This window comes from Paenibacillus sp. OAS669, from assembly GCF_014873645.1.
In the GTDB taxonomy this organism is placed as follows: Bacteria; Bacillota; Bacilli; order Paenibacillales; family NBRC-103111; genus Paenibacillus_S; species Paenibacillus_S vulneris.
In genome coordinates this window covers 1-57,671 of sequence record NZ_JADBDR010000008.1, presented here as the reverse complement: position 1 = coordinate 57,671, position 57,671 = coordinate 1, and the positions used below count along the sequence as shown (strand labels likewise).

General features: G+C 46.4%; 56 protein-coding genes and 2 pseudogenes. 15 read left to right on the top strand and 43 right to left on the bottom strand.

What is annotated here, in order from left to right; genetic code table 11:
- Nucleotides 1–54: 54 nt before the first annotated feature.
- The 12 genes and pseudogenes from GGC63_RS18485 to GGC63_RS18435 form a co-directional block, all read right to left on the bottom strand.
- Nucleotides 55–690 (bottom strand): hypothetical protein, encoded by a 636-nt coding sequence (locus GGC63_RS18485; RefSeq protein WP_192703554.1) that lies wholly within the window; start codon nt 688–690, stop codon nt 55–57.
- Between the two features lie 89 nt (nt 691–779).
- Entirely contained in the window at nt 780–920 is a 141-nt protein-coding gene (locus tag GGC63_RS34520) for a DUF3953 domain-containing protein (protein ID WP_225948335.1), read from the bottom strand.
- Nucleotides 921–1,103: 183 nt separating this feature from the next.
- Entirely contained in the window at nt 1,104–2,087 is a 984-nt protein-coding gene (locus tag GGC63_RS18475) for a hypothetical protein (RefSeq protein ID WP_192703553.1), read from the bottom strand.
- 254 nt (nt 2,088–2,341) lie between these two features.
- Nucleotides 2,342–3,130 carry a pyruvate formate-lyase-activating protein gene (gene pflA / locus GGC63_RS18470; RefSeq protein ID WP_192703552.1) on the bottom strand — a complete coding sequence of 263 codons (789 nt, stop codon included), beginning with the start codon at nt 3,128–3,130 and terminating at the stop codon, nt 2,342–2,344.
- 38 nt (nt 3,131–3,168) lie between these two features.
- On the bottom strand, nt 3,169–5,445 hold the full coding sequence (pflB, locus tag GGC63_RS18465; RefSeq protein WP_192703551.1) for a formate C-acetyltransferase: 2,277 nt from the start codon (nt 5,443–5,445) through the stop codon (nt 3,169–3,171).
- 58 nt (nt 5,446–5,503) lie between these two features.
- Entirely contained in the window at nt 5,504–8,119 is a 2,616-nt protein-coding gene (gene adhE, locus GGC63_RS18460) for a bifunctional acetaldehyde-CoA/alcohol dehydrogenase (protein ID WP_192703550.1), read from the bottom strand.
- Between the two features lie 21 nt (nt 8,120–8,140).
- Nucleotides 8,141–8,686, bottom strand: coding sequence for a hemerythrin domain-containing protein (locus GGC63_RS18455; RefSeq protein WP_192703549.1), 546 nt, complete (start codon nt 8,684–8,686; stop codon nt 8,141–8,143).
- A 41-nt stretch (nt 8,687–8,727) separates the two neighbouring features.
- Nucleotides 8,728–9,273 carry a DoxX family protein gene (locus GGC63_RS18450; protein ID WP_225948317.1) on the bottom strand — a complete coding sequence of 182 codons (546 nt, stop codon included), beginning with the start codon at nt 9,271–9,273 and terminating at the stop codon, nt 8,728–8,730.
- A gap of 376 nt (nt 9,274–9,649) precedes the next feature.
- Nucleotides 9,650–10,252 (bottom strand): annotated as a pseudogene (locus GGC63_RS18445) (formate/nitrite transporter family protein); the annotation flags it as partial.
- 15 nt (nt 10,253–10,267) lie between these two features.
- Nucleotides 10,268–10,438: a hypothetical protein gene (locus GGC63_RS35155; RefSeq protein ID WP_318781079.1), complete on the bottom strand. Its 171-nt coding sequence runs from the start codon at nt 10,436–10,438 to the stop codon at nt 10,268–10,270.
- Between the two features lie 19 nt (nt 10,439–10,457).
- Entirely contained in the window at nt 10,458–10,976 is a 519-nt protein-coding gene (locus GGC63_RS18440; protein ID WP_192703548.1) for a hemerythrin domain-containing protein, read from the bottom strand.
- A 191-nt stretch (nt 10,977–11,167) separates the two neighbouring features.
- Nucleotides 11,168–11,725, bottom strand: coding sequence for a sugar O-acetyltransferase (locus tag GGC63_RS18435; protein WP_192703547.1), 558 nt, complete (start codon nt 11,723–11,725; stop codon nt 11,168–11,170).
- 386 nt (nt 11,726–12,111) lie between these two features.
- Between GGC63_RS18435 and GGC63_RS18430 the strand changes: the two genes are divergently transcribed.
- Complete coding sequence (locus GGC63_RS18430; protein ID WP_192703546.1) at nt 12,112–12,870, top strand: hypothetical protein; 759 nt, start codon at nt 12,112–12,114, stop codon at nt 12,868–12,870.
- A 287-nt stretch (nt 12,871–13,157) separates the two neighbouring features.
- Here GGC63_RS18430 and GGC63_RS18425 read toward each other — a convergent pair whose 3' ends face one another.
- The 4 genes from GGC63_RS18425 to GGC63_RS18410 all read right to left on the bottom strand — a co-directional run bounded on the left by GGC63_RS18425 (nt 13,158) and on the right by GGC63_RS18410 (nt 16,899).
- Complete coding sequence (locus GGC63_RS18425) at nt 13,158–13,817, bottom strand: nitroreductase family protein (protein WP_192703545.1); 660 nt, start codon at nt 13,815–13,817, stop codon at nt 13,158–13,160.
- Between the two features lie 268 nt (nt 13,818–14,085).
- Complete coding sequence (locus GGC63_RS18420; protein WP_192703544.1) at nt 14,086–14,541, bottom strand: RrF2 family transcriptional regulator; 456 nt, start codon at nt 14,539–14,541, stop codon at nt 14,086–14,088.
- Nucleotides 14,542–14,772: 231 nt separating this feature from the next.
- A complete protein-coding gene (locus GGC63_RS18415) occupies nt 14,773–16,185 on the bottom strand; it encodes a sensor histidine kinase (RefSeq protein WP_192703543.1) in 1,413 nt (470 codons plus the stop codon).
- The gene (locus GGC63_RS18410; protein WP_192703542.1) at nt 16,186–16,899 is read right to left on the bottom strand and encodes a response regulator transcription factor; all 714 of its coding nucleotides are present in this window, start codon (nt 16,897–16,899) and stop codon (nt 16,186–16,188) included.
- A 168-nt stretch (nt 16,900–17,067) separates the two neighbouring features.
- Here GGC63_RS18410 and GGC63_RS18405 point away from each other — a divergent pair, with 168 nt between their 5' ends.
- From GGC63_RS18405 to GGC63_RS18390, 4 genes are read left to right on the top strand one after another with little or no spacing between them, the layout of a single operon-like run.
- A complete protein-coding gene (locus tag GGC63_RS18405) occupies nt 17,068–17,985 on the top strand; it encodes an ABC transporter ATP-binding protein (RefSeq protein WP_192703541.1) in 918 nt (305 codons plus the stop codon).
- Nucleotides 17,982–18,734: an ABC transporter permease gene (locus tag GGC63_RS18400; RefSeq protein WP_192703540.1), complete on the top strand. Its 753-nt coding sequence runs from the start codon at nt 17,982–17,984 to the stop codon at nt 18,732–18,734. Before GGC63_RS18405 ends, GGC63_RS18400 begins: the two co-directional genes overlap by 4 nt.
- A gap of 12 nt (nt 18,735–18,746) precedes the next feature.
- Nucleotides 18,747–19,478 carry an ABC transporter permease gene (locus tag GGC63_RS18395; RefSeq protein WP_192703539.1) on the top strand — a complete coding sequence of 244 codons (732 nt, stop codon included), beginning with the start codon at nt 18,747–18,749 and terminating at the stop codon, nt 19,476–19,478.
- Nucleotides 19,479–19,496: 18 nt separating this feature from the next.
- Entirely contained in the window at nt 19,497–19,862 is a 366-nt protein-coding gene (locus tag GGC63_RS18390; RefSeq protein WP_192703538.1) for a YxeA family protein, read from the top strand.
- Between the two features lie 101 nt (nt 19,863–19,963).
- On the opposite strand, the gene GGC63_RS18385 is transcribed toward GGC63_RS18390, so the two are convergent.
- The 4 genes from GGC63_RS18385 to GGC63_RS18370 all read right to left on the bottom strand — a co-directional run bounded on the left by GGC63_RS18385 (nt 19,964) and on the right by GGC63_RS18370 (nt 22,262).
- The gene (locus GGC63_RS18385) at nt 19,964–20,407 is read right to left on the bottom strand and encodes a cell wall hydrolase (RefSeq protein ID WP_192703537.1); all 444 of its coding nucleotides are present in this window, start codon (nt 20,405–20,407) and stop codon (nt 19,964–19,966) included.
- A 107-nt stretch (nt 20,408–20,514) separates the two neighbouring features.
- Nucleotides 20,515–21,132, bottom strand: a complete 618-nt coding sequence (locus tag GGC63_RS18380) for an FMN-binding negative transcriptional regulator (protein ID WP_192703536.1) — start codon at nt 21,130–21,132, stop codon at nt 20,515–20,517.
- Between the two features lie 119 nt (nt 21,133–21,251).
- The gene (locus GGC63_RS18375; protein WP_192703757.1) at nt 21,252–21,782 is read right to left on the bottom strand and encodes a GNAT family N-acetyltransferase; all 531 of its coding nucleotides are present in this window, start codon (nt 21,780–21,782) and stop codon (nt 21,252–21,254) included.
- A gap of 27 nt (nt 21,783–21,809) precedes the next feature.
- Entirely contained in the window at nt 21,810–22,262 is a 453-nt protein-coding gene (locus tag GGC63_RS18370; protein WP_192703535.1) for a MarR family winged helix-turn-helix transcriptional regulator, read from the bottom strand.
- Between the two features lie 114 nt (nt 22,263–22,376).
- Here GGC63_RS18370 and GGC63_RS18365 point away from each other — a divergent pair, with 114 nt between their 5' ends.
- Nucleotides 22,377–23,000: a YczE/YyaS/YitT family protein gene (locus GGC63_RS18365; RefSeq protein ID WP_192703534.1), complete on the top strand. Its 624-nt coding sequence runs from the start codon at nt 22,377–22,379 to the stop codon at nt 22,998–23,000.
- Between the two features lie 104 nt (nt 23,001–23,104).
- Here GGC63_RS18365 and GGC63_RS18360 read toward each other — a convergent pair whose 3' ends face one another.
- From GGC63_RS18360 to GGC63_RS18335, 6 genes are all read right to left on the bottom strand, one after another.
- Nucleotides 23,105–24,178: a phosphotransferase enzyme family protein gene (locus tag GGC63_RS18360; protein ID WP_192703533.1), complete on the bottom strand. Its 1,074-nt coding sequence runs from the start codon at nt 24,176–24,178 to the stop codon at nt 23,105–23,107.
- A gap of 405 nt (nt 24,179–24,583) precedes the next feature.
- Complete coding sequence (locus GGC63_RS18355) at nt 24,584–25,414, bottom strand: serine/threonine-protein kinase (protein WP_192703532.1); 831 nt, start codon at nt 25,412–25,414, stop codon at nt 24,584–24,586.
- Between the two features lie 3 nt (nt 25,415–25,417).
- Nucleotides 25,418–25,636, bottom strand: coding sequence for a GNAT family N-acetyltransferase (locus GGC63_RS35390; protein ID WP_192703531.1), 219 nt, complete (start codon nt 25,634–25,636; stop codon nt 25,418–25,420).
- A gap of 116 nt (nt 25,637–25,752) precedes the next feature.
- Nucleotides 25,753–27,039 carry a hypothetical protein gene (locus GGC63_RS18345; RefSeq protein WP_192703530.1) on the bottom strand — a complete coding sequence of 429 codons (1,287 nt, stop codon included), beginning with the start codon at nt 27,037–27,039 and terminating at the stop codon, nt 25,753–25,755.
- 62 nt (nt 27,040–27,101) lie between these two features.
- Nucleotides 27,102–27,395 (bottom strand): hypothetical protein, encoded by a 294-nt coding sequence (locus GGC63_RS18340; protein ID WP_192703529.1) that lies wholly within the window; start codon nt 27,393–27,395, stop codon nt 27,102–27,104.
- A 307-nt stretch (nt 27,396–27,702) separates the two neighbouring features.
- Complete coding sequence (locus GGC63_RS18335) at nt 27,703–27,996, bottom strand: hypothetical protein (RefSeq protein WP_192703528.1); 294 nt, start codon at nt 27,994–27,996, stop codon at nt 27,703–27,705.
- 313 nt (nt 27,997–28,309) lie between these two features.
- On the opposite strand from GGC63_RS18335, the gene GGC63_RS18330 reads away from it, so the two are divergent.
- Nucleotides 28,310–28,759 (top strand): hypothetical protein, encoded by a 450-nt coding sequence (locus tag GGC63_RS18330; protein ID WP_192703527.1) that lies wholly within the window; start codon nt 28,310–28,312, stop codon nt 28,757–28,759.
- 519 nt (nt 28,760–29,278) lie between these two features.
- Here the strand turns inward: GGC63_RS18330 and GGC63_RS18325 are convergent.
- The 5 genes from GGC63_RS18325 to GGC63_RS18305 all read right to left on the bottom strand — a co-directional run bounded on the left by GGC63_RS18325 (nt 29,279) and on the right by GGC63_RS18305 (nt 35,234).
- Nucleotides 29,279–30,169 carry an ROK family protein gene (locus GGC63_RS18325; RefSeq protein ID WP_192703526.1) on the bottom strand — a complete coding sequence of 297 codons (891 nt, stop codon included), beginning with the start codon at nt 30,167–30,169 and terminating at the stop codon, nt 29,279–29,281.
- 20 nt (nt 30,170–30,189) lie between these two features.
- Nucleotides 30,190–31,671, bottom strand: coding sequence for a glycoside hydrolase family 32 protein (locus tag GGC63_RS18320; RefSeq protein ID WP_192703525.1), 1,482 nt, complete (start codon nt 31,669–31,671; stop codon nt 30,190–30,192).
- A 74-nt stretch (nt 31,672–31,745) separates the two neighbouring features.
- Nucleotides 31,746–33,356 (bottom strand): ABC transporter substrate-binding protein, encoded by a 1,611-nt coding sequence (locus GGC63_RS18315; protein WP_192703524.1) that lies wholly within the window; start codon nt 33,354–33,356, stop codon nt 31,746–31,748.
- A gap of 61 nt (nt 33,357–33,417) precedes the next feature.
- Nucleotides 33,418–34,299, bottom strand: coding sequence for a carbohydrate ABC transporter permease (locus tag GGC63_RS18310; RefSeq protein WP_192703523.1), 882 nt, complete (start codon nt 34,297–34,299; stop codon nt 33,418–33,420).
- Nucleotides 34,300–34,316: 17 nt separating this feature from the next.
- Nucleotides 34,317–35,234 carry an ABC transporter permease gene (locus GGC63_RS18305; protein ID WP_192703756.1) on the bottom strand — a complete coding sequence of 306 codons (918 nt, stop codon included), beginning with the start codon at nt 35,232–35,234 and terminating at the stop codon, nt 34,317–34,319.
- A gap of 528 nt (nt 35,235–35,762) precedes the next feature.
- Between GGC63_RS18305 and GGC63_RS18300 the strand changes: the two genes are divergently transcribed.
- From GGC63_RS18300 to GGC63_RS18290, 3 genes are all read left to right on the top strand, one after another.
- Nucleotides 35,763–36,800, top strand: a complete 1,038-nt coding sequence (locus GGC63_RS18300; protein WP_192703522.1) for a LacI family DNA-binding transcriptional regulator — start codon at nt 35,763–35,765, stop codon at nt 36,798–36,800.
- Nucleotides 36,801–37,049: 249 nt separating this feature from the next.
- The gene (gene mreC / locus GGC63_RS18295; protein WP_192703521.1) at nt 37,050–37,844 is read left to right on the top strand and encodes a rod shape-determining protein MreC; all 795 of its coding nucleotides are present in this window, start codon (nt 37,050–37,052) and stop codon (nt 37,842–37,844) included.
- A gap of 160 nt (nt 37,845–38,004) precedes the next feature.
- Nucleotides 38,005–38,862, top strand: a complete 858-nt coding sequence (locus tag GGC63_RS18290; RefSeq protein ID WP_192703520.1) for an SDR family NAD(P)-dependent oxidoreductase — start codon at nt 38,005–38,007, stop codon at nt 38,860–38,862.
- A 186-nt stretch (nt 38,863–39,048) separates the two neighbouring features.
- Here the strand turns inward: GGC63_RS18290 and GGC63_RS18285 are convergent, their stop codons facing one another.
- Complete coding sequence (locus GGC63_RS18285; RefSeq protein WP_192703519.1) at nt 39,049–39,561, bottom strand: MerR family transcriptional regulator; 513 nt, start codon at nt 39,559–39,561, stop codon at nt 39,049–39,051.
- Nucleotides 39,562–39,813: 252 nt separating this feature from the next.
- Between GGC63_RS18285 and GGC63_RS18280 the strand changes: the two genes are divergently transcribed.
- The gene (locus GGC63_RS18280; RefSeq protein WP_192703518.1) at nt 39,814–40,953 is read left to right on the top strand and encodes an NADH-dependent flavin oxidoreductase; all 1,140 of its coding nucleotides are present in this window, start codon (nt 39,814–39,816) and stop codon (nt 40,951–40,953) included.
- Nucleotides 40,954–40,992: 39 nt separating this feature from the next.
- Here the strand turns inward: GGC63_RS18280 and GGC63_RS35385 are convergent, their stop codons facing one another.
- The 3 genes from GGC63_RS35385 to GGC63_RS18265 all read right to left on the bottom strand — a co-directional run bounded on the left by GGC63_RS35385 (nt 40,993) and on the right by GGC63_RS18265 (nt 43,531).
- Nucleotides 40,993–41,397 carry a DUF2812 domain-containing protein gene (locus tag GGC63_RS35385; RefSeq protein ID WP_192703755.1) on the bottom strand — a complete coding sequence of 135 codons (405 nt, stop codon included), beginning with the start codon at nt 41,395–41,397 and terminating at the stop codon, nt 40,993–40,995.
- Nucleotides 41,398–41,525: 128 nt separating this feature from the next.
- On the bottom strand, nt 41,526–42,500 hold the full coding sequence (locus GGC63_RS18270; RefSeq protein WP_192703517.1) for an ADP-ribosylglycohydrolase family protein: 975 nt from the start codon (nt 42,498–42,500) through the stop codon (nt 41,526–41,528).
- A 113-nt stretch (nt 42,501–42,613) separates the two neighbouring features.
- Nucleotides 42,614–43,531, bottom strand: coding sequence for a GNAT family N-acetyltransferase (locus GGC63_RS18265; RefSeq protein WP_192703516.1), 918 nt, complete (start codon nt 43,529–43,531; stop codon nt 42,614–42,616).
- Between the two features lie 168 nt (nt 43,532–43,699).
- Between GGC63_RS18265 and GGC63_RS18260 the strand changes: the two genes are divergently transcribed.
- Nucleotides 43,700–44,275 (top strand): hypothetical protein, encoded by a 576-nt coding sequence (locus tag GGC63_RS18260; RefSeq protein ID WP_192703515.1) that lies wholly within the window; start codon nt 43,700–43,702, stop codon nt 44,273–44,275.
- 151 nt (nt 44,276–44,426) lie between these two features.
- Here GGC63_RS18260 and GGC63_RS18255 read toward each other — a convergent pair whose 3' ends face one another.
- Nucleotides 44,427–45,230, bottom strand: coding sequence for a class I SAM-dependent methyltransferase (locus GGC63_RS18255; RefSeq protein ID WP_192703514.1), 804 nt, complete (start codon nt 45,228–45,230; stop codon nt 44,427–44,429).
- Nucleotides 45,231–45,516: 286 nt separating this feature from the next.
- On the opposite strand from GGC63_RS18255, the gene GGC63_RS18250 reads away from it, so the two are divergent.
- Nucleotides 45,517–45,918, top strand: coding sequence for a VOC family protein (locus GGC63_RS18250; protein WP_192703513.1), 402 nt, complete (start codon nt 45,517–45,519; stop codon nt 45,916–45,918).
- A 63-nt stretch (nt 45,919–45,981) separates the two neighbouring features.
- On the opposite strand, the gene GGC63_RS18245 is transcribed toward GGC63_RS18250, so the two are convergent.
- The 3 genes from GGC63_RS18245 to GGC63_RS18235 form a co-directional block, all read right to left on the bottom strand.
- Nucleotides 45,982–46,608 carry a zinc dependent phospholipase C family protein gene (locus GGC63_RS18245; protein WP_192703512.1) on the bottom strand — a complete coding sequence of 209 codons (627 nt, stop codon included), beginning with the start codon at nt 46,606–46,608 and terminating at the stop codon, nt 45,982–45,984.
- Nucleotides 46,609–46,644: 36 nt separating this feature from the next.
- Complete coding sequence (locus GGC63_RS18240; RefSeq protein ID WP_192703511.1) at nt 46,645–47,244, bottom strand: nucleoside-triphosphatase; 600 nt, start codon at nt 47,242–47,244, stop codon at nt 46,645–46,647.
- 85 nt (nt 47,245–47,329) lie between these two features.
- On the bottom strand, nt 47,330–49,327 hold the full coding sequence (locus GGC63_RS18235; RefSeq protein ID WP_192703510.1) for a hypothetical protein: 1,998 nt from the start codon (nt 49,325–49,327) through the stop codon (nt 47,330–47,332).
- 307 nt (nt 49,328–49,634) lie between these two features.
- Between GGC63_RS18235 and GGC63_RS18230 the strand changes: the two are divergent.
- Nucleotides 49,635–50,165 (top strand): annotated as a pseudogene (locus GGC63_RS18230) (DUF3189 family protein).
- Between the two features lie 90 nt (nt 50,166–50,255).
- Here GGC63_RS18230 and GGC63_RS18225 read toward each other — a convergent pair.
- Together GGC63_RS18225 and GGC63_RS18220 are read right to left on the bottom strand one after the other, a co-directional pair.
- Nucleotides 50,256–51,083: a sugar phosphate isomerase/epimerase family protein gene (locus GGC63_RS18225; RefSeq protein WP_192703509.1), complete on the bottom strand. Its 828-nt coding sequence runs from the start codon at nt 51,081–51,083 to the stop codon at nt 50,256–50,258.
- A 197-nt stretch (nt 51,084–51,280) separates the two neighbouring features.
- The gene (locus GGC63_RS18220; protein ID WP_192703508.1) at nt 51,281–52,987 is read right to left on the bottom strand and encodes a glycoside hydrolase family 2 protein; all 1,707 of its coding nucleotides are present in this window, start codon (nt 52,985–52,987) and stop codon (nt 51,281–51,283) included.
- Nucleotides 52,988–53,099: 112 nt separating this feature from the next.
- Between GGC63_RS18220 and GGC63_RS18215 the strand changes: the two genes are divergently transcribed.
- On the top strand, nt 53,100–53,918 hold the full coding sequence (locus GGC63_RS18215; protein WP_192703507.1) for a helix-turn-helix transcriptional regulator: 819 nt from the start codon (nt 53,100–53,102) through the stop codon (nt 53,916–53,918).
- A 22-nt stretch (nt 53,919–53,940) separates the two neighbouring features.
- Here GGC63_RS18215 and GGC63_RS18210 read toward each other — a convergent pair whose 3' ends face one another.
- Complete coding sequence (locus GGC63_RS18210; protein WP_192703506.1) at nt 53,941–55,560, bottom strand: helix-turn-helix domain-containing protein; 1,620 nt, start codon at nt 55,558–55,560, stop codon at nt 53,941–53,943.
- Nucleotides 55,560–57,344 carry a sensor histidine kinase gene (locus tag GGC63_RS35150; RefSeq protein WP_192703505.1) on the bottom strand — a complete coding sequence of 595 codons (1,785 nt, stop codon included), beginning with the start codon at nt 57,342–57,344 and terminating at the stop codon, nt 55,560–55,562. The genes GGC63_RS18210 and GGC63_RS35150 overlap by 1 nt, the downstream gene beginning before the upstream one ends.
- Nucleotides 57,345–57,671 lie beyond the last annotated feature (327 nt).

Below are 57,671 nucleotides of genomic sequence, written 5' to 3'. Positions count from 1 at the left end.
TATTAGTGGCTTTCGTGTTGATATTGCCGGGCAGTTTAATTACTTATCCGGTTTTTATATAAATCCCAATGATTCCAACTCCCGATAAACTTCCTCTGCAGCACAGTCAGGGTTCAGCCTTTGTATCATCTCGACAGTAACGGGGACACCCTCATAAACTTGTTCAACAACCTCTATAGGCAGCTCCAGTTCAAAATAATCTTCCGCAAATTGTACGAAATCTTCCGGTGTCTGGTAAATCGTTCCTAATAAAAATGAAGAGCCATCATCTGCTCCATTCGGCAGCTTAACCTTACCTTTCTGCCAGGTTGGATCACTATTTTTACGCCATATACAGAAAGTCACATCTTCTTTTTCAATTCCTTCATGCTCTAATAGAGAGAGTAATTCGTTCGGAACGTTATCATAGATGCCCGGCCATACCTTATGTTCATCTTGCGCATAGGGACTTAGCTGGGATTCATGGTCAAATCCCTTTAGGATACAGCCATCGGAGGAAAACAGCATGATAAGGTGGTCCCCTGCCCCATTACGTATTTTGGCCATAGAAACTCCTTCATCCCATTCCTGAACAAAGCTATGATAACGAAGCCATTCCGTCTCACAAAGAATCGTATTTAAAGCTGCTTGAACGGCCATTAGCTTTTTTAAGCTTGCCGGTTCTGGTAATTGTTCTAACTCATTCAACATCTTTATCCCGCCTTTGACTATAGTAGCGCGACATGACCGTTGATGTTATGCCGGCAGCCGCGTCGCATGTTAAATAGGAGTAATAACCCTTACTTCAATATAAAACTTTGTAAACTAACAAAAAAGATAAATAAAGATACAATGATGGTTGTATAACCCCAAGTTCGTTTTCTGTTGCTTATAACTTCGGATAATCCCGAAGCCAATAACGACAACGCTAGAAATAACATTAAATAGGGTGTCAGTTCAAAGCTTTTTGTCATCAAAATATAGGAGGAAATACCAATTATAATGAACCGAAAAATATTATTTATTATTTTCAGCAACACTTTGTACCTCCTAAAACCATATAGAACAATATAGATAATACCATATGCTGGTATTTGCTAGCTAATCCTTGTTTAGCTTAAGGATCAGGGTTGTATCCACATCTCACCGCTCCAACTGTGAATTCGGTACCACCGATTGCCTTGCGGATCGTCCCATTGCTCGAAAGCCTTTACCTTTTGCGGGCTAATAAGTCCAAAGGCGGGAAATGGCATGGTTGGAAACAGATGCTGTTCCGTATTTTTTGTCAGCTCTAAGGTTTCATCTATTTTCTTTACACCTACGGGCTGTGCAAATTGCGGGTTTACCCAAAAGATGCTGCCGTTTTGGCCGCGCACATGGTATACTCCGTTGTCGGTCTTTTCCATGGCAAATACTTTTTGCGCTGGAATAAATCTGGCATCGGATGGCCGCTGCAGCCGGTTCCCCGTATCATACTCATCCATATATAAGGTTTCGGTAGGCAGATCAAGCTCCGAATTCAGCACTTCGACACGGAGATAATGAGGATTAGCTACAATCCACTGGTCTCCTAGCCAAGAAGTTTCGATGCGGTAGGATGAAGAATACATAGCGAATGGGGATTCAAATACCGCATTCGCATGCACGGTTTGCGGAGATAATACAGCCTCGGTCATTGCGGATCTGGTCGGCTCGGAGTAGAGCCGCGCATCCCATAACAAAGCGAGATAGGTATCCACAGGCTTCAATATACCAACCTTTTCCTGGTCAAGATGGACCCATAGATCGCCCAGCCATGTGGTCTTAATCTTAATCCACACCTTCCCTTGATGATCCGCCTCAAGATAAGAAGGGTCCATGTCCTCTTCAACTGTGCTCACATCTTGTGGAGTAAGCGCCGCCCAAGGCTCAACCGATTCATCCGGCTCCGGATACAGATACGTATTTTCCAACAATGAAATCACCGGTGGCAATACCGATCGCCCCTGCTTTTGATAAGCCAGGGAATTAGGGGGTGCTGCACCCTCAAGCTCGGCAGTGCAGCTGAATAGCAGCCCAAACGATACTATAACCGCCAAGATCCCTTTCCCAGATCTTACTCTACCCATGCATATAAAGCCTCCCTTGGTTTAAAGCTGCTACAAGTTAGACGCTACAATAGAAACTAGGTTTTTACGCATTTTAAAATTTACCAAAAATTAATCAAATCGTTCCGGCTGCATAAAAAGAAAACGAGGCGCTGGTCAACTGCGTGCCTCGTCCTCGTTTAGCTTCAAATTTTTCATTGGAAAATTTCACCAAAATAATAAGGCCGCCGATGTCCGGCAGCCCCGTATTGGTTACTATAAGGACCTAAAGATGGTTAGACCGAACCTGCGGATTGAGCCCTCCCCAACCCGATCAGCTGCCTGGCCCGCTCCACCTCCCTCTCGGTCGGTTCCGCTACCCCTTCCAGCGGGTACGTCTTGTTCAGCTGCTGCCACTTGTATACCCCCATCCGGTGATAAGGCAGCAGCTCCAGCTTCTTGACGTTGGTCAGTTCTCCGATGAAAGCGCCGAGCTTCATCAGATCGTCTCCGCCATCCGTTATGCCAGGTACGAGCACATGGCGTATCCAGACTGGCTTGCCCTGCTCGGATAACAGCCTGGCAAAGCGCAGCATCCGTTCGTTGGATTGGCTCGTCAGCGCCGTGTGCTTCACCGGGTCAATGTGCTTTAAATCGAGCAGCACCAAATCTGTCACTTCCAGCAGCTCCCGGACATGATCGGGCTCACAGAAGCCGGAGGAATCGAGGGCTGTATGCAGGCCCCATCGCCGTTTGATTTCGGTGAACAAGGCGGTAACGAACGGAGCTTGCAAGGTCGGCTCCCCGCCGGTGACCGTGATTCCCCCTCCAGAGCGCCGATAATATTCCAGATAGGGCTCCAGCTCGCTTAGTATATCGTCTACCAGGACGATCCGGCCTTTGCCGGGGTCCCATGTATCCGGGTTATGGCAGTATTGGCACTGCAGCGCGCAGCCCTGCATGAACAGCACGAAGCGTATGCCCGGGCCGTCGACGGTTCCGAACGTTTCAATGGAATGAATGCGGCCGGTATGAGCGTGGACGGTTCCGGTAGGATCAAGATTGGTGTAAAGGTTGCCGTTCATACGATAAGCTCCTTTCCTTGAACGCTTTAGAATCGTGGTTAAATCGATCCGTGGAACGTTCGGTGGATGACGTCGAGCTGCTGCTCCCGTGTCAGCTTGACGAAGTTGACCGCGTAACCGGAGACGCGGATGGTCAGCTGCGGATAATTCTCCGGATGCTCCATGGCATCAAGCAGATGCTCCCGGTCGAATACATTGACGTTCAGGTGATGCCCGCCGGTTGCAGAGTAACCGTCCAGCATGCTGACCAGGTTGTTCACTCTCGCCTCCTGCTCTTTGCCGAGCGCCTTCGGTATGATCGAGAACGTATTCGAGATGCCGTCGAGGCAGCTCTCATAAGGAATCTTGGCTACCGAAGCAAGCGACGCCAGAGCGCCTTTGCGGTCGCGCCCGTGCATCGGATTGGCTCCCGGAGCGAACGGTTCGCCCGCTTTGCGGCCATCCGGCGTGCTGCCGGTTTTCTTCCCGTAGACGACGTTCGAGGTGATGGTCAACACGGACATCGTCGTCATCGCATTGCGGTAGGTCTTATGCTTACGCAGCTTGGCAAGGAAAGCTTCCGTCAGCTCCACGGCAATGCGGTCCACCCGTTCGTCATTGTTGCCATACTGCGGATAGTCGCCTTCGATTTCGAAATCGACCGCTATGCCCTGCTCGTTGCGAATCGGCCGTACCGTTGCGTATTTCAGTGCACTCAAGCTGTCGGCTACGACGGACAGACCGGCGATACCGCATGCCATGGTACGTAAAATATCTCTATCGTGAAGCGCCATCTCCAGCCGCTCATAGCAGTACTTATCATGCATGTAGTGAATCACATTCAGCGTGTTGATATAGAGCTTGGCCAGCCATTCCAGCACCATATCGTACTTCGGCATAACCTCGTCGTACGTGAGCGTCTCGCTCCGAATCGGCGCTATGGCCGGACCTACCTGGATGCCCAGCTTCTCGTCCACTCCGCCGTTGATTGCATAAAGCAGCGCTTTGGCTAGGTTGGCTCGCGCGCCGAAGAACTGCATCTGCTTGCCGATTCGCATCGCCGATACGCAGCAGGCAATGCCATAATCGTCGCCAAACTGCGGCAGCATGAGATCGTCGTTCTCGTATTGAATCGAGCTAGTCTCTATCGACACCTTGGCACAGTAGGCCTTGAACGCCTCCGGCAGTCGGGCCGACCACAGCACCGTCAAGTTTGGCTCCGGCGCAGGACCGAGGTTATACAGCGTATGCAGGATGCGGAACGAGCTGCGCGTGACGCGTGTCGTTCCGTCCAGCGCCATGCCGCCGACAGACTCTGTCACCCAGGTCGGATCGCCGCTGAACAGCTCGTTGTAGTCCGGTGTACGCAGGAATTTCACGATTCGGAGCTTCATGACAAAGTGATCCATCAGCTCCTGCGCCGCTTCTTCCGTCAGCCTGCCTTCCCTCAGGTCACGCTCGATATAGATGTCGAGGAAGCTGGATACGCGGCCGAGACTCATCGCGGCCCCATTCTGCTCCTTGATCGCCCCAAGGTAAGCGAAGTACAGCCACTGCACCGCTTCCTTGGCCGTTACGGCCGGACGGGAGATGTCGCAGCCGTAGGAGGCGGCCATTCGCTGCAGCTCGCGCAGCGCAGCGATTTGCTCGGATAGCTCCTCCCGGACGCGGATGGCCTCTTCGGTCATTGCGTCGACCTCGAGGTGCCGCAGCTCCTCTTGCTTCGCTTCAATCAGCCGATCGACACCATACAATGCGACTCGGCGGTAATCCCCAATGATCCGGCCGCGTCCATAGGCGTCCGGAAGGCCGGTAATGATGCCCGCCTTCCGCGCCGTGCGCATCTCGGTCGTATAAGCGTCAAATACGCCCTGGTTATGCGTCTTGCGGATTTCGGTGAACAGCCGGACGATGTCTTGCGGCAGCCGGAAGCCATACGCTTCGCAAGCATCAACTACCATCCGGATGCCGCCGAATGGCTGCACGGAGCGCTTGAATGGCGCGTCCGTCTGCAGTCCGACGATCTGTTCCTTCTCTTTATCGATATAGCCCGGCGCATGGGACGTAATGGTCGATACCGTGTTCACGTCCACATCCAATACGCCTCCGCCCGCTATCTCCTGCTTCATCAGCTCGCGGATCCGCTGCCATAGGGAGACGGTCGCCTCGGTCGGACCGGCCAGAAAGGTTTCGTCTCCGGTATAAGGAGTCAGATTCCGGTCGATAAAATCCTTCACATCGATATGCGTCCGCCATTTGCCGGGACGAAACCCTTCATAATACGCTTCCCATGATTGCTGCTTCTGCTGCTGCAAATCCGTTTCTTTCATTACCATGACAGGCACCTCCAAGGTAGGGTCAACTTATAGATCGAATGGAATAAGGACGGGCTTCTTATTCAAATTTCCCGTAAAACGCCTTGCGGTACAGCTCCGCCAGCTCGGTGACGAGCGGCATCCGCGGGTTCGCGGTCGTACATTGATCCTCGAAGGCGCGATCGGCCAGCTCGTCGGCCTTGGCCTCAAATACTTGCGGATCGATGCCGAGCTCCGAGAAGGAGGCCGGGATGCCAAGCGCCTTATTGAGCTTGCGGATCGCCTCGATCAAGCTGTTCACACCCTCTTCCGTCGTACGGGCAGGCAAACCCAGAATGCGGGCGATTTCGGCGTAGCGCTGATCGGCTACAAAGTGACCGTATTTCGGGAACGATGCGTATTTCGTCGGCTTCTGCGCGTTATAACGGATAACATGAGGCATTAGAATCGCATTCGTCCTCCCGTGCGCCGTGTGGAACTCTCCGCCCCATTTGTGGGCCAGACTGTGGTTAATGCCCAGGAAGGCATTGGCAAAGGCCATCCCCGCAATCGTCGAAGCATTGTGCATCTTTTCCCTGGCCAGCGGGTCCCCCGTAGCAAACGAAGGCTCCAGGTATTGGAACACGAGCTGGATCGCTTTGATAGCAAGGCCGTCGGTATAATCGTTAGCCATGACGGACACGTAAGCTTCAATCGCATGGGTGAGCACATCCATGCCTGTATCGGCTACCGCTGTTTTCGGCAGGCTGTATACATAGTCCGGGTCGATAATCGCTACATCGGGCGTCAGCTCGTAATCGGCCAGCGGGTATTTGGTATGGCCTGCCCGCTTGTCGGTAATGACCGCGAAGGAGGTCACCTCCGAGCCCGTACCCGAGGTCGTCGGAATTGCGACGAACTTCGCTTTGCAGCCGAGACGCGGATATTTGTATACCCGCTTGCGGATATCCAGGAACTTCTGCTTCAGCGACTGGAAGCTCGTATCCGGATATTCATAGAACAGCCACATTGCCTTTGCCGCATCCATCGGGGAACCGCCGCCAAGGGCAATGACGCAATCCGGCTGGAACGATTCCATCAGCCTTGTGCCGCGTTCAACCGTATCGACGGACGGGTCGGGCTCCACATCAGCAAAAATCTCAATGGAGACGGGCGATTTACGCTTGCGCAAATAATATTCGACACGCTCGACGTATCCGAGCTTCACCATCATGGGGTCAGTCACAATCAGGATGCGCGAGATATCCGGCATTTTCTCCAAATACTGCGTTGCGCCCTTCTCGAAATAAACCTTCGGCGGGATTTTGAACCACTGCATATTGACCGTACGGTGCGCCACCCGCTTAATGTTGAGCAAATTGACCGCGGTGACGTTCGCTGTCGTCGAATTGCGGCCGTAGGAGCCGCAGCCGAGCGTAAGGGACGGCAAGTTCGTGTTGTAAATATCTCCAATCGCGCCGTGCGTCGAAGGCGCATTGACGATGATGCGTCCGGTTTGCAGCGCTGCGGAGAATTCCGCAATCACCGACTCGTCATTGGAATGAATGACGGAGGAGTGCCCCATACCGCCGTAGGCGATCACTTCAGCGGCCCGGACGATGCCCTGAGCGGCGTTCTTCACCTTGTAGCATGCCAGAACCGGGCTCAGCTTCTCGGCGGATAGCGGGTAGGCCTCTCCGACGCCTGCGAGCTCCGCAACAAGCACCTTCGTATCCGCCGGTACCGTGATGCCTGCCATGCCGGCGATTTTCACGGCGGACTGGCCGACGATGACGGCATTAACCGCGCATTTCTCCGGGTTGATAACCAGCTTCGAAACCGCCTCTGTCTCTTCTTTGTTCAAGAAATAGCAGCCCATATCGCTCATTAACTGCTTCGTCTGAGCGTAAATTGCCTCTTCGATGATGACGGCCTGTTCGGATGCGCAGATCATACCGTTATCGAATGTTTTGGACAAAATCAAGTCGGTCACGGCCTGCTTCAAATTCGCCGTCTTCTCGATAAAGCACGGTACGTTGCCCGGTCCGACGCCAAGCGCCGGTTTACCCGTGCTGTATGCCGCCTTGACCATCGAAGCTCCGCCTGTAGCCAGCACCAGCGCTACATCGGGATGGTTCATCAGCAGATTCGTCGCCTCCACAGACGGGTGCTCTATCCACTGGATGCAGCCTTCGGGTGCGCCTGCTTTAACAGCCGCTTCCATCACGGTCCGCGCTGCGGCCTCGCTGCTGCGCTGAGCTGACGGGTGGAAGGCGAAGATGATCGGATTGCGGGTCTTCATGGCAATCAGCGCCTTAAACATGGTGGTGGACGTCGGGTTCGTCACCGGCGTGACACCGGCGATGATCCCAACCGGCTCGGCCACCTTCTGGTATTGTTCATAAGGATTGTCTTCGATGACGCCAACGGTCTTGTCGTATTTGATGCTGTGGTAAATGTACTCGGTAGCAAACAGGTTTTTGGTAATTTTATCCTCATAGACGCCTCGGCCGGTTTCTTCAACCGCTTGCTTGGCAAGTGACATATGCTTATCCAGACCGGCCAGCGCCATCTGCTGCACCACCGCGTCCACCTGCTCCTGATTTAGCTGCAGCATGGCCTGCAATGCTTTCCTGGCTTTTTGGACTAGTCCGTTTACTTCCTCTTGTGCAGATACCGCGCTTCCGGGTGCTGCCTGCTTTTCTCTGACTGCCATAGTTCCGCCTCCATTTCCGTATTAAGAAAACAAATAATCCATATCCGTCAAAATTTGTTCCGTCATCGGGAACACAATCTGCTCCTCCTGACGCAAATGCTCTTGAAGCATGCGGCAAGCATGAATCAAATAAGCAGTCGCTTGGCTGGGCAGCATAGCCTCAGGGTTATTCTCGATCACATGAACGGCTTTCAAGAAGGCATTCAGGTTGTCGGATGCCAGCTCATGGTCCTTCTCCAGCATCCACAGCGAAGGCACGATAGAGGGTACATGCTTGCGATGAAAATATTCGTTCAGGAACGGATACAGCTCATGCTCTTCCCATTCCGAATGACGCTTCAGTTCCTCCGAGAAGACCTGCACTCTAAGCCGCAGCTGAAGCAGGAGGGGAAGCGGCCGTTCATGGTCAGCCTCCCGTTCAACCTGCCTTGCCTGAGCATAGAGCTCATTCAATCCGTGCAATAAATCGTCATGCTCCCGCTTCAATCTGTCCAGCGCCTCGGACAGCTCGGTTTCATGTGCGGTGCCCAAATCAGCTTGCGTCTCATTAGACATTTTCATGTTCATGAATCATGACCTCCTAGAATCGCTTCCTGTTGTGATTTAGATTAAACATGCAGCGCCTTAGGCTTGCCGCCGGTGGTGGTTGGACCTTTATATCCCCCGTGCTTCAGCTTTTGAATCGCTTTGCGGATCAGAGGCAGCAGATAGTAGTCGACTCCGAATCGGCCGGCATTGGTTTCAGCAATAAACACCAAGCCGCCTAGCAGGATCAGCCAAGGGTTCGTGCTTACGGTACCCGCGAACAAGAACATGAAGTTCATCAGCATACCGAAGAATGCAGCCGCTGTCGTCAGCGCACCGAGAATTAAACCGAGACCTACCAAGAATTCACCAATTGGTATGATGATGTTAAACCATGCAGCGTGCGGTAGTGCAAAATGCTCCAAAAACGCCGTAAAGGTCGGATACACCAGCTCATTGGTCGCCTTATCGACGATCGGCTTCGCGACGGCCCCCTTCATAAACCCGGTAGCATCAAACCCTCCGGTCAGCTTGTGCCAACCCGCCGTCATCCACTGCCATCCAAGATATACCCTAAGAATAAGGAAGATACCGGCCGCATAAACGTTTTCCCTTACCCATTTCAACATGATAATCCTCTCCTATGAGTTAATATGAAAATAGTTGAAGAACTGGATAGTGATTATTTTCACAAACTTATTTAAAAAAATCCTTTCCTGCTGGAGATCGATGGAATCCGATGGAGGTTCTCTTCATAGCGATTCTCTCCCTTTCTACTTTGTTTTTTTCATCCAGGAAAGCTGTGAAGCCTAATGCTTTGTCGCTTCTATGGTTGCGGGCTTCTTTGTCCTCCCCATGGCTATAATTTACCAAATCGTTGGTGGTTTGTATGTGAAAAAAATCACATATACTACTTTTTTTATCTGCAGAATTACGTTCTTCCGAATGAAGCGATTTGCCTTGCAGGTGCCTGTCAAAGGAACGAGCAAGTCAGGAATCGGCTGGCTACCCTTCTCCTTTTTCTTGCAGCTTCCGCTTATATGCCACATGATAAATTCCTGCCACAAACAAGCAGCCTCCTACCGCATTCCCAATAAAAACAGGAACAAAATTAGCCGCAAACTCCCGCCAGGTCGCCTCCCCCGCAAAGATGGCCGCAGGAATGAGAAACATATTAGCGACCACATGCTGGAAGCCAAGCGCTACAAACGCCATGACCGGAAACCAGACGCCAGCAACCAAGCCTGCGCCGTCATCCGAGCCGTAAGCGATCCAGACAGCCAGGGAGACAAGCCAATTGCAGCCGATCCCCGAGATCATCGCGGTCAGGAAGGGCTCCTCCAGCTTCGCATGCGTTAATCCAGTCATGTAGGCCAAATACGGCCCATGCTCCATCATCCCGGCGAGGTGGCCAAACACATAGGCAACGAAGATCGCACCGGCGAAGTTACTCAGCGTTATAACCAGCCAGTTGGCAGCCACTCGTCGGAAAGAAGCTTTTCCCGCCATGCAGGCGAAGGGCAAGGCCATCATGTTGCCTGTCAGCAGCTCCCCGCCGGCTACCAGACACAATATCAGGCCTAACGGAAAAACGGCGGCCCCGAGAAAGCTCCGGAAGCCCTCCTATTCGGGAGGCAGGCCCGCGCTTACGCGGATCGCAAGAAGAAAACCAAGTGAGATGAATGCGCCGGCGGCGAACCCGAGCGGAAGCTGGGCAGACAGAGGAAGATTCGCTTTCTTCACGCCGGCCTGCACAGTGCGCAGCGCGATTTGATCCGGTTGGGCGAAGCCCATAGAAATCCCTCCCAGCCGCCTAATAGCCGAACCTGTTCGAACGGTCTTCCAGCGCCTCGATGATCTCCTCTTCCTTGCGAAAATGATGCTTTAATATCGAGCTGGCCTGCAGCAAATAAGCCGCTATATCCTGTGCCTCCGGACGGGGCACGGCATGATGGACTCTGTCTACGGCTTTGAAGAAGGCTTTGATGCATTGTTCAGCCAACTCATGCTCCTGCTCCATCAGCGGAAATTGATCCAGCTCCTCTCCGAAATACCAGGCAATCATCGGAAACATCTTCTTCTCCTCCCATTGGCAGTGGGCCTCCAGCTCTTGCTGAAACGCTTCAGCCTTTGCCCTCAATTCACGGAGCGTGCCGGTCCAATCGGCCACTTGTTCCTCCCCGCCTATCTTCTTGGCTGCAGCGCAGAGTTCGCTTAAGCCTTCCTCGAACATGGCGTGCTCTTCTCTCAAGCGCTGAACCGCTTCGTTAAATTCGTACAGCGGATGCCCGATCGTCGTAAAGTTCTTGCTCATATTGTCCTGCTGTCTCATAGGTACCCCTCCGTTTGGCTTAAGCCTTATAATGTCTTATATAGCTCCAAGTTTAACGGAATGTAAGTGAATTATATGTGAAAACAATCACAATGTAGGGCGGTTTTTTATATTACTGTGTGAAAAGAAGACAACTGCACATTAGCATAATGGGGCTGCCGATCCATACCGGCAACCGCATGCAGCTACAATCAATTCTGTTCCTCTTGGATGTGCCTCAATAATTTGGCTGGATTACCCGCCACAATCGTATTTGCCGGTACATCCTTCGTCACTACCGAGCCGGCCGCCACAATGGAATTGTCACCAATGACTACTCCGGGTAAAATGGCGCTGTGTCCGCCAATCCAGACATTGTCGCCAATCGTAATCGGCATCCCATATCCGCTTTTATTCCGGTCCTTTGGTTCAATCGAATGACCCGCTGTGTAGATCCCGACATTAGGTGCGATCATGCAGTCGTCGCCGATGCGGACCTCCGCCATATCCAGTATGGTACAGTTGTACCCAGCATAGAAATTACGGCCAACATGAATGTTATAACCCAAATCGCAGTGGAAATTGTGCTCGATGCTTACACCTTCACCGACAGTGCCGAACAGCTCCCGAATCAATCGTTCCTTCTCTTGCCCATCCTCAGGATCGCAGTTATTGAAGGCCTTCACAAGCTTTTGTGCGCGCAAGCTTTGCTCACGCAGTTCACTTGTGCCACGTTCGTAGTAAATCTTTTCCTTCTTATCTCCGTTCATCGGTAGTCCCCCTTAGCTCCATTATTCCAAAACAAGCTCTTCATTTCAATTTTTTATTTATTGTTTATCCTTCTATCCCGATCGTTCTAGTTCAGTAACCATTTGTTTATAACAATATTTATTTTCCCCTGTCAGTTGGCCAATTTCATTTTTGCAAGTAAGGAGTTCTCTACGATCTTGGTATACCGCACGCAATATAAAATGTAGACTTGATGCATAATTTAGGAAATGCAATTTAACAAAAATAATGTTGTTTTATTAAATGTTAAAATGGGCCAATTACCCATTATTGTTATTTATAGGTGATGAAACATCATAATGTGTATTTACGTTTAAGAATTATTCAAACAATCATCACTAAATTATTCTCGAAAGGATGAGCCTTATTGAAAAAAATTATAATTGGTTTTGCTTCGGGTGTCCTCCTATCTTTGGCCACTGGGGCTGTTGCTGCAATTCCAACTGTCCAAGCAATTTTATTTCCAAGTACCATTAACATTCACAAGGGAGAATCCACAGTTACTCTTGGTAGCAATTATGAAGTATTGAATTACAACAATAGCGTCTACATTCCACTTCGTGCTTTTTCAGAAAATGCAGGGTCCACTGTAAAGTATACCGGGCCAGATCAAGGAACGTTGCCGCAAATTGATGTATATACAGCAGCACAACCTTGGAAAAGTACTTTTTTGGGAGCAGGTAATCAATGGGGCTCCCCCCTATTTGTTAGACTAGTTAGTCCATATTTACCTGAAGCAGATTCAATTGGTTTTTACGTACAGGTTCATAACACTGCTAAAGAATCCGTTTTATTAAAACCGTTTAAAGTGCAAATTGAGATCACAAAAAGCGGGGAACAACCACAACTTATTTGGAGTACAGAGGTTTCGTCTACCGAACCAGATCCAGGCACTCCCTTTGGGGATGCAATTCCCGCAGCAGATTCGCAAAATTATTGGGGACTCAGATCCCCCATTATTTATTGGGACAAAAAAGATAGTAGTGGAAAACCAGTCAGCTCAGGACAATATCAAGTTCAAATTAAGCCTGTAACTGTTGAATACAATACTAGAGGTCAACAAAATAGTACGACACAAACAATAGAACCTGATATGCATACTCTTTTTGTTGTAGACATACCATAAAGGAAAGAAAAGGGATTCGTCTGAGAGCGAATCTCTTTTCTTTCATCCTTATAAATCACGATGCGGTTGTTGGTGATAATTCGGAAGGCGGACTGCTGCCATTACAGCCTGACATTAAAGGAAGAATAATTAATAAAACAAACTGTAAGTGTCTAATCACCGTTGAATGGCCCCTGTGTTCTTTAACATCTTCTAGTTATGGTTTCCTTCTACAACCTCAGAATCTTATACAAAAAAGACCTTCGAGGTCCCGTACATGATCGTACCGGTTCGAAGGTCGTTACTTATTAGTTTGCGGGCATTTCGTTAAAGAAGGTAATGTCCTCAATCGGCAAGCGTGTCGTCGGATGGCCTGGTTTTGCGGCTTTGCCGAGCGCTATCAACATGATCGGAAGGTACCGGTCACTGATGTTGAAGGCTTCCTTAAGTTTGGCCGCGTCGTAGCCGCCCATTGGAACCGTATCGTAGCCATGAGCGCGTGCAACCAGCATCAGCTGCTGGGAAACAATACCGCCGTCAGTGTAAATGATTTTGTTCAAAATCTCTTTCGGAAGCGCGCCGTACATGCTCACGGTTCTTTCCGCGAAGGATTTGGCCGTATCTTCCGGCATAAACCCGCGTTTTACTGCTTCACCGTAAATTTCGTCGGCTTTTTTATAGCCTTCCGTATCGCCCAACACAGCGATCACCGCTGCCGCTTCAGTAACCTGAGACTGGTTAAAAGCGATCGGAAGCAGCTTCTCCTTCAGCTCATCCGTTTCGATAACGAGGAAACGCCAAGGCTGAACATTGGAGGAGGAAGGTGCAAGCGTTGCTTCCTTCAGCAGCTCCTTAATTTGCTCGTGGGACAAACGGACCGATTTGTCATAGTGACGTACAGAACGGCGTTCGCGAATAACATCTGTGAATAGCGGGGAATTGGTCCCGGTTTGAGTTGAAGTTGACATTTGAAATCCTCCTTAAAATAACTGCTGTTTATGATGTAGCACAGCTTCAAACGCTAGCAAAGCTTATTAGCGATTGACAGCTGCAGCAAAAAAACAATGACCTGAGCTGCTGGAAGAATGAGTGCATAAATTCATATTAGGAAACTGTGTGGAATAAAGCACAGTATATCCCAAAAAAATATGCCGCATGCTTCCGCGTTAAACTGTTGATTATATTGCACAGTATAGACTCTGTGCTGGCCGTTGTCAACTGTCTTATTGCCTAGGCTCATGTTAAGTTTTTCGTTTCCAATTGATTGGCAATATCCGCTATCGTGTACTTGCTCAAAACTCCGCGCATGCTTTCATCCATTTCATTAGTGATTTCCTCAAGCACGGATTTCATGCTGCAGCCAAAAGGATGCGTGCCCGCTGTTTCAGTAATACCAAAGCACAGCTTGCTGCCTGTACGAAATACATCATAGATATCTACCAAACGAATGGACTCCGGTGGTTTCTGTAAGTGATAACCGCCGGCGCGACCCTCCCTGGTTCCGATAAACCCTTCCTTGGCAAGAACGGCAAGAATACGGCGCAGCAAAGAAGGCTCAGATTGAAGGTATTTGGCAAGCTCGATGCTCGGGCAAGCTGTATTAACGTTCTCCTTAGACATAATGATAAGTGCTTGAACAGCGAGGCCGAACCATTTCGGGTGCTGCGACGTAGTACAATATTCCGGCTTCACCTTAGGCTCCCCCCTCATATCTCATATTATTTATAGCTATGAATCATTGTACCGAATTCCCGGACATCCCGCAATTACCAATCCTTAAACCTGCGTCATCTAAGCAATCCCTTAAGAGGAGCTTGGCAAAAATAGCATGGGATCGTTACCAAATGGCTGACCAACGTTTGGCTGCCGATTGGCGCCGGCAGCCGCGTCGTAGGTTGAACCTGTTTCTTGCTGCTTCCAGTCTTACAGCGGATCCGCTTGTGCCCCATGAACAGAGTGTACAGGAAATTCCATCAATACGGTTAAACCTCTTTGTTCCGCTTCACTTTCAAGAATAAGACGGCCTGAATGTGCTTGCACTATCCTCGCCACCATGGGAAGTCCCAGACCATGGCCTTGTTGAACAGATCTCTTTCTTTTTAACGAATAGGGCAACTCCGTAATAACCCCCAACTGCTCCTGGGGAATTCCCGCTCCATTATCTTTTACGATAAAACGATACTTGGAGCCGTCCCTGGACAAAGAGGTTTCCAGCTTGATCCGGCAGCCCTGCGGATTATGCCGCACACTATTATGGACAAGATTGCTGATGGCCCGCAGCAGTAATCTTTCATCCCCATGGACTTGAACCACTTCGTCCGCCAGCAGTAATTCAATTTCATATCGTTCTTCCAAGCCATTATTCAAAAAATCTGCGACAACTTGTCTTGCCAGCACAGATAAGCGGATGTTTTTCAAATGCAAAGGCTGCATTTCATACTCAAGCATAGAGACCAGGTTCAGGTCGCTTACAAGCGAGCGCAGCTTCTCCCCCTGACGCCGGATGATCCCGGCATGATGCCTCTGCTCCTCCGGCAAATCCCGATTATCCTCCATTTCACTTGCATAGCCTAGAACCATCGAGAGCGGGGTCCGGATATCATGGGAAATACCGGCGATCCAGTTGGAGCGCGCCTCATCCCGTGCCTTCAACGCCGCTGTTTTTTTCTGAACAATATCTGACGCGGAATTCATACTGCGGGCTAAATCACCGAATATCCCTTTGGTATCCAAGCGGACCTCTTGTTCCTCAGCAAGACGATGAACCCCTGCAACAAGGGGGCGAATCCTTCTTATTAGAAGTGTTCCCATAACGATAGATACAAGCAAAGCCACCGCTGCATTAAGAAGGAGCAGCCACAAAATCCGAATAGGCAGTGACCTTACCCAGTCGGAAACAAAATTCAATTGATACTTTCCATAGCTGCTCTTAGGATAACCCACCACAACGAGACCATCCTTATGCTCCCAAAGGTAAACAGGATAATCCATAAGATAATACCGTGAGAACTTGGCTACATCGACCAGGTTGTAGGCTTGCGGTACATCATCGGGCAAATAAGCATTCCATTTTACTTGGCCATCATTACCGAGCAGCATGGCCCACGCCTTATGATGCTGAAGAAAATCGGCAGCATGATCTCCCAAGGTATAGCTGCCCTCCTGCAGCTCCAGGCTTTCGGCCACTTCCTTAACTACATCCTCTGGAGCCGGCCGCTGGCTAATTTCCCTGAAGATCAACACGCTTAGCAGTATGAAATTGAAGATGAGGAGGAATATCGAGAGGATGATGGTCGAAGCGACATACCGGCGCAACACGCGAATAATACCGTCCACTTAGGTGTTCTCCTTCGCCAACAGCTTATATCCCAGTCCTCTGACAGTAAGCAGATAGATGGGATTGGATGGATCCTTCTCGATTTTTTCGCGTAACCGCCTGATATGAACCATCAATGTATTTTCGTAGCCGTAGCTGTCATCTCCCCAGACGGCTTGACATAAGGCATCACTCGTGACGATTCGGTTCCGGCTCTCATACAGCTTCAGAAGGATGGCATGCTCCTTGGCTGTCAATGGCAATTCTTCTTGCTCTCTCTGCACGATCGCGCTATCCATATGAATGACCCTATCTCCTAATCGAAAGCTGCAAAGACGCTCCGTCACAGGGGAGGAATACACCCGCTTCAATATCGCCGTCAAACGCAGCACCAGCTCGCGCGGCAGAAACGGCTTCACCATGTAGTCATCCGCCCCCAAGCCCAGTCCAAGCAAACGGTCCTCATCCTCCCCCCGGGCGGAAAGAAAAAGGACGGGCATTTCCGAGAACTGTCTAATGGAGGACAAAAGGGAAAAGCCATCTCCATCGGGCAGCATGACATCAAGAATCGCTATATCCGGCTTGTCCGTTTGGCAGCTCGCCAGAGCCGATGCGCTGTCAGCGGCCAGATAAATGCGAAAAAAGCCCTCTTTTCTTAAAAACCGTTCCATCATCATTCTGATTTCCGGTTCATCGTCAACGATTAATATTTTTTTGTCTTTGACATTCTCCATTCTCCGTCACCCGACTTTCATTATACCTGAACCGAAGGGTGATCTGTTTGTTTTCCGAATCGATTTAAGGTTGACGTAAGGTTCTCTTTAGATTGCAGAAAGGCGGACCGATTACAGTGAATACCGAAGAAAAGTACACCAAAGACGGGAATGGAGCTGAGCTTTCGTATGAGTGATTCGGCCATTGTGCAAACGCACAGCTTGACCAAAACCTATGGGCGGATGAACCGCGTAAATAAGGTTGATCTTCATGTTGAGGAAGGAGAAATCTACGGGTTTCTCGGGCCCAATGGAGCCGGGAAGACAACCACACTAAAGATGCTTCTCGGACTTATCAAGCCGTCGGAGGGGAACATCCACATTTTCGGAAAAAGCCTGAACAGGCACCGTTCCTACATTCTCGAGCGTACCGGCTCGCTGATCGAGTCGCCCTCTTACTATGGACATCTGACAGGTCTTGAAAATATGAGGGTCATGCAGCGTCTGCGGAACGTATCGGATCGAAACGTAGATGAGGCGCTTCGTATCGTACGGTTGGACAACCATAAAGACAAGAAAGCGGAGCAATATTCGCTTGGAATGAAACAGCGGCTTGGAATCGCAATGGCCCTGCTTGCCTTCCCCAAGCTGCTGATCCTGGATGAGCCGACGAACGGTCTTGACCCTGCTGGCATCGGTGAAATCCGGGAGCTCATCAAATCACTGCCCGCACGCTATGGGATGACGATATTGCTCTCCAGCCACCTGCTCTCGGAAATCGAACAGATCGCAACCTCCGTAGGCATTATCAGTGAAGGAAGTCTGTTATTTCAGGGCAAAATGGCAAGTCTGCAGGAACAAGGAAGGCCCGCTATCCTGCTAAAAACCGGGAACAACAGCAAAGCCGAAAGGCTTCTTCTCGCCCAAGGTCATAGCCCGCTCCACAGCGGCAGTCAGCTCGAGCTGGGTTATCTCGGAGACACAGACGTGGCGGATATCAACAGATTGCTTGTTTCACACGACATTCCGGTCATCCGGATCGAGGAACGAAAAAAAAGTCTGGAGGATATTTTCCTTGAGCTGACGGGAAAGGAGCGCAGCTTGTGATCAAAGCAGTAGGACTGGAATACTTCAAAATCCGCCGCAAAAAGATTGGGGTCATGATTATACTTTTTCTTGCCGCAGAGCTGCTGTGGGTCCTTATGGCTACCAGCGTGTCTATAGCCCGTAATCGGGAGCATGCTGTATGGGAATCTGTCTTTTTTAGCATCTCGTCCATGAATGGCCTTTTTATGCCGATAATCTCGGCTATTGTTGCTTCCCGGATTTGTGATATGGAGCATAAAGGAGGCACTTGGACAATGCTTGCGGCCGCCAATGTGAGCCGTGGACATCTCTATGCAGCGAAGTATGTTTGCGCCAATAGTTTGCTCCTGTACGGCATCCTTGCGCAGACCGTATTCATACTTGTGTTCGGTTTGATTAAGGGTTTTCCCGGCGGCATTCCTATCGACCTGCTTATCCGGTTCGTTGGGGGGACTATGCTGGCCACTCTTGCCGTTACGGCTCTTCAACAGTGGATTTCTTGGGTTGTGAGAAACCAGACCTTCGCGCTTTGCCTTGGAATGCTAGGAGGCTTCATCGGAATGACTGCCGGGCTGTTCCCTGCCGCTGCCAGACATTGGTTTATCTGGTCTTATTATTTGGATCTGAGCCCGGTTACTTACCGGTACGCCGAAGCTTCGGGCACCTATATGGAACAGCCTTTGGGTATAGGGCTCGCGTTGGCGGCACTGCTCATGGCCATTCTGTTCTATATCGCCGGAAACACTCATGCTAACCGGCAGGAATACTGAGGAGGAACACAAATGATACGAAGCATTTCCGCCGAGTGGCTCAAGCTGCGGCATTCCAGGATGAGTCTTATACTCGCTCTTCTCCCTATCCTAAGCCTGCTGATTGGATGTGCAAATTACTATTTGAACCGGGATGTCCTGAACAATGGGTGGTACAGCCTGTGGACTCAGGTCAGCCTGTTTTACGCAGAATTTTTCCTGCCCGTCCTGATTGCTATCTGCTGTTCTTATGTATGCAGGCTGGAGCATCTGAACCGGAATTGGAATCTGGTACTGACCTCTCCGGTATCCGTCGCAAGCGTGTATCTTGCCAAATGGATTACCGTTAGCCTATTCATCTTATTCGCGCAAGCGTTGTTCTTAGGTCTGTACTGGCTTGCAAGTACTCTGCTTTCCTTGCCCGGGTCACTGCCTGTAGAGACTATAGGGTGGACGATGCGGGGTTGGTATGCTTCCCTCTCCATCATCGCATTGCAATTGGGTCTTTCACTGCAGATCCGCAGCTTCGCTACGCCTATCGGAATAAGTCTGTGCGCGGCATTAATCGGTCTTGGCCTGTATGTTGCGAAGCTGGGCATAGGTTACCCGTTCTCCCTGCTTACCATCGGCATGAGCGTGTTGAGCCAAGATAAGCTGACCGGCATACAAAACACCTTGTTTTGGTTAATGACCTTGGCCTACATTCTTGTTTTTGCGTCATGGTCTATTCGCCGGATGAAGAACAAGGATATGGTTACATCCTGATTACGGAGGAATATTAGAATGAAAAAACTATTACTGGCGCTGGGAATTATGCTCTTGATTGTCGTATCTTTATGGATGTTTTTCTTTACTCCCGACAAATTGACACCTGAAAACCCAGCTGGCAAAACCATTTATTATACGATGCTATCGGGTCCCGGCGTACAAAATATGAACGGACGTTATGAGTATAAGCTGACAGTATACACAGAGAAAGGAAAAGGAAAGGAGATGGAGTTCTCGGCTGGAAAGCAGCTGAGAAACGAAGCTTATGTTCGGTTATATCACACTTTATTACGGGGCGTCACATACTGGGAAGAGGTGACCTTCGAGGAGCTGCCGGAGGCGGTTCAACAAAAGTATCGAAATATTCAAGCTGCCCACTAACCAAAAGCGGATGCCAGTGTATATGGCATCCGCTTCCTTGTGCTCTACTGTAGCTGCGCTCGATATGGAGGGCAATTGCTGCAGCTTGTTAAACTTTATAACTAATACGTATTATAAATATTTTCGCATTCTTCCCCAGTAGGTTCGAAAAAGCAGTGCAGCCTGTATCTGCCTACAAGCGGCTGATTATACCATGTATCCGGACATGGCTCGGGAGCTTCCGCTGTTCCCGGACGAAAATACCAGAGGGAGAATTTAGCCGGCCAAAACCGCTCCCCATTCACAGCCCGCCGCGCGAGACGGCGCTCCTGCTCTCTTGCGCTTTGATAATACATTCCATGAAGCAGCGCCTCAAACGCATGCGGCTGGTTAATCATCTGAGGAATAGTCCGGATTCCTTTAAAATCAGAGCAATTCGCCCTTATTCGGTTAACGCCAACATTTCCGACAAGAAGCATGCCCATTTCACCTTCGCCCACAGCTTCGGCTCGAAGTAACCTTGCCAACATATCAATATCTCTTTGCCTGGCTTTTACGACTGCCATCGGCTCACCTCTTCAGATTGTTCTAGACTCATCATATTGTAGGTGACACGAATGTATGACCGTTTTGCTGTCTTTTTGTTAAGGCTTGTCGGAATCCGTCATACCCCTTAGCTTAATGATCTAAGATTTTGTCTCATTAGAGAGGAAATTTGCTGCTCGTCTGTATTCGGTATCTTCTCTAGCTGTTGAATAACCAATTCCTGCCGTTGAATGGAATGATTTTGGCTTAACTTCGCTTTCCCTTCTATTCTGTCTATTTTCATTTTAAAGCCTTGCACTCCCTTACTCATACCGCTTAAAAAGTCAGGGTCTATATCCTGCAGCCTGTAGGGACTGTCAGGGGCTTCATATTTCAATACCATCTCATGCAAGGACTCCATTAACTCTTTTTCGTCCTCAATAAATTCGATCTTCCCGTACACATGAGCAGTCACATAGTTCCATGTCGGAACGGCCTTATTCGTCTCATACCAAGAGGGAGAGATATAACAATGGGGACCATGAAATACCGCTAACACATCTTGATTCCTAATGTCTCTCCATTGAGGGTTTGGACGGGCAAAATGACCGTATAGGTACTTATGATCCTTATCGAGAATCAGCGGCAAATGAGTGGCGTAGGGTGTTCCTTCATGTTGAGAAAATAAAGTTGCAAAACTATTTTCCCTCATCATCTTGTAGGCAATGGAATGATCCGTGATTTTGAATTGCTCCGGTATATACATATGGTTTTCTCCCTTCATACATCTAATGTATAAATGTTTTTAAAAAGATAAACCAACAATAAGCAAAATAGTGGACTAGCTGAAGATCCATTATTCATAATTTTGAATGTACCAATTCCTCAATGCTCTTCAAAATCCAGTGTTCTGGTCAAAATAAAATCAATCTGTTCTTCATCGCCCATATAAAATGAGTGAGCTCCAGTTTGAACAAAACCCATTTTGTTATAAAAATCAATGGCATTCTCGTTCTTTTCCCAAACTCCCAGCCAGATTCTCTTTTTTTTGTGTCCTCTGGCTATTTCCATTGCTTGGTTTATTAAATATTTTCCAAGCCCTTTTCTTTGAAATGATTGTCTTATATAAATCCTTTCCACTTCGAGCGACTCATCACCCATTGGCTCGGATTGGGCATCATTCATATTCACTTTTAAGTACCCAGCAAGCACTTCATCGAAAAAGACGAAATAAAATTCCGAATAGATATTGGACAATTCCTTTTCCAACTGGGTAGTGTTAAATGCTTTTTCCAAATAGGCGTTCATATTTTCAGGCGAATTCTGATCTTTAAATGTGTCGTTGAAGGTTTCGATACTTACTTCTTGGAGTGTTTGTAGATCTTCACGGCCGCATTTTTTTATGGTTACAGTCATTTTCATTGACAGCTCCTTTTTACAGAATCAATAATTTCTCTTGTTTCCCTTTTTCACGAATTCCCAATCTATTTCTATATTTTTTCTAACTCTTTGAAGAAGGTGATAAATGGTTTCTGCTTCTTTCTCGGAAAATCCCGCTAATGCGACACTATTCGAATGATCATGCTCTCTTTTGATAAAAGGATATACCTCGTTCCCTTTATCTGTTGGGAAGAGCTTTTTTATTTTTTTGTTATGTTCATCCTCTTTCTTTTCGATAAAGCCATTCAATTCAAGCTTTTGTATGGCACGTGCCGCGGTTGTCCGGTCAACTTTGATCATCTCCGCTAATTTTTCTTGAATGATTCCCGGGTTTTCACATATTCGGACAAGGTACAAATACTGGCCTTTTGTAAGGTCATATTCTTTAAATTCTATATTGCTGATTGAATCTAATGCCCTTGCAATCATTCCTATTTCACGCAGGATTTCCTTCATAATGATCTCCTTAGAACAATTTTTGTTGCAAATGCAATAAAAACGATATATAGTAAATTTAACTTAAATTTGTTGTATTTGCAACATAAATAAACCTAAAAGAGGTCGAGGAAAGTGAAATATGTTTTTTATGTCGTAGGAATATTAATATTGACCCTTGGTATTTCTTTCACTATACAATCGGATCTTGGAACTTCACCTTTTGATGCGCTTTTGGTGGGGTTATCCATAAATGTGGGGCTTACGGTGGGGAGCTGGGAAATCATAACTGCTTTGATACTGATATGCTGTAATTCGCTGTTAAAAAGACAAAGACCGGAAGTTTTGGGGATGCTGACAGCATTGATAACGGGGGTTGGCATTGATATGTGGCTTTTTTTATTGCACGATGTAATAGCTCCTGAACAATGGCACAGCAAAATCCTTTGCTTCGGCATCGGTTTAGTTGTTATAGGCTTAGGAACCTCCACCTATTTACACACTAATTTTGCTCCGATTCCCATTGACCGATTAACATTAATAATACAAGAACTTACTAGAACTAATTTGTTTTTTTCTAGAACCTTCATTTACGCCGTATTCTTGATCATGGCAATGATTTTCCATGGACCCATTGGTATTGGTACTTTACTAACCGTTTGCTTAGGGGGGCTACTGCTTAATTACTTTATGCCATTGACTAAAAAAATATTAGACCGCATAGTAATGCGCTCTAGTACGCTGCCCGATTATGACTAAGCTCGCAACCGTTCAACGGATTGATCAACGGCTTGTACATCTTGCCCGATAATTGTATGGGGAATGCTAGGTTAATCCAGTTCAGGGCATCCCCAACAAAACGATCAAATATCTCGTTTCTCATTCTCGAAGGGTTCTTCACACGAATACATTTCATGGAAAAATCCTACATACGGGACATCGTCTTCCAGGCATTTTATGCAATAGGACAGCTCCTCATCACACGTCAGCTCTTCACCGTTGTTCCGCATACCCTCGAATGCATCTACAATATGTTCCATGATGGCCACCTGGATAAATAAAGGCAATTGATCCAACATTGAGTCTTCGATCTGGGTCTTGGATCTGTACCCCTCGAGGGCTGTTTTAAAGTAATCATCCATAAAATTCTTTCGTTTATCGGCGTCTGGCTCAGATTGTATCCAGCCCATGCCGCTCCTCCAAAGATCTGCCAGATCATACATATACCAACCGTAGCAAGCATTATCGAAATCATATACAGTGATTTGCCCAGTAGCAAAATCTATCATATAATTCCCATCATTGTAATCATAATGGATCATACCGAAAGATTCCGGGCTCCTGTCCAGCCCTTCCAAGGTTTTAAGGAGCTCTGCCAGCTTCTCCTTAAGCAGAGATAAGGAGCCGGGGATTAGTTTATCGATATACTCGACATTGTACTTATCAAAAAAACTATACCTGCGATGCACGGGAGTGTACCCTTTCGACAATTGGTGCAGCTTCCCCAGGACCTTACCGCAGTTATAATAATATTCGGTAATAGGGACTCCTTCCCGGTACCGATAATGATTTTCCACTAACCTTTTTCCCTTAGCCTTTTCGAACAGGCAGACAAAAAAGGTGTGATTATTATGGGTTATCTCTTCCAGCAGATTCCCTTTTCGGGAGCTGACTACATTCGAGACACTACCGCCATGCTCGAATAAATACCGGATATATTCCATTTCGCCCAGCAATTCTTCCCGGCTCCTGTCATTCAAGTAGGCGATTCTAATAATTTTGCCATCAGCGCCCTCTTTCTCGCAGCGATAAACGAGATTCCGTCCTCCGGCATGTGCCTTCACCGGCCTGATTTCATAGCCCTCCAACCCGTACAGCTCCGATATGAATGGAAGTAAATATGCATCGCATATTTTAACAGCCTCGTTATGAGTCATCCTATCTCCTTTCGGTGCTATCTGTAGTTAGTTTTTCACTTTCTATTTTACCGAGGGGTTCCCATTCATTTCCAAGGAAACTTTCTATATAACCAAAGTAGCAGCAGCAAAAATAAAAAATCAATCCTGCTCATTGTACTTGGCGAAGGATTGATTCCAACTTTATCCCGAAAGAAGGGAAATGATGATTATAAGTTTGCAAAATTTGCACGACCTGATCTTCAAAATTAGAATCCTCAATCGCATCCCGTTTAAGTTTATTAAGATATCATGATCGCTCGCATAACGCCAATCCACTCAGCTGCCTCTCGCTTGTACCAAACTAACGTAAACGTTAGCGTAATGAATTACCGTAATACGGTTTGCCGCGCTGTCTATAATGGCATTCTTTTTAATCTCGCTTAATCAACTATTACCGGTTATAGCGTTATTCCACGCCTCGAAGTATTCATCGATCGATTGATAGCGATCATCTTTTTGAGTACTAACAGCTTTCAATGCAATCGTGAATAATTTTTCATTTGCTTGCCACTCATCAAAGCTTCTTTCTTTTCCGCCACCAAACAACTGGAAGGCTGTTGCCCCCATTTGGAATACATTTGACCTTTCATCTATCTCTTCACCTAGTTGAAACTCCTCTGGAGACATGTAGCGACTTGACCCCCACATACGCCCCATTGTATTTATCACTGGTCTTTTTGCGTAAAATTCTATATCACAAATTCTGGTCTCTTCTGATATAAAATCATACATGATGCAACCGTCGTAAAAATCTAAAGCAATGTATCCTCTTTTGTTTACATGAATATGAAATAATAATATTTCATTATAAACACTGAATTTCTTTTCTAATGGCAGGGCCAAGAATTTCTCAAACGAATTATATTGCTTCCCCATACAATCTCCGTCAAACCACTCAAATACCGTTAGGTAACCATTTTTGATCTCCTTGTGATCGATTATTTCGATGAGGCTGGGGTGACTTAGATCTTGGTAGACAGAAACGGTTGATTTAAGCCGAGTAATAGCTATGTCCGTACTTACACTGCTTAATGCGGTAGCTGCGCCTGCCACCTTTACGAAAAGCTTCTTGTTATCATTTAGGATACCAAAACTTAAATATCCAGAATCTTGCCTGTCGAAAACAGCAAAGACTTTGCCGTACTCAGATAAAAATTTAAAATCAAATTCTTCTTTCAACTCAAATGTGACCCCATCGATAATTTTAGTTATCATATACTACCTCCCATAAGAATACCAATCCCTTACCATTCCAGCTCTTATCATTACTTTTTCTGAAAGACTGTTCTCAGCATTAGAGTAGGCTACTTTTCGATGAGCATTAAGATTGTTAAATGCAGATTGAATTAGTAACCCTACTACTTCGGTTGCATAACCTTTTTTACAATAATCCGAGTGTAATGCCCAACCGATTTCCCATTCACGAATCTCTTCCAAATATAAATTAACCGGGTCTTAGGCGTTTGCGCCTTAGAGCCGGTCAGTCGCTTGGAGTTCCGGGCCGGACGAGCTGAGGGATCCGAAAATACTCTTTTTCTTTAATAGCAGCATTGTTATCTTAGATTAGAATAAGGAGCTAAATCTATCTTCTTACCTAGCTTATTCTCCGCTGCTTCCTGAATCTCAGCCAGCATCCAAGAACATCCATGTGAATTATAAATTTGATTGTTAGAATTCATCACGTCCAACAATGCCTTAAATTGTTCTTCATCGAAGTTTTCTAATTCCCTATGAACATGATCAAATCGCGAATGCGCCTCTGAGAAACTTTCGGTTTTTAAGAAGTATGTAATGAGCAAATCTAAATAGTCATCTAACTTATTAACCTGCTTTGCAAGATCACCGAATCTAATTAAGTCAAGACGGTTAAAACTGCGAGCACTTAAGTTTTGTTTTATAGTAGTAAAATGATCCTCTGGGCTCCCACTAAGGAACCATGAACGAGCATAACGTGCTAATTTCCCCCTGCTAATCACCACCTCCATCAGTTTCTGCATATCTTCATCAAGAAGGGAGAATAGCCGTGGAGATTGATTGAATAAATTAATGATCTTATTTAGTTGCCCGTTATCCATTGAAACCTGGCTATAGTACGCCGGTTCTTCCGTCAAACACTTAATAACTAATTCGGGGAAAGTTCTAGTAATTAACTCAACTGTCTGGGCGTTTGCATCCCTATTGTTCGTACAATCCTCGTCTTCTAATTTATATGTGAATTTCCAAAGCTTTTTAAATAAGCTTTCCACGGCTTTCGGATTAAGGTCGCCTAAGTAACGTTTCATAAACATTCGATCAAACTCGGATTCTTCATCAACACGGTTCCACAACTCTGGCAGTTTGCTAATAATTTGATCAACCAACTTGGCAGTATGGGCAGAAGACTTCGTAAGCACCCCTTCAAGCATGTTGCGGATATGCGCGCGAACAGTCTCTTTATTCGGTGTGAACAGCACGTTTTCTTCTGTATCAAGAATATTGGGGTGTGCTGATAAGTTACGATGTTCCTTTAGAGATTCAATATTCGCTTTGTCCGATAATTCTAGGAGCTTGGTCTCGTTAAAAACCTTGTTCACCAGCATCATTTCCCACTTAGAGGAGTTTACGTCTTTCCTCTTTTCAGCCTCTACATCATTCAATATTTTTGCAGCGCCGGGATCATCCTCGCGCTCCACCTGGTCCTTTAGTTTAAACACAAGATCCGAAATAACGACAGCATAGAGGGATAGAACCGCTGATCGGTAATTTCCAATCGCATATGAACTCATAACCTCACGGAAATATTCCTTTGTTTTAGGGTGCCTAATACGTTCGGCTGCCAGGTCTAATGAATAATCATACATGGCTAAAAACTCCTTCTTCTGAAGTTATTTAAAATCCATTTTTATAGGCCAATGGTCTTTTCTTATAATTTGTCTTTGGACATTTCATCAAAAGCTTGATTCACTAAATGATGCGCGGCGGCAAGCCATAAATACCTCGCAACTAAAAAAGAAAATACAACAAGCAGGACAACTAAGATTTTTACATATTGCCCGTAATGACCACTCACTATATTAAAAATCGTTTTTACATTTGAACCTACATCCTGCTCTAATCTTCTGGAGAGATAATCAGCACTTTCTATTGCACTTAAACCGGCCGCTTCCATACGTTTTGAGTCTATCACATTATTTGCACTACGTACCCAATCATCCATTTTTAAAACTTGTCCTATGTAAAAAACGAGTGGCGCGGATAATATACCTACACAAAAGGTCATGAAAGTGAAGAAGAGATTTATTAGCTTCCATTGTTCAAACTGAGCATCAATTCCTGCCTTAATCGATCGGAGCTCTTTTATTGTATGATCTCTTACCAATCGATGTTTTACATTGTGAACGTCACTTAATGAGATTGGACCTAAACCAAAAAAATAACCGCTACACTTATACTTTTTCCGGATATAGCTACTCGCGCTATCATACTTTTTAAAAATAATCTCACCTACTTATCCATTAATATCTTTAGCCTGCCTTGTTATGTTCAAAAGCCTTCTTAACCATTTGATGAAACTCATCTTTAGGCTTTTGCTTCAAGACTGCAGAAATATCATTGCTCGTATATTTTCGACCATCGATTCGCCAGCCAGCTTCATTTAATTTATTTGCTACAACGGTAACACTGCCCTCTATTGCATACTCATGAATAATTCTCTCTTCTGCCGTCTGCGGAGAGTAGGATTCAATCATCTCAATTTCTTTTTTCAATATTTCAAAATACTCTTTCCTCTTTGCCAAATTCAGCTGCTTTATTTTCATCTACTCTCAGCCCCTAAAATAGAGATTTATTTTTCCTTGACATCCATGCATCAGCCGTTACCTAAGTGCAGCAGCCCGTTCTTCTCGCTGAATTGTACCATGTCCTTTTGGAAAAATATACACATATCGGGTCGATTTGGTAGTTGTAGTATTTGTCGCACTATATCTATATATTGTGAACAATGACCGATAATCGTTATTGCCAGTCAATATATTGTGTTTTAATAATTGTATACCCTGGTAAATGATAGTATAATAGACATATTAGCAGTCGTTCGTATCGAGTGCTAATATTACATAACAAGGTAGGTGTATGATTATTCTTAATTCCAACCGCTCTACAGAACTGAATCCTTTGTTTAGACCACCACTCCTAACAACCCTCAGAAGACGAACTCCTACAGCACAGAGCGAGCATGATTCTGTTGTTAAGGAAATTGCTTTATTAAATCATAATAACGGTAAGTACGTTCTTGCAGATCATATTCAATGGGTACATGGAAAACCGAATAAAATCGGAGATATTATTCCGGATATTGCAATTTACGATAATACTGGGATAACCCATGTTGAAGTAGAAACAATGGACAGTTTGATGCTGGGACATTCTATCTCCCAATATCAGAAAATGAATCGGGTTAAGAACTCAATCGTTGTACTTGTAGTTCCTACGCAGTACGATAAAAACCGCCTTTACAAACTTGTTCATGATTTCGAAAACTTATATTTCAGCAATATTAGATTGTCATTGAAATACCTTTAGGCGCAATGATTACTTGTGCTTCCATGAGCAAACCTTAACGGATCCTTTGGACACAATAAATTGAATATACCATTTATTGGATTTAACTACTACGTTATCCTGTCATTCCCTCGGTTGTACAGCCATTGAAATTAGGGCATGCGTGAATAGAAGAAACGTCCTTGAACTTTTTCTACTGCGCGCTCCTCCACAAGATTGCCCTACCCAGTATACCCAGTAGTAGTTGGGCTAGGGATTGTAAGTGCCTTTTGGGCTTTGCTTCTACACAAGCTAAACCAAGCCAGGTTCACCAACAATCCTTGACGATCCAGTTCAGCTTACAATTCTCTCTAAAAAAAATCAAAAGAAGTCATAGCCACTTTCATGGTTATGACTTCTAACTTCGCTGCTTCTTATACATCCTGATTCCCTTGCTCTTCGACCTCGCTGATCTGTCGGTAACCTCCTTTCCGCATAACTAGGATCAAAAAAGAAGAAGGCAGCCGATTCCTTAACGCAACCGGCCGCCAAACCATATCTCTATTCTGAAGCTAAAGCCCGCTCCCTGGCAGCAAGTCCCAGTGCCAAAGCGCCGCATAGTCCAGCTTGCTGACCCAGTCCGGGCGGCACGATATAATCATCGATGTGCTCCAGGATGGCGCTTGAATTTATATAACCATTCAGATTCACTTGCACAGCCTTCCGAATAAGAGGGAACAATTGGGATTGCTGCATCACACCTCCGCCGAGAATGATTCGCTGAGGAGAGTTAAATAAGATCGCACTTGTGATACTCTGCGCAATATAGAACGCCTCGATCTCCCATGCGATATGATCTATAGGTAGCTCGTGCCCTTTTACCCCCCACCTTGCTTCAATCGCAGGACCTGCTGCCATGCCTTCCAGGCAATCCCCATGATAGGGACATCCGCCTGCGAAAGGATCGTCAGGATGGCGTCTCATCAGAATATGCCCTCCTTCCGGATGAACAAGGCCATGAATCAGGCGGCCTTCTGCATAGACGCCGACGCCAACACCGGTGCCGATGGTGTAATATATGCAGCTGGACAGCCCTTGGGCAGCGCCCCACGTCACCTCGCCGAGTGCCGCTGCGTTGACGTCCGTATCCCAACCGAATGGAACCCGGAAGGCTTCTCTAAGAGTGCCCAGCATATCGAAGTTGCTCCACCCCGGCTTAGGCGTTGTGGTCACGTAACCATACGTTGTGCTATCTGGGCGTAAATCGATCGGCCCGAACGACCCGATGCCGATGGCTTCAACCTTCGTGTCTTGAAAATATTGAATTACTTTCGGCAGCGTCTGTTCCGGACGTTCGGTCGGGAAGCTAATCTGATCTTCGATTTCCCCTTGCGAATTCCCGATCCCGCATACGAACTTCGTTCCTCCGGCTTCAATTGCACCTATCCGCATATCATGACTCCTCTCGATGACTATTTCTTGGCTTGTTCCGCAGAAGGCTTAACCTCATAGATATCCAGGGACATCCGCAAGTTTTGATCTTCTTCTGTGAACACGGCAAGTCCGGTACATTCCGGTCCAGGGAAGATCAGATCCGTAATGACGGCCTGGCCGCCTTGACCGAACACTTCTACGGAGGAACGGTCCACGTAAATGCGGAGTTCATAGAGCCCGTTTTGCACTTTCAGCTTGGCTGTATGATGTCCTAAGAAATGCTCATGGAAATCGTGCAGACCCGACGCCGTTCGATCGACATAAAGCTCCTCGGTTTCACCGTTCACTCCAATCACGGTTTCTGTATCCGCACCTACTCTTACTTTAAAGCCAGCAGACTTCCCGCGCGGGAACGCCGCCACCAGCTCATACGATTCCAAGCGAATCTCTGAAAGGCGCGTATTGATTTCATGAACCGTTTCCTCATTCATCGAAAGAACCTGTACGCGGGCGGATTCCATTTCCCTGGCAGGCTTCTGTACAAGAACGATGTCCCCGTGTCTTAATTCGAGAGAAAGCTCTCGTACGATCGTCATCGCACCGCGAAAGCCTTCAGTTGGCGTCTGGTTTGCGTACATCCAGTTGCTCATCCAACCGATAAATAGCCGTCTTCCATCTTCTGCAGGCACATCGGACCAGGATACGCCCGCATAATTATCTCTGCCAAGATCCAACCAACGAACTCGCCTAGAAGCTTCATCCGGCGTGAACACTTCCCCATCGAAGTCACCTGTAAAATACTGCGTTCTTGAGCCTTCCACAAAAGCGGAATCCGCGCCGATGCTCACCAGCATGACCCATTTCGTGTTCGCAGGATCCCCATCGATCGCGAGCGGGAACAGGTCGGGGCACTCCCATACCCCGTCATGCGATCCGATCCCTTCGCCGAATTCGCTGGCAAAACTCCAATGGATCAAGTCAGGTGAATGATACAGACATACCGTCTGCCCACAAGCGATAATCATCACCCACCTGTTCGTTGCTTGATGCCAGAACACTTTAGGGTCGCGGAAATCAACATATGCAGCATGCTCAAGCACGGGATTCCCCTCGTATTTCGTCCAGGTTCTGCCGCGATCCGTACTGTAGGCCAGACTTTGACGCTGAATGGCTGGCTTTCCGTCCGGCATTTCCTTGTGGTGCGTAAAAATCGCGACAAGGCCTGGCTGACCTTCGAAGAACCCCGTCGTATTGTTCCAATCGACCACAGCACTGCCCGAAAAAATCATGCCATGTTCATCAGGTGCTAGCGCAATCGGCAGCTCCTCCCAGGTCACAAGATCCTTGCTAACCGCATGGCCCCAGTGCATCGGTCCCCAGGTCATTCCGCTCGGATGGTGCTGGTAGAACAAATGATATTCTCCTTCGAAATACACCATCCCGTTCGGATCGTTCATCCATTTTTCCTTCGGTGAAAAATGATATACGCCTCGATAATTTTGCTTCGTCATCGTAGTCATGTTTGTTTTCTCCTCTACTCTTAATGAGGTCTTGAATTTGAACTCAAGGTCCTTCTCTCTGTATGGATCGATCATTATTTGGTTACTCTGTCATAACCGCCCTGCTTGATTTTCAGCCATTCTTGCAAGCCCAAGCGCTCCAGTTCTTTCAAATAGGCATCCCATTGTTCATCAATCTTGCCGTTCTGGTACCATTCCGTACGCATGCGAAGCACGTAGGCAAACAGATCGGTTTCAATGGTCGTCAAGCGATCGAGCTCATCTATGGAATTGAATACGCTTGGCATAACGTTCTCGGCCTTCATCTTCGGAGCCATAATGTTCTTGATAATATCCATTCTGCCTTTGGCGTCATCCGGCATGGTCGTGTATTTCCCATAATACGAATCCAGGATCGCGAGCGGTCCGCCAATACTTGTCTTCTCGCGCAGTTCTACAGGAGCCGCACCATTCAGCGGCAAATGTTTCAGCATCCCCTTCGCTTCATCGAATTCGAAGATGTTCTGCTGCTTGTCGTCTCCATATGTTCCCCAGTTGTTCTGAACCGATTGAATCGGATCATACAGCTGGTCCACCCATTTCGCTGTCGTTTCCACATTTTTATTGGCGCTCGTAATCACCATCTTGCCTCTCGCAAGGCCAAGCGCATTCGTTCTTGTTACATTCACTTCGCCATTAGGTCCTGCAAGCGGCGGCATGACTTCGTAATGATCATTCGCACCGCTGATGTTCGCCTTATCCCAGGAGAAGTAAAGTCCGTATTTCTGATCCTTTCCTTTGGCAAGGTAGGTACTCCAGTCCTGCGTATAGGCTTCCACGTCAATGAGTCCTTCTTGATACAGCTCGTGAATAAAAGATACCGCTTCTTTGTAATCTTTTTGCGCCGGCGTGAAGATCACTTTCTCCTCATTGCTAACGACTGCGTGGTCAGGGTTCTCGCCCAGTCCGAACGAGCCGAAGAGGAACGCCAAATCTTCCGCGCCCGGCTTATTAATGAAGGACAACGGAATTTCGTCCGCCTTCCCGTTGCCATTCGGATCCTTGGTCTTGAATGCAATTAATACTTCCTTTAATTCCTTCGTTGTTGTAGGCATCTTAAGTCCCAGCTTCTTAAGCCATTCCACATTGATCCAAGGCATGCTGTCTACGGCCTGGATTCTTTCTGTGCCGTTACCGAGCTCCTCAATCCACGGGAAGGCATAAATATTGCCGTCTGGCGCCGTAATCATGCTCTTGTATTCTGGCGCTTCTTCCAGCACTTTTTTGAAATTCGGCATGTGCTTCTCGATGAGATCATTCAGCGGAATGATCGCTCCGTCCTTCGCCAGTTTGAGCAATTCATAATCACTGTAATCCGCATTGAAAATGGCATCTGGAAGATCGCCGCTAGCTACAGCCAGGTTTCTTTTCTCTACAAATACGTCCTTTGTGAAATTTTTCCACTGAATATGCACATTCGTCTTTTCTTCAAGCCGTTTATTAATCAGCTTGTCGTTCGGATCCGCTGGAGCGAGCGGGGAGCTCTGTGTAATGAAGTTCAGCGTTACTTTGCCGTTCGGATCCTGCTCTTTACTCGCCGCAGTCTCTCCTCCACTGCCATTGCAAGCCGTAAGGATCATCAATGAAGCAAGGACAGAAGTAGAAGCCGCTTTCGTCGAAAGTTTTAATTTCTTTAGTCTTTTCATCGCAGATGACCTCCAAATTAGAGTTGAATGATAGCCACTTCATCTATGGGCAGCCTGTTCCCTATTTCAGGGAACCAACCATAACCCCTTTTTCAAAGTACTTCTGGAAGAACGGATACATAATGATGAGCGGTAAACTAGAAACGACGATCGCCGCATACTTGATAATTTCCGACAATCGCTTCAACTCCGCCATCGCGAGCTGATCGCTGATCATCCCCGGGTCCACTTGATTCTGAATGAGGATGGAGCGCAGGACGAGCTGCAGCGGATGAAGATGTGGATTATCTAGATAAATCATCGCATCAAAGTAGGAATTCCACTGCCCGACAAAGGCATAAAGCGCGAGTACAAAAATAATGGGTTTGGAGAGCGGCAAGACGACACGGAAGAAGATTCGCATCTCCGAAGCGCCATCGACATTCGCTGCTTCCTTGAGTTCATTCGGCACGCCTTTGAAAAACGTTCTCGAGAGAATGATGTTCCATACATTCACAGCGCCCGGAATGATGACCGCCCATACCGTATTCAGCAGTCCAAGATTTTTCACAAGCAAATATGTAGGGATAAGTCCGCCGCTAAAAAACATGGTGATAATAAACAGCGTCATGAAAAATCCTTTTCCCCGGAGTCTGTCATCGGACAGCGCGTACCCCGCAAAGATCGAGATGAGGACGGTACAGGCCGCAAATGAAACGGAATATAAAACGGCGTTGCCAAAACCTCGAATCATAGCCGGATTCGAAAGAATCTTCTCATAGCCTTCCAAGGACCAGTCAGATAGATGGAATGATATCCCTTGACTTAGCAGCACGGATGGATCCATAAAGGATGCGATCAAGACATAGATCAAAGGAATGACAACGATCAGTACCGCGAGCGACAGGAAGATCATGTTCAACGTGAGCAGGAGTCGGTCGAATCCGGAATGTTTAATGGGCATGACTTGATGCTCCTTTCTTAGTAGAGGCCTTCGCCCTCATTCAGCTTCTTCACGATGAAGTTAACGGTGACGAGCAGGACGACATTAATGACAGAATTGAATAATCCTACGGCAGCTGAATAAGCATAGTCGCCTTTCTGCAACCCGATTTTGTACACATACGTCGGAATAATTTCCGATGTTGGCAAGTTCATGGCCGTCTGCATCAGATAAGCTTTCTCGAATCCAATGGACATAATGCCGCCGGCTGCAAGAATAAATACGATGGCCATAATGGGACGAATGGCGGGCAGATCGATATGTCGTATTCTTTGAAGCAGATTCGCACCATCGAGGTTGGCAGCATGATGCAGCTCGGGATCGACGTTAGCAAGCGCTGCGACATAAATAATGGATGCCCAGCCGGCCCCCGTCCAAATATCGGATAAAATGTAGATCCAGCGGAAGTACTCCGGTCGAGACATGAACATGATCGGCTCTCCTGTAACCCAAGCGAAGAACTGATTCATCGGTCCCGTCGGGGACAAGAAAATAAACAGCATCCCGACCACCACGACAACAGATATAAAATTCGGCGCATACAAGAACAACTGAATGTTCTTTTTGACTCTCGCACGGCGAATCTGATTTAGCATCAAGGCGAGTAAAATAGGCACTGGAAAGCTTAGAATCAATCCGAAGAAGCTCAATTTAAGCGTATTCATAAAAATGACTTCGAAATTGGGAGAGGACAAGAACTTCTCGAAGTTGTGCAGACCTGCCCACTTGCTTCCCAGAATCCCTTTGATTGGGCTGAAATCTTTAAAGGCGATGACCGCTCCATACATCGGACCGTATTTAAAAATAAGGGTCAAAATCACAGCCGGCGCAAGCAGCAGATATAGAAAGTAGTGCTTCTTTACGTCCGTAAGCAAGGAACTCTTGCGTCTCTTCATTACTCTGCTGCGGTCGATTTCTATCGCGTTATGCAATGCCTTTACCTCCGTTCCTATACAAAGTTTACATTTTGATGCAGTAAGGGCATAGTGTAAGGGTAAAATTGAAAGGTTTTCATTTCTGCGTATGTCCTGCTGCATTTACAATTTATCAGAGCAGCCATCGTCCGTCAATACATTTTGTAAAATTATTATTGTGCATTTGTAATGATAATTTGTTCATAAATTAGATTAAAGTTTTACATAATTATAATTTCAGACACTTTATATGAAAAACATCGTAGTGAACATGCACCATTCACTGCTTCATAAGAGCCCATCTTGACTTTTTTACATGAAAATCGACCGCGCTATGTTTATTTTGCACACTTTACATTTGCTAAAAATGTATTCAAATTGTGCATTTGTAAAAACGATATTGCTATTTCAAGCAAACTATTATACATTATAGGGAGTTGGACAAATGACAAATCTTGCACAATTCGTGGGAAATCTTATGAACATGATGACTGAGGTGAAATGACATACATGGCTAAGGAAAAGGTAACCATTCAGGACATCGCAGATGCTTTGGGGATTTCCAGGAATACAGCTTCCAAAGCCTTGAATGGATCGAACAATATACCCGATGAAACCCGAAACAAAGTGATAAAAAAAGCGATCGAGTTAAAATATAAGCAATTTGCTTTTATGGAGACAGACAACCTCCTATCAAGGAACTCCGGGAACATTGCATTATTAACCGAGAACCTGCCTGACACGTTCCACTTTGGATCGACATTGATTAGCGACCTGGAGAAACGCATCAGCGCGGAGGGCTACAATTTATCCATCCACATTATTAGAGACAATGAAAAGGAGTCCTTGTCCCTTCCGAACAATTTCGATACTTCCAACGTGGACGGCATCATTTGTATCGAATTATTCAACTTGGAATATAGTAAGCTGATTACAAGTCTTGATATTCCGACCATTTTTATTGATTGTTCTGCACATGTCTGTTACTCGGAATTTCAAGCCGATGTATTGCTTATGGAGAACGAACACAGCACCTATCAACTCACGAAAAAGTTAATTGATGCGGGTTATACTACGCTAGGGTTTATCGGGGATTATAATCACTGTAAAAGTTTTAATGAGCGCTGGGCTGGCTTTAATCGCGCCCTGACGGAATATAGCATCCAGCTCGACCGCTCGAAGTGCATTCTCGATGACGACCGGCAATTCTTCTCAAGCCCGGCGTGGGCCGACGATAAACTGTCGAATATGAACGAGCTGCCTTCAGCTTTCGTATGTGCCAACGATTATATCGCTGTTTCCTTCATGAAGGCGCTCAAGAACAAACGGTCCATTCCGAACGACATCGTCATTTGCGGTTTCGATAACGCGCCGGAATCCAGCATCGTTGAACCCCATCTCACGACGGTACATATTTATAGCAACGAGATGGGCATCAAGGCGGCCGAAATGCTCCTATCTCGCATTCATAACCCGAAGCAGCCTTATCAAGTCACCCACATCTATACCAAACCGATTATCAGAGAATCTACACCTCATATCCGTTAATAAACCTTTCAGATGTAATCAGCATAGCGTTAACTGAAGTACCAGCGACGGATACATGTTATGGTCCCGCAGCAGCCTTGGATTTTAAGTCCTGGGCTGCTTCTTTATTTATTGAGCTAGAGTACCGTCGTATTATGAGATCAGCCAGTTTTTACCAGTTAAATCCCGCAAAAGTTGTCTGTATATTAGATTTGGTTTACAATAACTGGTATAAATTTAGCTGCCCAGAAAGCAAGAAGGTGTGATTCGTTGTTGGTCAAAAAGTGGATATTTCTTTGTGTATGTTTCATTGCAGTAATTTCTTTCCTATCAATTTTTTATAAAAAGGAGCTTATAGAATTTATTTCTCTGATTAGAACAACTTCTAACGAAATAGCAATCACTCGAAAAGAGAATGACATATTAAAGAGAAATGCTCTTGTTTTCCAAGCCTTAGTCAAGACCGAGCTAAATAACGCTGAATATCAAAATATTATACTGAATGAAGCATTAGCTTTCAAAAAAAGGTTCGAGGAAGAAACAGATTTTATACTGCAATATGCGTCATGTTCTACCGTTTCACATGATGGGAAAATCGCAACCTCACTTAATATTGATCTTGGCGCAAATGATGGAATAAAAAAAGATATGGCTGTCATTACTCAGTCCGGATTAATTGGTTTAATAAGTGATGTGCAAGAGCATAGTTCCGTTGTAGCTCTCATAACAAATTTAGGGAACGAACAAACTTCAAAAGCCATATCTGTTAAGCTAAAAGAAAATGATCAAACAACAGGTATTATTACGGAATTCATTAATGAAAAATTAGATACTGGTAACGAAGAACATTACTTTGTCATGAAAAAGATAGAAGAGAATAGCAAGATCGAGCCTGGCAACAATGTAATTACTAGTGGACTTGGAGGAGTGTTCCCTGAAGGGATTAGAGTAGGAACAATAGACTCAATAAGTAATTCCTCAACATTAACTAGGGAAGCTAGAATAAAGCTTGAATTTAACCCTAGTCAAATCTCCTATGTATTTATCGTAGAAAGACGTAGTTAATATCTGCGATCAGCATCTGAAGAGTTGCGCATTAAGTTATAGAAATGATAGGAAAGCCGAACCATACAATTTTGTTTTGATATCTTGACTTGGAGTCGACTCCAGATTATAGAATGTGTGCTATCAGGTGAAATACCTCGTTATCTGGAGGAGGCATACAATGAACAAGAACCAACGTGAAAATATCGCATTGATTACGGGTGCAAGCTCCGGGATCGGATTAGAATTAACCAAGAAATTGCTTTCGGAGGATTGGCAGGTAGTTGCTTTGAACCGTTCCGGCTTTCCGGCTGACGATATGATTATTCAAAAAGCCATCCATGGCGGATGGCTTCGAATTTATAAAACAGCTGATCTTACCGATTATGCCAGCTTGAGAAGAACTTTTGAAGAGATCAAAAACAATGAACAGAGGATCGATATTTTGTTCAACAACGCCGGCGGGACCTTTCCCGAGCTGAGCTATTCGAAACAAGGGCGTGAAAAGCATTACGAACTGCAGACGGTCGTTCCATATATCATTCTGATGGAATTGAAGGAACTCATAACAAACGGTCGCTTAAAAACGGTGATCAACACCTCATCTTCAGCGTTAAAATTCACGAAGGAATTTAATATCGAAATTCTAGAGCACCCCAAAACCTTCCGCAAGCTAATTGGACCTTACGCCACCTCGAAGCTTGCCCTTTCGCTGTGGACTCAAGCCATCGCACCGAAGCTCGCCGAGGACGACATTAAAATCCGCAGTGTTGACCCAGGTAGCAACAATACGCTGAGAAAAGGGAAAAACTCTGGCCTGCCCCTATTGGTTAAGCCGTTGATGAAGCTGTTTTTCTCCCCGCCGACCTACGGCGCCAACAAGCTGTATGAAGGTGCTCTCGGGGAACACCGCAATGAGACCGGGGTGTTTTTGCTGAAAGGTCAGGTAACTGAATTAAAATTTAAAGATCAAGCGCAAAACGTTTTGGAAAGGATTCATGCGATTTACAAACACGAATTTTTACAACGTAATTTTTAACCTTACGGCAGTATTGATCTTCCCGTTAGCGCAGTGACGGCAGCCGAACATTAGCGGCTGCCGTCGTGTCATGATTGAGCTATAGTTCGGCATTAGTTTAGTTAAGTCAACTTTCATTTACGAAAGGTTTATAATAAATCAAACCACATTTTATCATAAATAACTGAATATAACTGCCCCGCTAGCTTAATCTTCCGTCAGTCTACCAGTTGGTAACTTATCCGTTTTCGCATATGCGGAAAAATAACTCATCTCCATGACGGAAATGGGCTTTATCTTTTCTTTCTCCTTGTGTTCTTCTAAAGCTTCGTCTTGGCTTTGATCTGAGCATTCCTTACGGGGTCTCCCTTCTTTCAGCTTTATGTCAATAAAATCAACGATCTGCTGAAGTGAGGAAATTTGATTAACGATAGTTTCACGGTGACTTCTTAATTGATCCACCAGTTCGGGGTATTCCGCGGAAACGATGTCGACCGAAGCCGCCAAAAATGGCCGCATAGCCTCAAGCGGCATTCCCGTCTTTTTGAGACAGGATATCAGCTTGATCCTGTTGATATCCTCTTTTCGATAGACGCGATGCCCGTTTTCCTTTCGTTCAGCCTGAGGAAGTAGCACGATTTTTTCGTAAAAACGGATCGTGTCCTCGGAAATTCCAGTTTGCTCAGCGGCTTGCTTGATCGTAAACGTTTGTTCTGCCATTTGCGTCCCCTCCCGAATTGCATTTTTGAGTATTATACATCTTGGAGTCGACTCCAAGTCAAATTTGCTCTCCCAACTCTTATCTTTGGGCAACTCCTTTGTTATCTCCCCTTGACTTGGATTCGACACCAACTTTTATTATGGTCTGGCATAGAGAAAATCCCGACCATATGCAGGAGGAGATGTACATAATTCAAATGAGTGAACCCAATGCAATAATTCCAATAAATTCTACTAAAGGAGCGGGCATCTATGAACCCTAAATATCGACCTTTAATGGAGTCGTTTCATTTCAAGCATGGTATCGAAGTAAAGAACCGCATTGTTCATGCGCCAATGACGATATCTTATTCTCAGCAAGACGGTACGATATCTGATGAGTTACTCTCCTATTACGAAAGACGTTCGAACGGTGTTGGAATGGTTATAACGGGGAGTGCAATAGTCACATCAAATAGCAGGGTATTTGGCGGCGAATTGGCGGCTGATCATGATGATAAGATCCCGAGTTTACAACGCTTGGCAACAACAATAAAGATACGTGGGGCAAAAGCCATTCTGCAAATCTTTCATGGCGGCCGCGAGAGTTCGCCGGAATTGACACCGGACGGTGATATTGTAAGTGCGAGTGCAGTTGCTAAAGAAGGTTCGAGCGTAATCCCTCGGGCACTTGAAGAAAAGGAAATTGGAGAGATCATTCGTGCGTTTGGCGCTAGCACTCGGAGGGCAATCGAGGCTGGTTTCGATGGGGTAGAGATTCACGGGGCAAATCGATTTCTTATTCAACAATTTTTCTCACCGTACACAAACCAACGCAATGATCGTTGGGGAGGAAATATAGACAAACGTATGGCGTTTCCGCTCGCTGTTGTAGATGAAGTCCAAAAAGCGGTGGCTAAGTATGCCAAACAGCCGTTTCTTGTGGGATATCGATTATCGCCAGAAGAAGAATGGACACCCGGTATTACAATGGACGATACACTTAAATTGTTGGATGTCCTCGCAAATAAAAATTTGGAATATTTGCATATCTCTTTAATGGACTTTTGGTCTAAGCCTAGGCGTGGAGTAGAGGACCATCGCTCTAGAATGGAACTAATTTACGAGCTCGTCGGGCAAAGAGTCCCCGTTATCGGTGTAGGTTCGATCCGCACCCCTGACGAGGCACTAAGAGCGTTACAATCGGGAGTTCCATTTATTGCACTTGGACGAGAACTGATTATCGACCCAGATTGGGTAGAAAAAATAACGCTAGGTAAGGAAAACGAAATTCGTACTGAGTTAACTTTAGATGATCAAGAAAAATTGGGGATTGCTGATCCATTATGGTTGAAAATTATTAATACCCCAGGATGGTTCCCTATCGCAGATAAAGTGAAAAATAAATTGTAACCCTTAATATTTGGTTTAGCGCGCCTACGGCGCGCTTCTCTAATCATAAGGGCTGGGACAATTAAGACGGTACTCACAGCACAAATTGCTAGGAAAATATTCGCTATCACCGCATTCCATTCGAGCACTTTGGAAGTATATTGAATAATCCATGATGCAACGGCCAACGGCTGCTAGTGCCAACACGATGAACATCGACCTCAGGGGCTTTGCCCCAACAAGATATTTTTCGTATAATGGTTCATTATCCGAATGGATCGGTTTTGTCCCAGGTTTGGATTTAATTACGTGAATGGTATCGCCAGATGAGCAAACCGGTTCCCCTGCCCCAGCTCTGAACATATCATAATAATCCCGGATCGGCTTCTTTATTCGAATTCTGAATATCCATGACTGCGGTTCCGCTTTACGCAGCTCATACCCGAGGAATGTAAAGGACGGCAGCCTGCACCCACAACTATTGCGTTACTTTAATGTAAACAGGGAGCAACTGTCGTTCAGAAGCAATCTGCTCCCAAGTTAACACGTTAAAGTTCTTCTTTAGCTGAATGAACCTAAATTCACAGCTGGACTCACTTTCGAAGACTCGTAATTATTGGTGCTAGATTGACAAGCTCGTTACCGTTAACATCTTCAACGGCTTGGTACCAAATATCATTGACAGTTTCTGGTGACATCGCTCCCGCAATTGCTGCGCCCATCGATGCTACTGAATCCGTGTCGCCTCCTAGATTAGCGGCAAGTAAAATCGTTTTTTCAGCTGATTTAGTAATAACAGCGAAATTTATTGCTAAAGCAACAATATTAGGGGTATTCCAAGGCATGTATCTTTCTTTTATGTAATCTAAAGATAATATCGCTTGATTCGAAAGTTCTTCATGAACCTGCATAATTAGGCTAGAGATGTTCTCATCGCTAGTTGACGGGCGATATTTTTCGGCGATTTTTGCGGCATTAACAGCATGAAAAAGTATCTCATCAGAAGATCTGTTATCAATTGCGGCAGAGACGGCGGCCGCTATTGCGGCTGCGCCACATATAGCTAATCTTCCACCGTGCGTAGGAATGCTAGCTTCAAATACGCTTGAAGTAAGGTCTTGTATCTTATCAAATGAATATAACACTCCAATAGGAGCCACACGCATTGCGGCTCCACATCCGTCACCTTCAAAAGCTATTCGAGAAGGGTCGCCCAACTGTTGAAATTTGCCTAACTGTAGTGTGGGGCGGTTTGATTTTTTGCATAACATAAGTTCTTCCCCAACAGCGGCGTGTGTGATGCCATGCCCGCGTGCAATTACCCTTGCAATCGAAGTCGTTTGTTCAGTATCATCTGTTGTTTCACCATATTTCCAGAAGTAATGCCTTCCTTCGTATCGAGGCATGACGCTACCTATGGAACCATGAAACCCAGTAACCCCACCCGGGAACCATTGTTCAATTTCCTCAAACTTAAGTGATTCCGTTTGCTTTCCAATTGCATCCCCAGTGGAAAGTCCCTTAAAGCAACCTACCACCCGTTCTAAAACATCAACTTTTCCTGCCATAGGAGATACCCCCCTAACAAAATAAAATGAGTTTAATGAGGCTCTTGTGCCTATTAGCGTACCGAGGCTGCATCCCCAAGCGTACCCGACGGCTTAATCATGGATCGTACCCGTTAATGTAATGAAGAACTACTTTCCATACCCTCTTTTGGCGGTCTGCTCAATCGACTATCCGGTCTATAATATCTATTCACAAAATGGTATAATGACTTTTCTTTAAAGCCAAGGCGATCATATAAATTTTTCGCAGGATTACCTTTGACAACCCAGAGCTTCACCGTTTTTTCGCCGCGACGCATAACTTCATTAACTAGAAATGATACAATAGCTCTTCCGTATCCTCTCGATTGAAGATCAGTCCGAACAGCAATATGATGTAACTCATTCCCGGCGGTAATTCCGCCGATTGCCACTATTTCACTGTCAACAAGCATCACGAATTTGTTGTTTTTATTTTCTAACAAACTCTTCCGTTCACCTTCTGAAGAAGAATAATAAAATGATGGGAGGATACCGACGTGCTCACGCATTTTGTAAAAAGCCATTTGGCTAATACTATGCCATGTTAGATAATCATCATCTTCATATTGCCTAATCGAAAAATGACTCTCAGTAAGAGGTTCCCCTTCACGTTCCATGAAGTACATAGAATGATTTATGTAATAGCCATTCTTATATAAAAATTGCAAAGAAGAACGGTCACCATCTTTACATGCACCCTCTGAACGTTCTACTGCATCGTATTGTGAAAGCAATTTGTCTGCCTTCTTAATAAGTTTGCTACCAATACCCATTCTTCTGTATTCTTCACTGACGAATATTGTCGTTCCAGCTCCTCGCCCTCGCTTGTAATTAGTTAAGGAAAGAAAACCTACGGTTAAGCCGTTGTAACGAGCAACAAATATACCATCCCGAACATTTGCTTCATTCGTGTGGAATGTCTCGTCAAAGTATTCATCCTTACTTAGCATGATTCTGATAGCGGCTTTATCCCTTTCGGGTATATAAGCTTCTATTGTCGTATTTTCCACTGGTATACACCCATTCCTGAACCAAAAGTTGGAATTTTTGCAAATATGGCCCTTGTGAACGTAACAATAATTGCTTTCATGCGTATTAATTAACGCTAAACCGTATTATGAAATTCAGAATGTGAAAACGATCGTATTTATCAACCTGTGTTTTAAGGGAGGTTAAATTTGAATAAATTATTACGCAGCTTATATGCTCCTATCGCTCTGTCTGTTGCCATTCTTCCATTCGCTACTTGTGCATCGGCGAGGGGTATAGAACCCATTAATGTTCAGCGTCCGAATTTCCCCGTTGAAGTGAATGGAACGAGGATTAATGTTAATGAAACATATTCAGCGTATCCGTTGCTGCTTTATAAAGATACCACGTATTTCCCAATGACATGGAATTATGCCCAAGGTTTGGGTCTTTCTATAACTTGGAATCCGGATTCAGGATTGGACATTGAAAATGGGGGAGATGCGGTTAGTGAATTGAAACAGCAAGATTCAGACCATGAAAATATTGAAACCCATTTTTCTGCCGTTTTACCGTCCTATGAAATTAAGGTCAACGGTAAGACCATTGATAACACGCGTGAACCATATCCCGTGTTGAACTTTAGAGGTGTTACTTATTTTCCTATGACATGGAGATTTGCACATGATGAATTTCATATGACCACCGAATGGTCAGTTCATGAAGGATTCAAAATCGCGACACAAGGGAAGCAGATTCCCGTTCACCAAAATCGAAGGAATTAGAAAAGCTCGTATTGCGAACCCTTGATGGGGCAAAGACAGCAAATCACGAAAACCGTACGCTAACCATTGTGTTACGTCGCTTAAAACAAGCGGCAGACTTGGATTGGAAAATAAGACCTAGGCTGCCGCTTGGTTATTGAACATACGGATACTATAGTTTTCTTGCCTTGATTACAAATGTTACAGGAAGCATCTTTGCTTTTTTTGCAAAATCGCTGTTATGTGATTGCATAATATCATCATCAGATTGCTCAATCATTTGCTCAATGACAAATCCCGTTTTTGCTAATGCATTCACATAGGTTGATAGTTTACGGTCCGATAATGTTAGTGTACTTCCGCCAAGAGATACCGAATACCAAGATTCATCGAAATAACTTTTTTTAAAAACAAGCATATTATTTTCTGCAGCAACACATTTGTGTATAGGGTGAGACCAACTGAAAATAAATACGCCGTCTTTTTTTAGGTAAGAAGCAATCCGGCGAAAAGTACCCTCTAGGTCGGTTGTCCAGCCTATGGCATAAATCGAATAAACAAAGTCAAAATAATCATCTGGTATGCCACATTCTTCTTCCATGGGAGAACAGATTAATTTTGCTGAAAGACCGCGCTCCTTCAAATGTTGCTTTGTCTTTTCGATTTGGTTTTCCGATATATCCATACCCCATAGTTCAGAAGCTTTGCGTTCCCCCAGATATTGCAAAGATTGACCGCTTCCACAGCCTATTTCCAGCATCTTTTTCCCTGAGACATCGCCAAAAAGCTGGCATTTTTCTTCCGAGACAAATGCACCATATAGAGGAAGTGAGGTTGCTCCTAAAACATCATTTCCTTTTGTATCCCAAAACAAGCTGTTTGTTTCATGAACAGCACTCTTATCCATGTCGACCGAGATGGCACCAACCTCGCCACCACCTATGATATTTGTTCTTAAAACTGAATTCTTGTCCATTCCGTCGCCCTCCCCAAATAACACTAACCAGATACAACCAAATAATCCAACTACAAAACTTTATTGGAATATATATACAAGACTATCTTATCGCACATACGTTCTTATGTAAATGCTGTCTATTATTGTAATTTTCGGCAGACGGGCAGTTTGGTCGTTCCCCTGGGTCTTGAAATGTTACTTGTATCATTTAGGCTGCGGCTTCTTTAATAAGATTCGCTTCTGCTGCCTGAAGTAGAGTATAGTAGGAGTAGTAGTTGAAAATATATTCCAGGAGGCTACAGCCATGTCACAGGAGATTTGGATTAACCTGCCGGTCAAAGATGTTGAGAGGTCGACTGCCTTTTTCAATGAGATTGGATTCCATGCGGTGAGCTTTGGTAACGAGAGAGCCAAGCTTGCCATAGGCCAAACAACGATTCTGCTCTTCCCGGATGCGGCGTTTGAGGACTTTACAGGTGCAAAAACCGCAGATACCTCCCATAGCGCAGAGGTCATTTTTTCCATTGGCGCTGAAAGCAGAGAAGAAGTAGATGCCTTTATTCAAAAAGTAGAGGTTGCCGGAGGAAGCATCTTTAGCAAGCCGAGTGAAACGGACGGCTGGATGTACGGTGCAGGGTTCGCCGACCTGGACGGACACCGCTGGAACCTGCTGTACATGGATCAGAGCAAAATGCCGAAACGCTGATATGGAAACGCCGGTAACCTTAAGCAGGGGACCGGTGTTTTTTTGCACCCCGCTTTATTTTAACTAGAATTCAGATGTGATCTCTTCAATGACGGCAATAGCCTTAGATTTCGATAAGTTTATGTACTCGATAATGTCATCAAAATGATATACTTCCAGTTTGCAGTCTTTATTTTCTTCTATAATTTCAAAATCCCCGTACATCACTTCAATAAATTTCTGTAAGTCGTTTTGAGTTATATCGTCTATATCTCTCGGAAGAGAATCCATTTCCAACCAATCTTTAAGGTATCCCATATTATAATGACAAAGCAGCTTTGTATTCATTTTGCTAAAATCTGAATACCATCTTTGTAAAAAGGCCGGGTCTAAATCTTGCTTCTGTTTCAATTCATATGGATAATAAATATGTTCCATCCACATGTTATCGGAAATTAAATGTGTCAAATATCCTAATGAATACTCATCCTTTGTATCTGTTAAGTAGGTATCCATGTATCTTCGATAATTGACCTGTCTCGTTCTCTTGTCCACATCTCCTTCGAAATAATGAGTAATAACTTTCCTCTCAAACGAGAAAGCAGCATCAGGTGCAATTGAACCAATTAAAAAATCTTTCTTGTTTTTTATAACATCAAGGCTAGAAGCGACTATCTCACCTATTATTAGATGCATCAACCGTGAACCCATAAAAACCCCTCCTTGCACCACATTTTACCTAATGTGTTACAAAAACTTCAGAATATCATTTGCCACTATTTCTGTTATCAGCTCGCGATTTTCTTCATTCAGATGATAAAGTTTTATCCCGGGCAGTTTCTTTATTTTATCAATGCTCGGATGACTATCTACACAAATTGTTCCTATAAAAACATGCCGAGAGCTCGAAATAACTTCATGGATCTTTTTTTCAAAAGGGGCGGATAGCATTTGCATGAAACCGATCTCGTCAATAACTGTAATCCTCTTTGTTTCTAACGATAGCTCCACTGCCTTTAAAGCGACATTCTCGAAAGCTTCTACGTCAACGCCATATCTCCCTATTCTTATCGAACTTTCGCTATCAACATTTGCAATACATGCATTCTCGCCGTTAAGCGTCACGCAATTAAATCCGGTACGATTTGTCAGGTTACGTATTTCTTCAGTATAAAAACCGCCAAAATATTCTGGACCCACTTTTTGAATGATTTGCTTTATAGCTGTTGATTTGCCTGCACGAGGCTTCCCGGTTAATAAAAAACAAGTTTCCAAGTCTTCACTCCCTGAAATATCCAGATATGAAATTATTCGTGGAAATTGTTGAATTATCCTTTTCGTTAGCATAACGCGGCCGCCGAATTGCTCAGGCAGCCGCGTCTTCGTTGAGTTATTAAGAAGCGTAGGGGCTGATAAATGATTTAGGAGTGCCTTATGTTTCCGACGCGGTCACGTCCCAATCCCGTTGTAAGAAGATACGTTCCCCAACTTTACATTGGATTGTGAGGTGATTAACCCCCGGTTTTAACAAAACGTCAAGTCCGATATCCAATAAACCATATTGATAACCCAAATTGTAGAGGCGCTTCATTTGTTCAAGTTGAATAGAGGATTGGCTATCTGCATCTTCACGGTCATTATTATTTACAACGATTTGCAATTGCGGGACAATCGCCTTTTCATCCGTGTACAATTCCTTATACAGCAGCCCGGAAAGATGAAGCTTAGCAGCTGCATTCGCATTCACCGGCAGGTCAAAGCTGGAAATGTCATACTCCGTGGTGCTGAGCGTCACATTTTTGTCTCCATAGGAAACCTTATCGTTGTAGGCTGTAGTCACACCGAACAAAACCCTGAGGTGGGTTAAGCTTATAAGGGGAGCCCCTTGTTTCGAATCCGGATCTGCGGCAGGTGCTTCCGTGAGCTTGACTGTATTCGCCAGCTTGCCGTTCCAGAAGGTCTTGGCTGTCGGTACGCCGGCTTTTAGTTGTACCGCATAACCATCTGCGTTCTTGAAGGTCCACCAGCCCTCGGAGTCGGGTCCGGATAGATCATAGTGATATAGACCGGCCAAAAAGGCTGAGCGGAAAACCGGTTCCCCTTTCAGCATACCCCCGATCGTCTCGGAACCATAAGTGAATACTCCGGATTCGTTCTGATAGAATACCCCTTGATAGGAGGTTTTTGAACGAATCTGGATGTCATTTTCTCGCCCCTTCAGTACGACATGGTCTAGATAAGGGTTCACTTCAATCCAACCTTGGCCCACAAAGGAGTTAATTTTGTACCAGCGCGTACCGGAGGGTGCATTCCAAGCGGCGAGAGGGTAGACGGTTTGAGATCCAATTTGACCATTGTCCAGCGTTATCCTTGTATTCGGAAATCGGTAGATGGCGGTAGAGCTCGCCTTAAGATCAAGGGAAGCGGTGTCGTCTACGGCATCTTCGGGCTCTGCATAGGTCGGGCTGAACCAACCTTCCGCTTGATCGTTTTTGACATGATACCAGTTCTCAGGACCCCACGGCGCATCCGAATTGGTCGTAGTTTCGACGACATTCAAATCATCAGCAGGTATCGTTGCTGCAATCTCGGCCATCGCATCCGGATAGGCGAATAAAGGACTTGGCTTCTCCCGTTTGAGAATTTGCTTGTCAGTTGCTATGATCATGCCGGGTCCAAATGCCCATTTTAACCCTTGTGTGGTTTCAAATTGATAAGCGCTTCCGAGCACGGATCGGAATTTCGCTGTTTGATGAACGAAAGATGAGGTCAAATATCCATCATATTGATAAGTGATGTAATCTACATGCGGCTTGCTGTTGTAATTAATACGCGGATAGAAAACCCGCTGATCCAGAGGCTGAAGATTCCCGATCTCATCCAAATGCAAATGAACCCATTGATCCCCTAGCCACGTTGTATGGATTTTGATCCATCGTTTCGGGTTGTAATCTCCTTCGGCTTGGCGAAACCAAGCTTTTTCCGCATCGACCACGGCGACTTCCTGGGGCGATAGTGCCACGGTTTGACCACCTGCTTCCGATGGCTTCGCGAATAACGGAGTTTCAGACATTAAGTGCAGGATTGGGGGCGGTGGGACTTCAATTTGCCATGGAGCGGTTTTGATCCATCGGTCACCGATGTCCGTATGGATTTTCCACCAATTCCCTGATGTCGCCCAATAGACCTCCGCTTCGACGACTTCAACCGTTTGTGGTGCTAAGGTGCCTTCCGGCTTATTGCGCAGCGCATTCGGGATAACGTAGTAGGGCATGTTTTCAATAATCGTAAGCTGCTTCGGGATAAAAATACCGTCCGCTGGCTCTGTTGGCGTATCGGCATATTCATAGGCATTACCTGGTACGGTTAGCAGACCGAGATGCATACCGACTCCGAATAGCATGAGGATTACTATTTTTTTCCACATCATGTCTACTCCTCTGCTTCTTTTTTTCAATGAGCTAGTTATTCTGCTAAGAAATAGCTCAGAGGTTATGTTTTTATTGATTTGGTATTACCCCATGTCTAGAGTATATGCCACGATAATTCCGTCCATTGGTGTAATCCCATACCAACATCCCTATTTTCCAAAAAAAACCACCTTTATGTCAAGAGTAGGCCGAACATCCGTGGCAGCCGTTTGGCATAGTCGTAGGCTAACGTACCTTTCGAATGATTTAATAAATAAATGACGATAATAAACCTAATTAGTATAAAAAGGAAAAAGGGGCGATCCCGTGATTTACATATATAATGATTACGGCGGAACACATACGACTTCCCTGGCAGCGGCATATCATCTAAATAAATTGCCGGTTAATCGAAAGCTTACTAAAGAAGAAATCCTAAGCGTGGATTATTTTAACAAATTACAAACTTCAGATATGGGGAAGCTCATCTTTCACGGTGTGGACGAAAACGGGGATTCGGTTTATACGGTCGGGCGAGGATCGTCAAAGGTCGTTGTCCCAGCATTAAAAAATTTAAGTATTATATTTCAAGATAAATTGTAAACCAATGAAACCATCGTGTTTTCTAATACTTCACCGACGGTGCCGTTTGCCATGACAATGGGCGGGCTGTTATCAAGAAGGCTAAAAATAGATTTTATAGGAGTTCCGTTATTAGTATTAGGTGCTAAGCAATGTTGTAAAGAGGTTCTTCGACTGGTTAACCACACGAAAAATACTAAAAAAATGAAGCCCGGTTCTATTATTGTGTTAGAAAACAAAAATGTCCCTCTTTCCGCTGTTGAAAGTAATGTTTAATAAAAGGTCCACGAATCAATAGGATTCGTGGATCGTTTTTGGGTTCTAACATTGGGGTGAAGTTCAGGCTGGCAGTTCCTGAGCGGTATGCTACAAATAAGGCTCAACCATTCGCCGTATTCTTTCCAGCCCTTCCCACATATCGCCGGGGCCGTCATAGATCAGCACTACGGCTCCGTTATAACCGGTCGCCTTCAGCTGCTCCAGACAGCTGCGGAATTCCGGTTCATCAGGGATACCGGCATCATCATAATGGGCCTTGGCATGTACGGATACGCTGTAGGGCAGCGTCATTGAGATTTCGTCATATTTGGCCTGTCCCGTGAAATTGCCGAAATCCGTAATCATCCGGAACGAATGATGTCCCTTTTCCAGAAGCCGTAAACAGTTAGCTCCATTGGAGGTCAATGGGCGGAAATTTTCCGTGACAACCTGGACCCCGCGGACGGAAGCATATTCCTGCAGCTTGGACAACCGTGCTGCCGCGCGTTGCAAGGCCTCTTCATCGTTCGCCGGAGAATCCCCGGCAATAACCCGTATTCGCTTTGCTCCGGCCTGTGCCGCTGCTTCGATCCAATGCTGCGCCAGACGGTAATCGGCCATGCAGCGCTTCTCATCGGCTGAAGACAAATCGCCGTAATCCAGAAGAAGCGTGTCGAAGGAAATGCTCGATGCTTCAAATTGACGCCGCAGCTCCTGCAAATAGTCCGGTTCGGTGGAAGGAAAATGAAAATGACATACTTCGGCGGCACTGTACCCCCTGGAGCTAGCCTCGGCAGGCAGTTCAAGCAAGGATAAGACTTGCGGCTGATCCTGCTCGCGGGTAATATGACTGCCGGTCTCCTGATCCCACTGCGTCCATCTGAGCGGACCGAGCAGCCTGTGCAGACTCCATGTACTTACGGATAAATAAGACATCGTCTCGCCTCCTGCAGCTTCATATTGGATGTTGCGGTCATCGAAGCTGCCCAACGGCAAAATTATACAGGACGTTGCTCCGCCTTACAATAAGGCATTCGGAAACTTTTCTCCCCAATACATCAGCGTTTTGTCCATATGGATAGGATACAATGTACCGGCAATTCCCTTCGCTCTGACTGCCTTGCCATCGATCACTATTGATCTCTTCGATAAATCTCCTTAACCAGCCGATAGGCCAGCTTAGGCTTGCGATATTCGTTCAGCAGTCCTTTGTTGTTAAAGCTCCTTGCGCGATCGCGGAAATACGGGCGGTCGCTTCGTACATCGACGCGGATATCGGCAAAATGCCAAATAAGAGTACCTACAATGCGAGAATCCTCGCGGAAAATCTCAAGCGCCTGCTGCACGACATCCGCCTGATAATCCTCGCTGAACAAGCGGGGCTCCCAGCCCGTGTCTCCGAATATACCGGCCGCACCAAACTCGCTCATGATGAGAGGCTTCCCTCCAGCGCCTTGTGCTTCGGCATTGCGGTAATAGCTCTGCAGCATGTCGCGGAAGCCGTCGACGCTCCCTTGGTACCAGCCGTAGTATTTGTTGATTCCGATGACATCGAAATAAGACAAGACGATATCTTCCTCCGGATGCATGGTGGCGTAAGTAACCAGACGGCTTTGATCCATACTGCGGATTTTGCCCACGAATTTCTTGGTAAGCTCAAGCGCCTCTTGGGTTCGAGTATCAATCTCGTTATGAGCCCCCCAGAAAATGATGGAAGGATGATGATAGTCACGCGTAATCATTTCATCCAGCATGCGGACGCCTCGCTCCGCAAACAGGGGGCTTGCCAGCGTTTCCGTGCTCATAAAACAGCCCCACATCGGAATTTCGCTCCACAAGAGCATCCCGTGCTCATCAAGCAGATCGATCCAGAACTGGCTTTGCGGATAATGCGAGCCGCGAACGATGTTACAGCCCAAATCCTGCAAAATCGCAAGATCCTTCAGCATGAGCTTGGGCGGGAAAGCAAAGCCCCATTCCGGATGCTCTTCGTGGCGGTTCACGCCTTGCAGATACAGCTTTTTGCCGTTTAAAAGAATTTGGCCGTCACTCACCTCAACGCTTCGGAAGCCGGTACGGTCGATGTAATCGTCTTCGCCTGCCTGTATGGTGAACAGATATAATTCCGGACGGCCGACGTCCCATTTGCGGACATTGTCTAAGCATCCTCGAAGCGTTACCTGCGCAGCTTGTCCTGCAGACAAGCTTACTACGGCAGCCGGAAAAGACAGCCCTTCCGTAGAGGCGTTAACGACGATCTCACTGTCCTCGCTGCTTAATGATTGCAGCTGCACCTGCAGGGAAATATCCGCTTGGTCGTTTGTCAGCTGATAGTCCATTTGCAATGATTCGATGTAGACGTCGGGCAGCTCTTGAAGCTCTACGGAACGAATAATTCCGCCATAGGAATACCAATCCGCCACATCGGTAGGCAGGGTTTGCCAATCCAATGTGCTGTCTGCACGAACAATAAGCTCATGCCGTCCTTGCGTCAGATGCGGAAGCACCACACTGAACTGCGTATAGCCGCCAAAATGGCTGCCGACGTGCTGTCCATCAACATAAATATCGGCATGATGCATAATGCCCTCGAACACTAACCGGATGCTGCTTTCCTGTGTTATGTCAAAATAAGTACGATACCACGCGGCACCGATATAATCGAACAAGCCTAACTCATTATTCCAGCAGGAGGGAACCACAAGCTTGCGGGAACCGGATGGGTAATTGTTGTACCACGCTTCTGTTTGGCCGACATTACCGGGATCAGTGACAAAGTCCCATAAGCCGTCCAGCAGACGGGTTTTACGAAGGATGTGCTGGCGAAAAGTACGTATCAAAGGAAAAGCCCCTTTCCTGCTTTTTTCGAAAAGTGTATCATGAAGGAAATAGCATCAGCTATGGACAAAAGAGACAAGCATTTGTCAAAATCGCTATACAGGTGGGGTCAGGATGGAACATCATACACACAGAATCTATCATCAGCGTCTGGCTTATGAGAAGCTGCCTGTTGCAGGCTGGAGGGATATTCGGAATACGGTAGATGTTCATTCGCTGTATTGGATTATGAGCGGGGAAGGCGAATTCTCGCACACGCCGGAGGAAAAGCCCATCCAGGTGAAGGCCGGGACCCTGCTGTATCTGAAGCCAGGATTGACACTAGCGATGTCGTCGTCCGCGCACCAGCCTCTATATATCCGCATGCTCTTATTCGATGCCATGGACGTGTCCTATGAGCAGCAAGCCTGGCAGAAGCCCGTGTACCTGGACACGCTTTCCCTGCCGTTTGTCAGGCAGTTTTCCCATGAACAGGCGATTTGGATTCACGAGCAATTCAAGCAGCTATGGTCGCTCCAGAGCAGGGATCCGAATGAAAGACAGGCGGAGTTTCAGTATGTGCTTTCAAGGCTGATTCACTCCATACAAGCTGCGAATGCCCCGGCAGATCCGTATAGGAACGCCTTCGAGCAAGCCAAGCTTTGGATAGAGACCTGCTACAACCGCCCTCTCAAGATGGAGGAGCTGGCCCGGAGCTTCCACATCTCGGTGTCTCAGCTGCGCAAAATGTTCGTGCAGTACACAGGCTTCTCCCCCAAGGAATATTTGAACCGGATTCGTAATGAGAAAGCCAAAACACTGCTGCTGCTGACGGAGGAACCTCTGAAGGCAATCGCGGCCGCCTGCGGCTTTGCCGATGAATTTCATTTCAGTAAAATGTTCCGGCTATGGAATGAGGTTTCGCCGGCCCGGTTCAGAGCTTTGTATAAGTAATTGCGCTTTGGAAGCTTGGCCTCTACCCTTTTCGGCTCGATCGATAGGCGTTCGGAACCACGCCTGTCTGGGCCTTGAACAGCTTGCCGAAATAATTTTTATTATCATAGCCGAGCAGCTCGGCAATTTCCTCTATCGTCTTGTCTGTCATCACAAGCAATTCCTTTGCTTTTTCCATCCGCATCCGGGTCACGTATTCAACGAAATTTTCTCCGGTCTCCCTTTTAAACAGCCGGCTTAAATAGCTTGGATGCAGGTGCAAATGAGCCGCCGCTTCTTCGAGCGATATTTTTCGGTCCAAATGATTATAAACATAGCGCTGGCATTCCGCGATTTCGCGGTTATGCGACTCCTCATAGACTCGGCCCGCCCATTCCACCGCTTGCTGCAAGTACGTTCTCAGCCATGCCTCCACCTCACGCAAGGACGTGAACTCCAGCATGTCATGGTGAAGCAGCTCCGACGAGAAGGAGGATTGGTAATGCTGGAGCGACTTGAGCCGCATCCGCACGTCAAGGATCATTTTTAACAGCCACTCCTTCACCTCCATCGGGTGAAACCGGTGGTACTGTACAAAGTCGATCCATTTGGCCACGAATGCCGCGATCCGATCGGTTTGCTGTTCGAACACTGTGCGCCGCAGCTCCTCGAGCGCCGTCATGTACTGTGTCAGCAGCAAATCCCCTTGGCCGAACCTGTCGCTGACATGGTCGAGCTGGATGACCGATGACTCCGGCAAATAAAACCGTGCGTTTCTCGTTCCGGTCATGCGCTGGAGCTGATCCTTGAGGGAACGGACCTCCTTCACCGGGCTGCCGGTCAAAAAGGAAAACGAAACCTTGGCATAATGCTGCAGGCTGGATTGGATGTCCCTCAGCTTCTGTTCGACTTTCTGAACGTTTTGGATATGCAGCTGCGAATAATACGGAAACAGCAGGATAACTTCTCCGGTATCGTACGTAAACAGAGCGATTTCCTTGCGGTCGTTCAGCATTTCCTGAATAATATTTTCGATAGTATAGGCGAATAAGTCCTTCGATTGGTACCGATCCCCCGCTTCCTTCATCCGGTTCACATAGCCGAACACAGGAAGTACGGACTGCTGCTCCAGCCGAATGCCGAATTCCTCCGCCTTCCGTCTCCATTCCCCGGGATCCAGCAGCGGCTCGTTGACGATGCCGCGAATGAAGCTGCGCTTGGAGGCACTGCGGCTTTGTTCCAGCTCCCGCTCCAGCATCCGGCTTTTGGAACGCTGGCTCGACTCCGCATCCAGCTGCTCCTTCAGCCGCTCCAGTACCTCGGTAATGATCCGTACGTTCATCGTTTCCTTCAGCACGTACTCGCTGACACCAAGCTTTACCGCTGCCTGTGCATACGGAAATTCGTCGTGGCAGGACAGAATCACCGCCTTAAGTCCGGGATGACCTTCCCGCAATCGGCGAATAAGTTCCAGCCCATCCATCCCCGGCATTCCTATATCGCTTATAATCGCATCGGGCCTGCTCTGTTGTCCTACGTTCAACGCTTCCAGCGGATCATGGTACGTCCCGATTAATTGAAACCCCAGCTGCTCCCAAGGCATGGAAGCGTTCAAAAATTCCAATACAGGAATATCATCGTCAACGATACATAAGGTGTACATTATCCATTATCCTTCCCTGAACCCGGAAAACGCAGCACAATTTGCGTGCCTTGCCCCGACCTGTTGTTAATCTCAAAATCGAATTGCTGGCCGTACATTATCTTTAATCGTTCAAACACATTGGTGAGCCCGATCCCGGAGAGTGTAGAGCCCCGCCGGCCGGTTTGGGATGCGTGAGGGGCGGATTCAAGCTGCGCTTGCAGCGCCTCCAGCTGCTCCTTCGACATGCCGACTCCGGAATCGATAACCTCCACCTGAAGCCGTCCATCCGGACAAATCCGGGAAGCGATCGTAATTTCGCCTGATTTGCTCTTCAAGCCGTGAAGGTATGCGTTCTCAATCAACGGCTGCAAAATAAACCTCGGCACCTCCTGCATCAAGGAATCGGAGGCGGCTTGAACGTGAAGCTGCACCCGGTCACCATGACGCGAATTGAGCAGCCGGATGTAGTGCTCGATAATTTCGATCTCTTCATGGAGGGGAATGTACTCGTTATTTCGATGGATCGTCATTCGGAGGAGCGAAGATAAGGAGCTGATCAGCTCCGCATTATCCTCGTCCCCCTTCATCATAATTTTTAGCCGAATGGAGTTTAGCACATTGAACAAAAAATGCGGGTTGATTTGCGCCTGCAGCATCGCAAGCTCCGCCTTCCGCTTCAGCTCCTGCTCCCTACGGTTGTCCTCCAGCGTCTGCTCGATCCTATCCAGCATTCGATCGAAAACGTAGCCGAGCCTGCCAATCTCATCCGCTCCGCTCAAGTTCGACCGCTCTCTCAGCTGGCCGGACTCAATCCGTGCGACCGTCCGGACCAGTCTTGCAATCGGTTTCGTCAAAGCGCGGACCATATACAAAAGCAGGATGGCGAACAGTACCAGAGAACCCAGCTGGATCATAAAATCGCTCCGGCGGATCGATTCGATTCTCTGTGCCGCTTTCTTATAAGGGCTCATGCTGACCAGCTTCCATACGGGAGTAATCTGATCCTGAAGCAGTATATATTCCTCGCCGTCCACCTTCAGGAAAGAGACTTGGTTGTCCGAAGGAAGCTCGGAAAAATAAGGAAAGGGCTGACCGATCTTCGATGAATCCTTATCGATCACGATCTTCCCCGCGCCATCTATAATCATCATCGAATCATTCGCTTGATATTGATCGAACAGCCGCTGGATCGAATCCATTTCCAGGCTGACGACGACATACCCATAGGTTAGCGAATTCATGCGAAGCGGTTTGGCTGCCGTCAATAAATAGGGCTTCTTCGCCTCTGGGTCGTAGTTCGGCTCTGCACCGACCCACATCGCGTTATAGCCGGATACTTTGTCCAGCTCACCGAACCAGCTTTTATGAAACAAACTGCTCGGATCAAAGGTAAAGGTCGTGTAGGAAGCAACGTATTGTTTATTGGGCAGCAGGACGGTCACATTCATGTGCCCGAGCGAGTTCAATACCGTATCCAGCCGTTTCGAAATTTTTTGCTTGTAAGCCAAAACATCGCCCTGTGTGTGCTCCTCGCTTCGGCCCAGCTCCCGCACGGACACCTGAAGCTCTTCGTCGAATTGGACGAAGTTCATCACGTACAGCATATTCTTTAGCTGTGCCGATACGAACTGGTTCACCAGCCGCATCGTTTCCTGTGAATTATCCGTCACCTGGCTACGGACGACTTCACGCGTCAGCAGGTTCGAGACGTTCATGGAAACGACCGAAGGCAGCACGAGGCAAATCAAGATCGTCAGCACCAGCTTGTTGCAAAGAGATAATGAGCGTATCCAGCCTGGCACCTGTCATCCCTGCCTTTCGTCTGCACTGTAAGCAAGATTCATAATATCACACCGGGTCGCAAAAAAGGAGACCGTAGTCTCCTGAGTTTGCTTGAGAAACCTGAAAAAATTCAGAGTTGTACGTGGCACTCCGGTGGGGTATCCCCTTCCAGCCGCTGTTGTTCTCGGGAAAAATTGATTTAAACGCAAGATAGAGGTTTTTTCCCGGGAACAAAGAATTCCTGTAATGCGTTAATTTCGCTTTTGAAAAACACAGAGCACTTCCGTAAGATGAAGTACGGGGGCCTGAGAAACCCTACTCATCCTTATCGGAGGTGCTCATACTAT

Excerpts from the sequence above, each read along its gene's own strand:
- GGC63_RS18330 (WP_192703527.1), top strand. The coding sequence starts at position 28,310 with ATGATTATTCTTAATTCCAACCGCTCTACAGAACTGAATCCTTTGTTT.
- GGC63_RS18280 (WP_192703518.1), top strand. The coding sequence starts at position 39,814 with ATGAACCCTAAATATCGACCTTTAATGGAGTCGTTTCATTTCAAGCAT.
- GGC63_RS18485 (WP_192703554.1), bottom strand. The coding sequence starts at position 690 with ATGTTGAATGAGTTAGAACAATTACCAGAACCGGCAAGCTTAAAAAAG.
- GGC63_RS18270 (WP_192703517.1), bottom strand. The coding sequence starts at position 42,500 with ATGGCAGGAAAAGTTGATGTTTTAGAACGGGTGGTAGGTTGCTTTAAG.
- GGC63_RS18370 (WP_192703535.1), bottom strand. The coding sequence starts at position 22,262 with ATGAAGGAAATCCTGCGTGAAATAGGAATGATTGCAAGGGCATTAGAT.
- GGC63_RS18300 (WP_192703522.1), top strand. The coding sequence starts at position 35,763 with ATGGCTAAGGAAAAGGTAACCATTCAGGACATCGCAGATGCTTTGGGG.
- pflA (WP_192703552.1), bottom strand. The coding sequence starts at position 3,130 with ATGAACGGCAACCTTTACACCAATCTTGATCCTACCGGAACCGTCCAC.
- GGC63_RS18425 (WP_192703545.1), bottom strand. The coding sequence starts at position 13,817 with ATGTCAACTTCAACTCAAACCGGGACCAATTCCCCGCTATTCACAGAT.
- GGC63_RS18375 (WP_192703757.1), bottom strand. The coding sequence starts at position 21,782 with ATGACTGTAACCATAAAAAAATGCGGCCGTGAAGATCTACAAACACTC.
- GGC63_RS35155 (WP_318781079.1), bottom strand. The coding sequence starts at position 10,438 with ATGGGCTTCGCCCAACCGGATCAAATCGCGCTGCGCACTGTGCAGGCC.
- GGC63_RS18450 (WP_225948317.1), bottom strand. The coding sequence starts at position 9,273 with ATGTTGAAATGGGTAAGGGAAAACGTTTATGCGGCCGGTATCTTCCTT.
- GGC63_RS18360 (WP_192703533.1), bottom strand. The coding sequence starts at position 24,178 with ATGACTCATAACGAGGCTGTTAAAATATGCGATGCATATTTACTTCCA.
- GGC63_RS18455 (WP_192703549.1), bottom strand. The coding sequence starts at position 8,686 with ATGAACATGAAAATGTCTAATGAGACGCAAGCTGATTTGGGCACCGCA.
- GGC63_RS18405 (WP_192703541.1), top strand. The coding sequence starts at position 17,068 with ATGAGTGATTCGGCCATTGTGCAAACGCACAGCTTGACCAAAACCTAT.
- adhE (WP_192703550.1), bottom strand. The coding sequence starts at position 8,119 with ATGGCAGTCAGAGAAAAGCAGGCAGCACCCGGAAGCGCGGTATCTGCA.
- GGC63_RS18380 (WP_192703536.1), bottom strand. The coding sequence starts at position 21,132 with ATGTATATACCGGAGCAATTCAAAATCACGGATCATTCCATTGCCTAC.
- GGC63_RS18255 (WP_192703514.1), bottom strand. The coding sequence starts at position 45,230 with ATGGACAAGAATTCAGTTTTAAGAACAAATATCATAGGTGGTGGCGAG.
- GGC63_RS18440 (WP_192703548.1), bottom strand. The coding sequence starts at position 10,976 with ATGAGACAGCAGGACAATATGAGCAAGAACTTTACGACGATCGGGCAT.
- GGC63_RS34520 (WP_225948335.1), bottom strand. The coding sequence starts at position 920 with ATGTTATTTCTAGCGTTGTCGTTATTGGCTTCGGGATTATCCGAAGTT.
- GGC63_RS18225 (WP_192703509.1), bottom strand. The coding sequence starts at position 51,083 with ATGTCTTATTTATCCGTAAGTACATGGAGTCTGCACAGGCTGCTCGGT.
- GGC63_RS18325 (WP_192703526.1), bottom strand. The coding sequence starts at position 30,169 with ATGCGGATAGGTGCAATTGAAGCCGGAGGAACGAAGTTCGTATGCGGG.
- GGC63_RS18410 (WP_192703542.1), bottom strand. The coding sequence starts at position 16,899 with ATGGAGAATGTCAAAGACAAAAAAATATTAATCGTTGACGATGAACCG.
- GGC63_RS18475 (WP_192703553.1), bottom strand. The coding sequence starts at position 2,087 with ATGGGTAGAGTAAGATCTGGGAAAGGGATCTTGGCGGTTATAGTATCG.
- GGC63_RS18245 (WP_192703512.1), bottom strand. The coding sequence starts at position 46,608 with ATGGGTTCACGGTTGATGCATCTAATAATAGGTGAGATAGTCGCTTCT.
- GGC63_RS18385 (WP_192703537.1), bottom strand. The coding sequence starts at position 20,407 with ATGGCAGTCGTAAAAGCCAGGCAAAGAGATATTGATATGTTGGCAAGG.
- GGC63_RS18435 (WP_192703547.1), bottom strand. The coding sequence starts at position 11,725 with ATGAACGGAGATAAGAAGGAAAAGATTTACTACGAACGTGGCACAAGT.
- GGC63_RS18340 (WP_192703529.1), bottom strand. The coding sequence starts at position 27,395 with ATGGATGATTGGGTACGTAGTGCAAATAATGTGATAGACTCAAAACGT.
- GGC63_RS18345 (WP_192703530.1), bottom strand. The coding sequence starts at position 27,039 with ATGTATGATTATTCATTAGACCTGGCAGCCGAACGTATTAGGCACCCT.
- GGC63_RS18250 (WP_192703513.1), top strand. The coding sequence starts at position 45,517 with ATGTCACAGGAGATTTGGATTAACCTGCCGGTCAAAGATGTTGAGAGG.
- GGC63_RS18320 (WP_192703525.1), bottom strand. The coding sequence starts at position 31,671 with ATGACTACGATGACGAAGCAAAATTATCGAGGCGTATATCATTTTTCA.
- GGC63_RS18210 (WP_192703506.1), bottom strand. The coding sequence starts at position 55,560 with ATGTACACCTTATGTATCGTTGACGATGATATTCCTGTATTGGAATTT.
- GGC63_RS18395 (WP_192703539.1), top strand. The coding sequence starts at position 18,747 with ATGATACGAAGCATTTCCGCCGAGTGGCTCAAGCTGCGGCATTCCAGG.
- GGC63_RS18315 (WP_192703524.1), bottom strand. The coding sequence starts at position 33,356 with ATGAAAAGACTAAAGAAATTAAAACTTTCGACGAAAGCGGCTTCTACT.
- GGC63_RS18235 (WP_192703510.1), bottom strand. The coding sequence starts at position 49,327 with ATGATGTGGAAAAAAATAGTAATCCTCATGCTATTCGGAGTCGGTATG.
- GGC63_RS18215 (WP_192703507.1), top strand. The coding sequence starts at position 53,100 with ATGGAACATCATACACACAGAATCTATCATCAGCGTCTGGCTTATGAG.
- GGC63_RS18390 (WP_192703538.1), top strand. The coding sequence starts at position 19,497 with ATGAAAAAACTATTACTGGCGCTGGGAATTATGCTCTTGATTGTCGTA.
- GGC63_RS18285 (WP_192703519.1), bottom strand. The coding sequence starts at position 39,561 with ATGGCAGAACAAACGTTTACGATCAAGCAAGCCGCTGAGCAAACTGGA.
- GGC63_RS18305 (WP_192703756.1), bottom strand. The coding sequence starts at position 35,234 with ATGAAGAGACGCAAGAGTTCCTTGCTTACGGACGTAAAGAAGCACTAC.
- GGC63_RS18240 (WP_192703511.1), bottom strand. The coding sequence starts at position 47,244 with ATGCTAACGAAAAGGATAATTCAACAATTTCCACGAATAATTTCATAT.
- GGC63_RS18335 (WP_192703528.1), bottom strand. The coding sequence starts at position 27,996 with ATGAAAATAAAGCAGCTGAATTTGGCAAAGAGGAAAGAGTATTTTGAA.
- pflB (WP_192703551.1), bottom strand. The coding sequence starts at position 5,445 with ATGGTAATGAAAGAAACGGATTTGCAGCAGCAGAAGCAGCAATCATGG.
- GGC63_RS18355 (WP_192703532.1), bottom strand. The coding sequence starts at position 25,414 with ATGATAACTAAAATTATCGATGGGGTCACATTTGAGTTGAAAGAAGAA.
- GGC63_RS18290 (WP_192703520.1), top strand. The coding sequence starts at position 38,005 with ATGAACAAGAACCAACGTGAAAATATCGCATTGATTACGGGTGCAAGC.
- GGC63_RS18310 (WP_192703523.1), bottom strand. The coding sequence starts at position 34,299 with ATGCCCATTAAACATTCCGGATTCGACCGACTCCTGCTCACGTTGAAC.